Below are 54,345 nucleotides of genomic sequence, written 5' to 3'. Positions count from 1 at the left end.
CGATCCGAGCGCGGCGACGGCGGCGTGCGCCCCGTCGGTGACGACGGTCGTCGGGGTCCGGTCCCGGGCGCCGAGCGCCGAGATCACCACGTCACGTCCGGAAACCGCCTCGGTCAACGCGCCGTGCTCGGACAGTCCGGCGACGACGACCTCCAGTAGTTCACCCTCGACGTCGAGCCGGGACGGGTCGCGGACGACGGCCGTGACGTGGTGCCCGGCGGCCAGCGCCTGCTTGACGACTTCCGAACCGACCCCGCCCGTGGCACCGAGAACAGTGAGCTTCATGATCACGCCTTTCTGGGTTAGTGAACACTCACCCACTATGGTGAGTGTTCACCCACCACTTGTCGAGCGAACGCTGAGAAGCCCTCAGGAGCGAATATGGGAAGCCGCGAGGAGATCGTCGCCGCGGCGGCGAAGGTGATGCGCGAGCAGGGCTACGCGCATGCCACGACCAAGGCCATCGCGCGGGCGGCGGGTTACTCGGAGGCATTGCTGTACAAGCACTTCAAGGACAAGACCGAGATCTTCATGAGCGTGCTCACCGAGCGGCTGCCCGCGCTCGGGACGACCTTGGACGAGCTGATGAAGACCGCGGCGGACACTTCGCTCGCGGCGAACCTCGCCCGGCTGGCGCGGATCACGCTGTCGTTCTATCTGGAGAGCTTCCCGATCGCGGTGTCGCTGTTCTCCTCGCGGGAGCTGCTGGCGACCCATCGGGAACGGGTCATGAGCAGGGACGGCGGGCCGGACATCCCGCTCGGACGCGTCGTCGAGTACCTGGGCGAAGAGGCCCGGCTCGGCAGGATCCGCGAGGACGCGGATCTGGAGGCGTCGGCGTCCCTGCTGCTCGGCGCCTGTTTCCAGTACGCGTTCCTGGCGTCCTTCGAGGACCGCGAGCCTCCCGCGGAGGAGCTGGACGAGTGGGCGGAGAGGCTCGCAGCGACATTAGTGGTCACGTTGGTCGTGAGTGGCGATTCGGGTTAGGGCCGGCCGTGTTCTAGGTGCCTACGGCGGGTGGATCGGGATCGCAGGTCCGTGAAGGACCCCAGTACATGAAGGACCCCATCCTTGCGCCTAGGTACAGGAAGGGGTCCTTCATGTACTTCAACCCGGCATCACGCAAGAAGGCCACAGGTCACGCAGTAGGTACCCAAGGGGAAGCTCGCCAGAACCCGAATCGCCACTCACGACCACCTGTACCGAACGGCCACCTACGCCCGCCCGCTCACGTGCCCTATTTGCCCTTTTCGGCCCGCATCTCGTGCCACTTCGCGTACATGTCGTTGAGCTCCTTGATCATGAAGCTCAGGAAGTCCCGCATCTCGGCGACCCGCTCGCCGGCCGGCGTGCCCTCGCCCAGTGCCGAAACGCCCTCGTCGGCCGCGTCGCGCCACATGGTGATCATGCGGTCGCGTTTCATGAAGGTGGCATACCAGAGGTCGTCGAAGAGCCGGTAGTGGTCGCGGCGCGAGCCGGGCTCGCGTTCCTTGGCGACCAGGCCGATCTGTTCCAGGTACCGCACGGCCCCCGAGATCGCGGCGGGGCTCACCGAGAGCTGGTCGGCCAGTTCGGCCGCGGTGAGGCGGCCGGCGTCGGTGGTCATCAACGCGGCGAACACCCTGGCGGGCATCCGCTGCATCCCGATCTGGGAAAGCGTGAGGCCCAGGTGCTCCACGTAACGGCGGACGGCGTCCTCGTCTCTCTGGGTGCTCGAAGCACTCTCAGGCGTCGTCGTCATGGGCACATCCTCTCGTACTACCCCCAGAGTGATCACATCATCCATACGTTTTCTTAACTTCACAACTTCGTGAAATCACTGTACCTTCAAATACATGGAAAACGCCATCTCCATCTCCGGCCTCCACAAATCCTTCGGCCGGACCAAGGCTTTGGACGGCCTTGACCTGCGGGTACCCGTTGGGGAGGTGCACGGTTTCCTCGGCCCGAACGGCGCGGGGAAGTCGACCACCGTCCGGGTCCTGCTCGGTCTGCTCCACGCGGACTCGGGCGACGTCCGCCTGCTCGGCGGCGACCCATGGAAGGACGCGGCGAGCCTGCACCGGCGCCTCGCCTACGTCCCCGGCGACGTGAACCTCTGGCCCAATCTCTCCGGCGGCGAGGTGATCGATCTGCTGGGGCGGCTGCGGGGCGGGCTCGATCAGCGCCGCCGCAAGGATCTGATCGAACGGTTCGACCTCGACCCCAAGAAGAAGGGGCGCACCTACTCCAAGGGCAACCGGCAGAAGGTCGCGATCGTGGCCGCGCTGGCCTCGCACGTGGACCTGCTGATCCTCGACGAGCCGACCTCCGGTCTCGACCCGCTGATGGAGGCCACCTTCCAGTACGCGATCCAGGAAGAGCGCGAGCAGGGCCGCACGGTGCTGCTGTCGAGCCACATCCTGGCCGAGGTCGAGGCGCTCTGCGACAAGGTCAGCATCATCCGCAACGGGCACACCGTGGAGACCGGCACGCTGGCCGAGCTCCGGCATCTCACCAGGACGTCGATCTCCGCCGAACTCGCCGGCCCGCCGAACGGGCTGACGAAACTGGAGAACATCCATGACCTCAAGGTCGAGGGCAACCGGGTCCGGTTCGACGTCGAAACCCGTTCCCTCGACGAGGCGCTGCGTCAGCTCACCCAGGTCGGCGTCCGCAGCCTGACCAGCCAGCCGCCGACGCTGGAAGAGCTCTTCCTCCGCCACTACACCACCGAAGCGAGCGCGAAATGACCGCGACGCTGGACCGCCCGGTCACCGTCTCCGAACCGGCGCACGGGCTGGTCGGCACCTGGCAGCTGACCAGGCTGGCGCTGCGGCGGGACCGGATCGTCCTGCCGATCTGGGTCGTCCTGCTCGGGATCATGCCCTCGACGTCGTCGGGGACGTTCGAAACGCTGTACCCGACGGCCGCCGAACGGGCCGGGCTCACCGCGAGCATGGGCGCGAACCCGTCGCTCTCGCTGATCTACGGCCCGGCCTTCGACCTCTCGACCGCGGGCGGGTTCACCGCGTGGCGGCTCGGTGGCTTCCTCGCATTGGTCGTCGCGCTGATGGCGGTCTTCACCGTCACCCGGCACACCAGGGCCGAGGAGGACACCGGCCGCGCGGAACTGCTGGCCTCCGCTGTGGTCGGCCGGTACGCCCTGCTGACCGCGGGAGTGCTGGTGTCCGCCGGCGCGAGTGTCCTCATCGGACTCGTCGAGACCGGGCTGATGATCGGCGCGAAGCTGCCTGCCGACGGCGCGCTCGCGCTCGGCGCCGCCACCGCGGCGACCGGGCTGGTCTTCACGGCCGTCGCGGCGGTCGCCGTCCAGGTGGCCGAGTACTCGCGGACGGCCAACGGGATCGGCGCCACCGCCGTCGGCGTCGCGTTCCTGATGCGCGCGGTCGGCGACTCGACCTCGGACGCGACCTGGGTCTCCTGGCTGTCCCCGATCGGGTGGGCGCAGCAGATCCGGCCGTTCGCCGACGAGCGCTGGTGGGTCTTCCTGCTGCCGCTGGCCGCGACCGTGGTCGTCGGCGCCATCGGCTACGCGCTGCTCCCGCGGCGCGACGTCGGCACCGGCATCATCCCGCCGCGGCCAGGCCCCGCCGAAGCGGCGGCGTCGCTGCGCAGCCCGTTCGCGCTGGCGTGGCGGCTGCACCGGGGCCCGTTGATCGGCTGGCTGATCGGCACGGCGGTGTGCGCCGCGGTGTTCGGCTCGGTCGCGAGCGGCATCGGTGACGTCGTCGGGGAAAGCCGGCAGGCGAAGGAGATCTTCCAGCGTCTCGGCGGTACGGACGGGCTGATCGACGCCTTCATGGCGGCGATGGCGGGCCTGTTCGCCATGGTCATCGCGCTGTACGGGGTGCAGGCCGCGTTGCGGATCCGGGCCGAGGAGACCGCGATCCGGGTCGAACCGCTGCTCGCGACCGGCGTGGGCAGGCTGCGGGTGCTGGGGAGCCATCTCGTGTTCGCGTTCGGCGGCACGGCGCTGATGATGGTGGTCAGCGGTGTCCTCTTGGGACTGTCGAACGGGATGCGGGCGGGCGGTGTCTCCGGCTCGGTCGGGGACATGGTGGTCGCTTCGCTGGCGCAGCTTCCGGCTGTGTGGGTGATCGTCGGCCTCGCCGTGACGCTCTTCGGCCTGGCGCCGAAACTTTCGACGGCGGGATGGGCGATCGCCGGGCTGGCCCTGCTGCTCAGCCTGTTCGGCCCGGTGCTGGACCTGCCGCAGGTGCTGCTGGACGTCTCACCGTTCTCACACGTTCCGAAACTGCCCGCCGCGGAGTTCACCGCGACACCGCTGGTCTGGCTGACCGGGGTCGCCGTGGTCGCGCTCGTGGCCGGGCTCATGGGCTGGCGGCGTCGCGACGTCGGCTAGCCACAGGGGATGACCGTGGAGGCCGTTCATCGGGGGCGGCCTTCACGGTCCTTCAGTCCCTCCGGTATCCCGTACCGGTCGTGCTGGGTGGGAGCACCGTCGAGGTGGTGGACGGCGTCACGGTCCTGGTCACCGTGCGCGGCGCCGGCGTGCTGGTGCGGGTGATGACGAGCGGTTCCGGCGCGCTTCCCGGCACGGTCACCGTGACCGGCCCGACCGAACGGGAGGTCGTCGTCGGGGAAGGGGTCGTGCCGACTTCGTGGACGCGGGGTTGCGGCTCGCGGCCTGCCACCAAAAGGGCGGCGACGAGCAGTCCGGTGGCGAGACCCGCGATGGCCGCGACCGTGACGGAACCGGTGGTGGGACCTTGACGGAACATCCGGCACCCCCTCGCCATGCGAAGCGCAGGTACGAGGACTTCTCGCGTCGATCTTACGTTTTGTCACGCAACGTGCGCAAACCGTCGACAACGATCCGTACCAGGTGGCGTTCCTCGAGCGAATACCGTTCCGCGGCGAGGCAACCGGCGATCAGGGCGCGCAGGTCGTCGCCGTCGATGTCCTCGCGCACCGCGCCCGCGGCCTGTGCCCGCGTCAGCAGCGCCTGCGTCGCCGACCGGAAATCGTTGCCCGCGTTCGCCTTGAAACCCAGCCCGGTCGTCTCGGCGAGCGCGTCGCACACCGCCCGGTTGCGGGATGCCTGCTGGACGACGCGTTTGAAGAAGTCGAAGAACGCTTCACCGGGGTCTTCGGCGGTCAGCAGGTCGCGAGCTTCCCGCGCGAACTGTTCGAGCCGGTCGAGGACGACCGCCTGGAAGAGCGCTTCCTTACTGGGGAAATGCCGGTACACCGTGCCCGCGCCGACACCGGCGATGCGGGCGATCTCGTCGAGGGGGACGGCGAGGCCGTTGACGGCGAAGGCCTCTTCGGCGGCTGCGAGCACCTTCGCTCGGTTGCGGCGCGCGTCGGCGCGCAGCACTGGCTTGTCCACTGTTCCCCCTCCTCAACCGGGTCCGGCGTTCCGATTCAACGCCGACGGCGACGAGGGCATTCCTCACTGCACCGCGGTCTGCGTGCCTTCCGGCGTGAACAACCCCTGGACCGTGGTGAACAGGTACTCCCAGACGCCCGGGATCAGCAGCACCGCGGCGACCGCGAACACCGGGAAGATCAGCCGGTTCTCCACGTTCTTGCCGGTGCGGAACCGCAGCGGCTTCGGCGGCCGGATCTCGTACCAGGTCTCGCCCGCGATGGGGATCGGGAACAGGAACGGGCAGCCGGACTCGGTCAGCGCGTCGCCGAGGCAGTGCACGAAACACCCGGCCGCGACGGCGATGCCGAGCCAGCCGGAGATCTCCGCGAGTTGCGCCGCCTTGTCCGGCGGGGCGGTCCACACCCACCACGCGACCGCGGCGCCGCTGACCGGCAGCAGCCAGTCGCCGAGCGCGCCTTCCGCGAGCAGCAGGCCGAGGATGACGACGCCGAACACCGCCCACGGTCCGCCTTCGGTGGTGCCCCAGGAGGTCAGGAAGCCGAGGCCGACGGCGAACAGCACGGTGTGCGAGAGATGACGGTGTTTACCGGTGACCTTCTCGTCCCGAGGTCCCTTGGTCAGTGCGTAGAGAGCCGCGGAGACCCGGCGAAGCAGCCAGGAGATCGCGCCGGTGAACCAGCCGAGCAGTCTCGAGGCGCGAGCGCCCGGGTGGTCGAGGTCGGGCAGCAGGGCGAACCCTGCGGTGGTCGCGGCGAACACGACCGCTTGGTGCACCGTGCCCGCGCCGACCACGGGTGCGAGCGCGAGCCCCGCGCACCAGCCGGTCAGGGCATGCGTCCGCCCCATCATCGTGCAGCCCCCAGGCGTCGTGGATCACGAGCCCACGACCGTAGCGGGGGATCAGGCGGGGGGCTCCTCCGACACGCTGAGGTGCTCGGCGACGCCGGTGAGCTCGATCACGCGGCTCACCTGCGGGCTCGGCACCACTTCGAGCTCGACCGCCTTCTCGGCGGCCTGACGCTGTGCCTGGAGCACCACGTTCAGCGCCGAGGAATCGAAAAAGGTCACACCGGTCAGGTCGGCGACCACCCGGCCCGACGGTTTGTCCGTGATCAGGGCCCCGAGGGTCTCCTGAAGCTGCGGGCTCGTCAGCAGGTCTAGCTCACCGGTGACCACCACACGCGGTTCAGACGCGTCGGCGTCCAGCGTGATGCTGAAACCGGGCGGCGTGGTGTTCTGGTCCGCTGCGGGCATGCACATTCTCCTCATCAGGTGAGAACCGACGCTCAGCGCCGGAACGCGCCTGTGGTCTCAAGCGACGGCCGCGCCCAGTCCGGACACGGACGCACGCTCTTCTTCGGCGGGTAGGCGTGGCTGTCCCCGCAACGACAGTCCCAACCCTAACCCAGTACGGACGGGGCGCCGCGATCGCCGTCGCGCGCGTCGCCGACCGGCGCCTGGGACGCGCTCAATGCGCGGTCAACGTCTTGCGCCCGGCGCGGCGTTCACGGAGGAACAGCTCGCGGCGCTCGATCTCGCCGAGACCACCCCAGATGCCATAGGGCTCCTGCACCGCGAGCGCGTGCTTACGGCACTGCGCCAGCACGGGGCACGTCTGGCAGATGGCCTTGGCCCGCGATTCGCGCCGCTCACGGGCCGAACCACGCTCGTTGTCCGTGTGGAAGAACAAGCTGCTGTCGGCGCCTCGGCACGACCCACGGAGCTGCCAGTCCCACTCTTCCGCCACCACGTTCGGCAGCCGGCTCACGTCAGCCATGTCGGTCCCCGCCTTCCCAGGAGATCGTTTGTCGCCGGTTACATGCCCGCCCCCTGCGCGCGTCAAACGTGGGTTTGGTTTGCTCACACCCAGGGAAGTGATCCAGCACCGGACCGGCAGCGCTGCTCGAGAGAGGAACACACGTGGTGGACAACACCCCGCCCGGCGGGGCGGGCGCTCAACTCATCGAGGTTCGCACGGCCGCGGTACCGCATGTGGTGCCGACTCTCCGGACGATCGTCGCGGATATCGCGATGCGCCAGGACTTCGATCTGGACGCTGTCGAAGATCTCAGAATGGCGGTGGACGAAGCCTGCTCCATGCTGCTCCCGTCCGCCACCGACGGCCACCTGACCTGTGTTTTCTCGTGGAAGGACGGGCGGATCGAAGTGACCGTCTCCGTCCTTTCGGACTCTCCGGAACCCGACGACGAGACCGGGCTGTCCTGGCAGCTGCTCACCGCGCTGGCGACGTCCGCGCGACGGAGTGTCGTCCCGGCCGACGGCGGCTACCTGTCCAGGGTGGAGCTCATCCGGGAGAGCGAGGCGGCCCGGCCGTGACGGAACCCGTCGGGCGAGACGGCGCGGACGTTCCGGCCCTGTTCGAGCGTATGTGCGCGTTGCCACTGGACGCGCCCGAGCGTGAAGGGCTCCGAGACGAGCTCGTGCGCGCTCATCTGGAGCTCGCGCGCAATCTGGCGCGCAAGTTCCGCAACCGGGACGAGTCGATGGAGGATCTGGTCCAGATCGCGACGATCGGGCTGATCCACGCCGTCGACCGGTTCGATCCCGGCCAGGGCAGCGATTTCCTGGCGTTCGCGGTCCCGACCATCTCCGGCGAACTCCGGCATCACTTCCGCGACAACAGCTGGTCGGTCCGGGTGCCGCGGCGGCTCAAGGAGCTGAACGCGAACATCTCGGCCGTGCGCGAGGAGCTGACGGTCCGGCTTTCCCGCGCGCCGAAGCCCAGTGAGATCGCCGCCCATCTCGGCGTCCCGATCGACGAGGTCTACGAGGGTCTCCGCGCCGGTCAGGGCCGGTACGGGGCCTCGCTGGACAACCTCTTGGAGAACTCGGCGCACACCCGCTTCGGCGAGGCGGACGCCAACTTGAGCCAGGCGGAGCTGCGCGAGGCGTTGCGGCCGATGCTGGAACGGCTGCCCGACCGGGAGCGCAAGATCGTCGCGCTGCGATTCGGGTCCGGGATGAGCCAGTCGGATATCGCGCGCCGGGTCGGGGTATCCCAGATGCAGGTGTCACGTTTGCTGGCCTCCACGCTGAAGAAACTGCGCGAAGGATTGACCGAGACGGAACTCACCGACGGAACCTGATTCGTCCTCGGCTCTTGTGGGTAACTGGGAGGCGAACAGCGATCTGGGAGTCTCTCATGAGGGGAGGTGCGGAACCATGACGATGTCCAAGACACGATCGGAGGGCTCGTTGCCGGTGGCCTCCCTCCCCTTGCCGGTGGATGTGACGGCGCCCGCCGTCGCGCGGCAGGCGGTGCGGGCGACTCTGGTCGGCCTCGGCCTTCACGGCCCGGCTGTCGACGACGTCCTCTTGGCGACGTCCGAATTGGTCACGAACGCTTTCGAGCACGGCGAGAAGCCGGACAGGCTCGAGGTCGAGTACGCCGAGGGAAGGCTCACCCTGCGGGTCTTCGACTCCGGGACGAAGCGGCCGAAGCTGAAGGAACCGTCGCCGATGGCTGCGCGCAGCCGCGGTCTCCAGCTGGTGCACGCGTTGTCCGAGGACTGGGGACACGAGCTCTGCTCCGGCGGCAAGTACGTCTGGGCCGTGTTCAACCTGGACCGGGCCGACGCGCCGGCCTGAGCGCGGCGTCCGTCTCGGCGATGCGGTCCCGGAGCGATTTCCGCTCCAAGGCCTCGACGGCGGCGACCAGTACTTCCCTGAGCGGGTACGGCAGTTCGGCTTCCAGCTGCTCGGCCGCGGCGCTGGTCGCGGCCCACTCGGCTTCGAGGGTCGGCATCAGGCGCCGCGTCTTCTCGGTCAGCGAAACGATCCTTTGCCGGGCGTCCGTCCCGGGCCGGAGCGAGACGAGGTCCTGGCGCGCCATCTGCGCGATCGTCTGGCTGGCCGCGGAATGCGTCACGCCGACTTCGACGGCGAGATCGCGGATGGGCAGCGGCCCGTGCGTGACGATGGCGCGGACGAACGGCGTGAACCGCGGACGGTAGTCCCCCAGCCCGATGTCTTCGAAGAACGCGGAGACGTCCGCCTCGGTCAATTCGAGGACATGGCGCAACAAGGTGCCCATCCCTCGTTCGCGCGGCGGCCTCCCCACCAGCGGATCATAACGACATAATCGCCGGATGACGCCCGAAGAGCTGCTGACGACCACTCGAACCGTCCGCAAACGACTGGACCTGACCCGGCCGGTCCCCCTCGAACTGGTGAAACACGCCCTGCAGACCGCGTTGCAGGCGCCGAGCGGGTCGAACACCCAGCGCTGGCACTGGCTCGTGATCACCGATCCCGGGCAGCGGGCCGAACTCGGGAAGCTCTATCAGCGGGCGTGCCGCGAGTACCTGGATTCCCCGAACGCGGCCGGGAAACTGTTCGCGGACGACCCCGAACGGTCGAAGGTGCAGAAGCGCGTCGGCTCCAGCGTCGAGTACCTGGCCGACAAGATGGGCGAGGTGCCCGTGCACGTCATCCCGTGTCTGGAGACGAACAGCGCCGAACTGCCCGCCGGCAACCAGGCCCCGCTGTGGGGGAATCTGCTGCCTGCGGTGTGGAGCTACATGCTCGCGGCGCGGGCGGTCACGCTCGGCACGGCGTGGACGACGCTGCACCTCGCGTACGAGAAGGAGGCCGCGGAGATCCTCGGCCTGCCGGACAACGTGCACCAGGCCGCGCTCATCCCGACGGCGTTCTACACCGGCGCCACCTTCAAGCCCGCTGCGCGTCAGCCGCTCGAAGAGGTCATGCGGCTGGATCGCTGGTGACGTAGGACTCCAGGCGGTCCGCCAGTTCCTTCGGGTGGCTCAAGGGCACGGAGTGGGAGCCGTCGATCTCGTCCGGCGCGAACCCGAGCCTGTCCTGGACGACCCGGCGTTGGAAGTCGGGCGTGAAGAAGCGGTCTTCGCGCGCGATGAGGACCTTCGTCGGGACGTCCGGCCACTTTTCCAGCGGCCACGGCTGTCCCCATTCGGCGCTGACCTGGTTCCGGCCGTGCGAGCCCGCGTCCGCGACGATGGACGCGGGGACGCCGTTGTAGAACTTCTCCTCGTCGCTGAGGTCCTCGGCGTCCTCGAAACCCGTGTTGCCCCACCAGTCCCCCGGTGTTTCGCCCGGCTTCGGGATCATCGGGGTCAGCATCACGAGCAGCCGTGCCGAAACCTCGCCGGCGACGATCGGCGCGGTGAAACCGCCGTAGGAATGGCCGAGCACGACGAGATCGCGGCGGTCGCCGATCGCTTTCACGACGGCGTCGACGTGCTCCGGGAAACCCGCCTTCTCGTCCTCGATCGGCAGGTTCACCGCGACGACGTCGTGGCCGCGGCCCGCCAGTTCCGCCTCGAGGAGGTGGAAGTCCCAGGCGCTGCCGCCACCGCCGTGGATCAGTACGAAGGTCGTCATGCGCCCAGCCAACCCGAAGCGGAGCTGATCAGCAACGACCGAGCATATCGCCGAGCGCGCTCTTCTCCGCGGTGGTGACCGTGAGGCCGTAGTAGTGCTTCACGGTGATCCAGTCGGTGGCGTAGGTGCACCAGAACGAGACGAGCGGCGGCTTCCACTGGTCCGGCGCCTTGTCACTCTTCTCCTGGTTGACGTTGTCGGTGACGGCGAACAGCTGCGGCCGCGTCAGGTCGTTCGCGAACTGGCGCCGCTTCTCCTCGGTCCACGACTTCGCGCCGCTGACCCAGCTCTGCGCGAGCGGGACCATGTGGTCGATGTCGACGTCGGTCGGCTTGGTCCAGGTCTCGCCGTCGTAGATGCTCGTCCAGCTGCCGGAGGTCGGGGCGCAGTCCGAACCGGCCTTGACGTCCTTGCCGTCACGCTTGAGCACGAACTCGCGCGTGTTGCAGTTGTTGCCCTGGTTGTCCCAATGCGGGTACCTCTTGCGGTCGTAGCCGTCCATCGAACCGCGCGGCGCGACGGTGAGCTCGTCCAGTTGCTTGCGCGCGTCGGCCGCGCTGGCCGTGTTCGCCGGAGTGGGTTGCAGCGCGTCGCCCTTGCCGCTCACGAACCAGAAGACCGCGAGCACGACGGCGGCGAGGGTGATCAACAGGAGCAGCCGCTGGGCCGTGGTCATCTGCCGGGTACGCGTGGCCACCGCGCGATTCCTCTCGACGGGGATGGGGAGCGCCAAGTATCGCCGCGACGGGTGCGGAAACCGGGTGCGACACGGCGATGACACCCGGTAGTTGTTGTCACATCCGGGCCCTGAGCAGCGACTACCCCAGGGACGCTGCCGGAAGGAGCGGGCTTGTGGGCGCCGAGAAACGTAAGTGGAACACCCGGGTCGACGACTATCTGAACCGGAAGGCCGCGGAACGCGGACACGTGATCGCCATGGCACGTATGGGATCCACCGCGTTGGAGCGCGGCGATCTCGACGAGGCCGAGGTGTGGCTCCGGAAGGCCGCCGAGGGCGGGGACAGGGTCGCGATGGGCAACCTGGCGCACCTCCTCGCCGAACGCGGCGTACCGGAGAAGGCCGAACGTTGGTACCGCGAAGCCGCGACCGCCGGTGATTCGCATGCCATGTCGCATCTGGGAAATCTCTGTGCGCGGCGGGGTGACGTTGCCGCCGCCGAGGACTGGTGGCGGCGAGCGGCCACCGAGGGCCGGGTCGAGGCGATGGCGGAACTGGCGCGGGCGCTGCATCGGCGCGGCGAGCTCGACGAGGCCGCGTACTGGGCGGGCGAGGCCGCGGAGGCCGGCAACGTCGAAGGGATGATCACGCTCGGCGCCGTGCTCTGCGACACCGGCCGGACGGCCGAAGCGGAACCCTGGTGGCGCAAGGCGGGGGAAGAGGCCGACGCTTCCGCGCTGTGCAAACTCGGCCACCAGGCCCAGCAACGGAACGATCTCGCGCGCGCCGAAAGCTGCTACCACGCGGCCGCGGCCGCCGGCGCCCCCGAAGCCGCCGTCCGGCTGGGCCTGGTGCTACACCGCCGCGGCGAACTCGACGCCGCCGAACACTGGTATCTCAAGGCCGCCAAACGGGGCGACGCCGCCGCGATGACGAACCTGGGTGTGCTGGCCAACGACCGGAACGACCCCGGCGAAGCCACCGCCTGGTACCGGAAGGCCGCGGAACTCGGCAGCGTTCCCGCGTACACCAACCTCGGCAGGCTGGCCGCCGACCACGGGAACTTCCAAGAGGCCGAGCACTGGTTCCGCGCGGCCGCCGACACCGGCGACCAGGCCGGGCAACGGGATCTGGAGGAGCTGTACCGCAACCGCCAGCGGTTCTAGGCTCGCCAGTTCCGCATCGCCGCGAACCCTTCGCGGAGCCGCTGGAGTTTGCGGCTGCGGTACGGGTCCTCGCCGTCGTCGAGCCGCCACCGCTCCTCGACGCCTGCTCGGAACACCGCGAGCCCCTCGAAACCGAGGCCCGCGGTGAAGTCCGCGATGTTCACGTCGACGCGGCCAGAACCGTCGAGATCCAGCCGTAGCAACCACTCCGCGAGCTCCTTGGGCTCCGGCGGCGAGTCCGCGCAAGCCTCCGCGTACAACGCGAGCGCGCCCGCCACCTCGGAGCCGAGCGCGCCGAAGGAGTCCTCGACGAAGTCCAGCGCCTCCACCACCAACTCGATGACGCGGCACAACAGCGGCCCGTCCATGAGTTCCCTGGCGGTGGCGAGCACCTCGCGCACCTTCTCGGTGTACGCGACCGTGCCCTGGAAACCGACGAAACCGCGCAACCGCAACGTTCCCTCGACATGCCGCCGCAACGCGCCGAGGTCCTCGCGGCCCGCCATGAGCGAAAGCTTGCGGAACAGGGCCGGGTCCTCGTTCGCGTGCCCGACGAGTAGCTCGACCAGCTCGGCGTGGGCGAGGGTTTCGACGTACCCGCGGATGTCGGCCGCGCCGCCGTCCGCCACCCCCTCGAGGACCAGCAGCCCGACGGCCACGCAGTGCTTGCAGAAGAAGCCGTCCGCCGCGTGCGGGCAGGAGCACTCGCCGACCAGCTCGCCGTCGACGTTGCGCAACCGGACCGTGTACCGGTCGGTGCCGCTGACCACCGCCGCGACCCCGCCCGCGACGTCGTCCAGCGTCTCGACCGACTCCAGGTACTTGGTCCCGCGCGCGAAGGAGACGTCACCGGCCTGCCTGCGGAGCTCGTCCTCGCTGAACCACGTCACCGCCCTATTCTGCGCCTTGGCCCGGCGGCCCGAGGAACAACCCGCCGCTCGCGTCGAGGACCTGCCCCGTCACCCACCGGGCGTCGTCGGAGGCGAGGAACGCGACGACGTCCGCTATGTCCTCCGCGGTGCCGAGCCTCCGGTGCGCCGTGAGGGTTTTGATGGCGGCCTCGAGCTCCGGCGTGAAGATCTCGCCGTTGTCCGCGGTCCTGGTGGCGCCGGGCGCGACGATGTTGACCGTGATCCCGCGGGGTCCGAGCTGGTGGGCGAGGGTGCGGCTCATCGTCTCGAGCGCGCCCTTGGTCATCGCGAACGACGTCTGCGCCGGGTTGGCCATCCTCGTGGCGACCGACGAGACGTTGATGATGCGGCCGCCGTCGTTGATCCGTGCGCGTTGGATGAGGAAGTACGGCGCCTTCACGTTCACCGCCATCAGGTGATCGAAGCCCTCGGGCGTGTCCGTCTCGATCGGCCCTCGCGGTGCGGCTGCCGCGTTGTTGACCAGGATGTCCAGGCTGCCGATGCCCTCCAAGGCCATGTCGACACCTTCCATCGTCGACAAGTCGGCCTGACTTCTGTTTTGCCTCAGGACGGTTATGCCGTCCTTCTCGAGCCTTCGCGCGATCGCCGCCCCGATCCCGCGCGAGGCTCCCGTCACCAATGCCGTCTTCATACGCACCCCAGATGTTAGTGACTAACACTTTGATAGTGTCTACCACGTGAGCCTCCGAGACCGCCAGCGCGCCGAAACCCGGCTTCTTGTGCAAACACACGCCATCCGCCTCTTCACGGAGATCGGCTACGACGCGACCACCGTCGCCGACGTCGCCGCGGCCGCCGGCGTCTCGGCGATGACGGTGTACCGGCACTTCCCGACGAAGGAGGACCTGGTCCTCTACGACGAATACGACCCCGTCACCGCTTCGGCCGTGCTTGGGCAGCCTCCCGGGCCGTTGCCTCTTCGGATCGGGCGCGCGCTGGAGTCGACCGCCGCTTTGGGGTCCTCGCGGGAGAAGGCGTTCCTGCTGGCTCGGCTACGGCTGATGATCTCGGTGCCGGCGCTGCGGGCACGGCATCTGGACAGCCAGTACGCGACAGCGGATGCGATCGTGGCTGCTCTTAGTGGCTCTTCGCCTTCGCCGGACGAAGTGTTTCAGGTGCGGGCTACGGCTATGGCGTGCCTGGGGGCGGCGCATGTGGCTCTTGTGCGCTGGGCGGAGACGGACGGGGAAGCGGATCTGGCGGGGTTGATCCGGCATGCGCTGACCAGCGTCTTTGGGAGCCAGCCCCATCGCCAGAACCGAACCTGACCTTAGGAGTAGTGCTCCCGATGGTAATCGAGATGCTCCATAGCAACTCGATGGTCAGTATGCAGACGCAGTTCACCCACCACGTCGCCGTGCACCATCACCTTCATGTCACTACCAATAACCATCGCCCCGTAGTCAAACAACACATGACAGTTGGGACATAAACAAAGGACGTTCGAATAGACATCAGGCCCATTGTGCGGACGTCCAAGTCCGCGAATGTGAGCACCTTCAGAATAGGCTCTATCGCCGATCTTAAGTCGCACTCCGCAAGTCTGACACACGTCGTCGTGCACTTGCTTCACATAGTTGACCACCTGGGTGGACCTAACTAAGCGCTGAACCTTGGCCGCAACCCGCTCAGGCGTCTCATTGCCTGCGGGGATCGGCATCAACGTAGCCTGCGCTTGCGGTTCAGCAGCTGCAGCGGTTCTGACCGTCAGCTTCATCATGCGGAACTGGCAAACCATGAAGCCGTCTGCACCAAGCTGGCGCCACACCTCGGCAACTCGATAAAGTCCGTCATATCGAAGACCCGAGTCTGGTGCATACGACGATTTCTCATCCGCGCCGCGGATGACCCGGACCGGCTCACCAGTAGCACTACTAGTCACTAACGCAGCATTACCGCTAGCACTGAAACTTTGATCTTTAACCTGCTTACCTGATTTACCTCGCCCGCCGTGGCCAGTATAAATTATCTCGTCACCAAAGTCTTTGTCGTCCGAGTATCCCCCAGAGACGACGATAGACTTCGCGCCAGTTTCGCCAGTTCCAGAAATACCGGCCTGGAGCTGCCTGTGGACTCCACGATCGAAAGCATCTCGTCGGTTGACGAACGTAGTTCCCTCCGGATTACCCGGGATCTCACCGAACCCTTCACCGCCGACAGCCAGCTGGTGAGTTTCGACGTTCCTGAACTCAAACCCGATACGCCCCAGTCGCGCAACCAGCTTTTCCTCCGCTGGACCAAAGTCAGACACATCGAGTGCCGCACCGACTACGGAGCGATGCGCGAACACCGCAAGCGCTTTCGCGTCGTACTCCCGGCCCTCGTGCATCACGACATAGCGAGAAGCACGCAGTACACCCTGCCGTCGCCTGAAGTGTTCGCCACCAACGTCTTCGTGCTCAGCGATCGCCGCGAGCACTGCTTCTCGAGAGATCTCTTCCAAGCTCACAGTGAGACGCTAGGCCAACTTGCGGCAGCGCAACACCCTCAACCGGGCGAACATCAACTTCGCCACGTGGGTACGCGCACAGAGCGCCCGGCCACAACCCTCATCCACGGAGGGGAACTCGGAAATATGATTGCATTACCTAGATTTATCCGCCATAGTTAAGGCACTCGACCGACCACAGGAGCAGTCATGATGAACATGCATGAGCGAAAGGCGCAGCGCCGGCATCCGGCTCTCGCGTCCACTGCCGCATGTCCGTCGATCCATGGTCGACGACCGTCATCCTGCCCTGGTCAGCGAGTTCTGGCCGGCGAAGGCTCCCCATCGTGACGCCATAGCGCGTGAGGTCAGGGAGCCGCCCATCGGGAAACCGATTCGGGCGGCTTCTCTTTTTAGTGCGCCTTAAAACAATTCTCTTATTAGCGAGGGCGAAACTCGAAATAGTTCGCTTCGCCGACACGCGACGCTGCCCATTTCAGCGCGAACCTTGATAACAGAAGACTTTTCCCAAAAGCTCATCCCCGTCGCCGAAGGAGGCGGCCAGGACGAGCGCCGGTGGAGGCGTGCACTCGTCTCCACCTCACCCCTGTAGCTCAGGTGGACAGAGCGCCGCACTACGAATGCGGAGGTCCCAGGTTCGAGTCCTGGCAGGGGTACTGGTCGGCGTATCGGAGGGGGATACGCCGGTCGACGGATGCGAGGGGCACTGGCGACCCCGCCTGATTTGGGATCAGGAGTCACCGCGTTCGACTCGCGGGCGTCCGACCAAGCTGCACAGCAAGGAGGATTGGCCGAGTCCGGTAAGGCAACCGTCCCGAAAACGGTGGTCGGCGTGAGAGCGTCGCGCAGGTTCGAATCCTGCATCCTCCGCGAAGCCCTCGTGGTCCAACGGATACGACGCCGGCGTCCGAAGCCGGGAACGCAGGTTCGACTCCTGCCGAGGGCACGATGATCTGAACCTGGCCCACTTCACGACGGTCGTGCGGCGGCCTGCAAAGCCGTTGGACTCCGGGTTCGACTCCCGGGTGGGTCTCAATCGTTTACACAGGACAGACAAAAAGGCCCTCCCGCGAACGGGAGGGCCTTAGTGCTGTCTCAACCAGACGTGCGCCCGAAGGGATTCGAACCCCTGACCTTCTGATCCGTAGTCAGATGCTCTATCCAGCTGAGCTACGGGCGCTTGTTCAGTTATCAATCTAGCACCTGCCGGAACAGGCACCAGCGGAGGCTCCGGGATTTGAACCCGGGAGGGGGGGTTACCCCCAACCGCATTAGCAGTGCGGCGCCATAGACCAGACTAGGCGAAGCCTCCCAGGCCCAACGACCACTGCTCAAATAGGTTACACACCCCGTGGACCCCCTTGGAAGGGGGCCCCCTTAGACGCGTTGCAGGGCTCTGAGCAGGCCGGATGGGCGGCCGCCGAGGCCTTCGGCTTCGAAGACGGCGACGCCGACTCGGGGGAGTTCGCGGGCCGCGGGGTAGGCCAGGTAGCGCGGGACCCAGCGGGGCTGGAACTTCGCGTTGAAGCGGTAGAGGGTCTCGATCTGGATCCAGCGTGAGAAGAATCGCAATGTCCGGGCGGACAGGCGGGCGACGGGGCCGGCGCCGATGCGCTGGCCTTGCTCCAGCACCGCGCGGAAGGCGGCGAAGTTCAGGGAGACGTGCCGTGCGGGGGTCGTGAGGAGAAGTTCGGAGATCATCAGTTCGTTGACGCCGTTGTCGGCGGTCCGGTCGCGGCGCATGACGTCCAGCGAGAGGCCCTTCTCGCCCCACGGAACGAACTGGAGGAGGCCGCGCACCCGGCCGTCGTGCTCGGCGGTGACCAGGACCGAGCCCGGGTCGCCCATGCGGCCGAGTGCCATCGAAAAGCCGCGTTCCGTGTCTGTGCCGCGCCAGGTGGCGGCGAGGGTGCGGAGTTCGTTCAACTCGGCGAGAGGCAGGTCTTCGGCCTTGCGGACGCGGACCGTGTAGCCGGCGCGCTTCGTGCGTGAGACGGCTTGGCGGACTCCGCGCATGACGCGGCCTTCGAGGGTGAAGGTCTCCGTATCCACGACGGCCTCGTCGCCGATCTCCAGCACCTCCAGCCCGAAGCGCGCCCAGACGGTCGCGCCCAGTTCCGAGCAGCCCATGGCCGCCGGGGTCCAGGCGTACCGGCGGCAGACGTCCAGGTACTCCTCGATCGCGCCGGGCCACGCTTCCGGGTCGCCGAGTGGGTCCGCCGAGCACAGCGCGACACCGGCGATCACGCGATAGGTCACGGCGGCCTTCCCCGACTTCGAGAAGACCACGAACTTGTCCCGGCGCAGCGCGAAGTAGCCCAGCGAGTCCCGCTCGCCCAGCAGCGCCCTGAGCCGCTCGACCTCGTCGTCGGTCAGCTCCGGTGCGGGTTCGGCCGAGCGGAGCAGGAAGTACGCCGCCAGCAGGACCGCGCCGATGCCGAACAGGAGGCCGACGGCGGCCGACAGGTCCTCCAGCCACAGCGCGGGGAACACCACTGGACCGCTCACGCCGATCAGGGCCAGCATCGACTGTGCCAGGCGGTCGACGGCACTCGCGGCGACGGGCGCGACCGACAACAGGACGAAGTTGATCGCGACGCCGGCCGCCGTCAGCTGCAGGAAGACCCGGATCGCGCGCCATCGGCCGGTCACCGGATCGGGGAGCGCGATGAAGTGGCGCCGCGTCGCGATCAGGGCGATCAGCAGCGCGAGCGACACGAGCCCGGCGCCGAGGGCGTGCCGCAGCCCGAGGTGCGACACGGTCAGCAGTGCGGCGGCGGCGACCGCCAGTTGCCAGGCTCGGCGCTTGCGCCGGTTGAGGCCGGTGGCGAGCAGCATCAGCAGCACCCCGGTCACCAGCGCGACCGTCGCCGCGCCGACCGTGGCCTCGTGCGGCAGTTCCAGCCATTCGGCGACGCGTCCGCGCAGGGTGCGCCGTCCGGCCGGGACCAGCACCGAGACCAGGGCCAGCAGTCCGGCCAGCCGCGTCACCCAGGTGATCACCGCCACCGAGGTGGCACCCGCCACCCGCCAAGCGCCCGCCAAATCCCGCTCCCGTTAACTCCTCGCCAGCTCCACGAACGGTACAAGGGCGTCGGGGTTCAGCAGGGCATCCCGGCTGACGGCGCGGTCAGGTGAAACCCCCGAAAGGATCTTCTTGACCGGAACCTCGCATTTCTTGCCGTTGAGCGTCCGGGGCACTTCGCTCACCTGGACGAACCGGTCGGGCACGTGCCGCGGCGAGAGGGCGCCGCGCAGTTCCTTGCGCAGGGCGGGCTCGACCTCGTCGAGCGACGCGCCCTCGGCCAGCACGAGGAAGCACAGCAGCTGCCCGTCCTCGTTTCCCGCCGCAGACGTGTCGATCACCAGCGAATCCGCGACCTGGTCGAACGACTCGACGACGCGGTAGAACTCGGCCGTGCCCATCCGGACGCCGCCGCGGTTGAGCGTCGAATCGCTGCGCCCGTAGATGACCGCGGAGCCGCGGCCGGTGATCCGGATCCAGTCGCCGTGCCGCCAGATCCCGGGGTACATCTCGAAGTAAGCCTCGCGCAGCCGTGAGCCGTCCGGGTCGTTCCAGAAGTACACCGGCATCGACGGCATCGGCTCGGTGATCACCAGTTCACCGACCGTCTCCACGGCGGGCTTCCCGTGCTCGTCGAACGCGGCGACGGCGGCGCCGAGCGCGCGGACGGAAAGCTCGCCCAGCCAGACCGGGACGTCCGGGGCGGAGGCGACGAACGCCGCGCACAGGTCCGTGCCGCCGGAGACCGAGCAGATCTGGACGCGTTTGCCGACCTCGTCGACGATCCACCGGAAGCCCTCGACGCTCAGCGGCGCGCCGGTGGATCCCAAGGCGCGCAACGCGGTGAGGTCGTAGCGTTCGGCCGGTTTGATGCCGGCCTTCAGGCAGCTCTGGATGTACGGCGCCGACGTGCCGAAGTAGGTGACGCGGTGCTGTTCGGCCAAGTGCCACAACACGTTCAGGTCCGGATGTCCCGGGCTGCCGTCGAAGAGCACGATCGTGGTTCCGGTCAGCAGGCCGGAGATGAGGAAGTTCCACATCATCCAGCCGGTGGTGGTGAACCAGAAGAACCGGTCGCCCGGGCCGAGATCGCTTTGCAGGGCAAGGGCTTTGAGGTGTTCGAGGGTGATGCCGCCGTGCCCGTGGACGATGCCCTTCGGCAGGCCGGTGGTCCCCGAGGAGTACAGGACCCACAGCGGGTGACCGAATTCGACGGGTTCGAAGGCCAGTTCCGCGCCGGCGTTGTCGGCGAGCAGCGTGTCCCAGTCGAGCGTGCCGTCGAGGCGGCCGCCCGCGTAGTCGATGAGCACCGTGGCTTCGAGCGTGGAGATTTCGTCGCGCAGGGCGTTCACCGTCGACCGGCTGTCGAACCACCGTCCATTGTAGACGTAGCCGTTGACGGCGATCAGCACCTTCGGCTCGATCTGCGCGAACCGGTCGGTGATCGCGCGGACGCCGAAGTCCGGCGAGCACGACGACCAGATCGCGCCGAGGCTCGCGGTGGCGAGGAAGGCGATCAGCGTCTGCGGGCAGTTCGGCGCCAGCGCGACGACCCTGTCCCCTTTGGCCACTCCCAGCTTCCGCAGCCCTTCCCGCGCGGAGGCGACGGCGGACCGCAGGGCACCGAAGGTCAGCTGCGACGAGAGGCCGTCTTCGCGATGGAAGATCACGGCGACCTCGTCGTCGGCCTTCGCGGCGCCCGCGACACCGGGCATGAGCGAGTGCTCGGCGTAGTTCAGCGTGCCGCCCTCGAACCATCGCGCGTTCGGCATCTCGCCGGTGAGCACCGCACCGGGCTCGTCGTGCCAGCGCAGGCCGAGGAAGTCGGCGACGGCGGACCAGAACTCCGGTCCGCGCTGGACGGAGAACTCCCACAGCGCGTTGTAGTCGTCGACTTCCACGCCGCGTTCGGCGCGCAGCCACTGGCGGAACGCGTCGATCTTGGTGTCGGACAGGCGGCTCGGCTCAGGGCGCCAGAGCACTTCTGGGGCGTCGGCGGTGTGCGTCACCCCGCGATGTTAACCCTCGTTAACCTGCTTGGCGAGCCCCGGTGAACAGCTCGTACGCCATCGTCTTGAGCCGCGCCGCGTCGAGCGGGGTGATGGTCAGCCAGCCCCGGTCGCGACGAAGCCCGTAGCGGCCGTCGGGGGTGTCCACCCAGGTCAACGTGCCCTCGCCGCGCACCCAGCGGCCCTCCCACGACTTCCTGGTCGCGCCGAGCCGCCCGCTGCCGATCCGCTGTGTCGCGATCCGCACCATCACGATGACCTCGGGTTCACGCAGCCCGGCGTCACGAAGGACGTCGGAAAACGCCGGCTGCCCGCCGCGCTCCCCCGCCTCGCACGCGGCCGTGTAGTCGTCGACGCGCAGGTTGACCGAGAGTCCCCGCCCCTGGTCGCACGGCGGCAACGCCTGCAGCAAGGTCGCGGCGACGAGCGGTTCCCGCAGCGCCGACAGCTCGACGTCGGTGCCAGAGACGCCGATCGCGACCGCGCCGCGATCGGACACGCAACCGACGGCCCGGTACGCCGGATCGCCGTCGAGCCGCAGGTCGAGTGTCAGTTCGCTGTTCGCGACGGTGTGCAGCAGCCGGACCAGCTCGGGCGAGGGCGCCTCCACCGTGCCGAGGCCGCGTTCCGAGAGCGTCCCGTTCGCCGTGGCCACCAGTTCCGCGCGGAACTCCGGGGTCCTCCCGACGTGCGGGACCTCCAGTACCGCGGGCAGTTCGTCGCGTCCGTGCGCCGACCAGAGCAGGAACAGTTCGCCGATGTGCAACCGGATCCAGTCCATCAGCGACCGCTCCTCGGGTCTTCGCCGATGACCGGCGGGGTCACGTGCCCGCTGAGGCCCCAGATGTCGGAATCCTCGACGAGGTAGTCCGGCGCCTTGTGGTCCTCTTCGCCCTGCCGTCCTTGCGAGGGCGCCATCCCCATCGGCATCCCGCCGAAGCCGCCCATGCCCCCGGCCGCCGCGGCCCTCGTCCCGGCCGGCTGACCGGGCTGCTGCCCTGACGGCCCGAAGCCGCCGGCACCGGATCGGCCGCCCTGCCCGAGCTGCTCGTGGGTTCCCCCGGAGGTACCGGACGACGGCGGCGGCACGTAGGCCCCGCTGCTCGCGCCGGGTGCGCGCGGCGCCTCGACCGGCTCCCGGACCTGGATCGGGGCGGCGTCGCCGGCGCCGCTGCTGCGCGTGGAGTCGTCCGGCGGCGGCACCGGTTCCGGCGTCGGTTCGGGTTTCGGCTCCGGCTCTTCGGGCGTCTTGAGGACATTCGGCTGCTTGCCGTACGAGGTGAAGGTCGGAACGTTCTCGTAGACCTCGCCGGAGCTCCGCTGCATCCGCGTCATCACGTCGGCCGCCTGCCGATGCAGATCCTGCGAACTCTCGTCGGTGGGTTCGACGACGATCCGCCCTGCCGCGGCGAAGCCGGATTCCGGCGGCGCCGACGTCGACATCGCCTGCGTCGAATCATCGGAGACCGGGATCGGACGGCGTTTCGGCGGCTCCGGCATCTTGGGCCGCGGCGCGTGTCCGGGCGGCTCGGGCATCGTGCGCCGCGCGGTGTCGGCGATGTCCGCCTGGCGGCGCACGCAGTTCGCGACGTTCTCCGCACGCCAACCCGTGTCGCCCGCCCAGTCGACGAGCTTGATCGCGGCGTCACGGGCCCTGTCCGCGCCCTCGCCCGTCCAGCCGTCGGCGGTGGCGACGAGCGCCGCCCTGAGTTCAGCCCCGACCCTGTCGAGGAACGCGCTGATCTTCGTCCACTGCGCCGCGACGGATTCCGCGCTCGCGAGGTCCAGCTCGTTGTGGACCATCTCGTAGAGCTCTCGATGCGAGTAGCTCATCCAGTCGATGTCGGCGTTGAGGTGATCGGGGCCGGGCTGTGGTTCGGGCTCCCGCGGCGGCCACGGCATGGGAAGGATGCGCATCAGTGCTGGTCCTTCCGCTCGTGCTCGACGATGTCCTCCATGTCGAACCGGCGGGCGACCCGTTCGAGCTGCTCCTGGCCTTCCTCGTCCGCGGCAACGTACATCTTCCGCGCGGCCATCACGGTGAGCTGGAAGTCCTTGAGCACCACGGCGAAGTCCTTGAGAACGGGTACGGCCGCTTCGGTCCCCTTGTTCGCGGCGCCCTGGAAGCGTTCGCTCATGGTGTGACCGACGAAGTTGTCGCCCAGCTTCAACGGCGCGTTGAACTCCGTCGAGTCCTTGATCAGCGCGTTGAGCTCATGGCGTGCCTTCAGCAGCGCGTCGACGAGCTTCTTGGCGGCGTCCTCGGAGACCTTGACGGTCCCCTTCTTGGCATCGGTCTTGGAATCCCGGATCTGACCCGCCACCGGAGCCAACGCCGGAGCCGAAGCTCCGAACGCGGCTTGTGGCGTCGCAGGTACCTTGGGTGACTGTGCCATTCGACCCTCCCCTGTCACATCTCAGGGGAGATGCTAGCGCGAATGGCGTCAGCGCAGGTGGGCGTCGAACCAATTCAACGTGCGCTGCCAGGCCTCCGCCGCCGCGTCCGGGTCGGCGTCGAAGCGATGGTTGGCGCCCGGGTAGTGGACGACGTTGGTCGCGACGCTCGCACTGGCCGCCGCGTCACGCAGCTGTTCGACCTCGGCGCCTCCGGCCTCGTCACCCGCGTCGCCGTACATGCCGAGCCAGGGGCTGGTGAGCCGTCCCGCGATCTCGACGAGCACCGGCAGCCCGGTGACGCCCTGCCCGCCGACGCTCACCGCCGCGCCCAGCCTGCGGTTCGACGCCACGACCAGCGCGGCGGTCCCGCCGAGGTCGAAACCGACGACACCGACGAGATCCGCCTGGATACCGCGCTCGCCGAGCCACGAGAGCGTCGCGTCGGTGGCTTCGAGCAGATCCTGCTGCGTGAGGTCGTCCCGGTCGAGATGCGGGGTGACGGTGAGCCAGCCTTCGCCGGCGAGCCCGGCCAGCAGCAGGCCCAGACCCTCTTCGACCTCTTCGGCCTCCTCATGCAGCACCACGAGCCCGCCGCGGACGACACCGTCCGGTTCGGCGAAGGTCAGGCGCAGCGTGTGGCCGTCGGCGTGCTGGTGTTCCACGGTGGTCGTGAGGGTCATTTCTCCATCAGACCACTCTTAGGTAAATATTCGGAGCTTGCCTTCGCGCGGGAGGATACGGTGTCGGAGCCGTCCCCCAGACGTAGGAGCGCCGAAGATGTCCCCTGTTTCGCCGCGTGCGGATCTCGAATCGTTGCCGAAGTACGTCCCTGGCCGGACAATCCAGGGCGCGATCAAGCTGGCGAGCAATGAGGTGCCCGGCGGGCCGCTGCCGAGTGTGGCGCAGGCCATAGCCGAGACGGCACAGGGCATCAACCGGTATCCGGACATCACGGCTTCCGGGCTCGTCGAGCGGCTGGCCCGCGAACTGGACGAGCCGGTCGAGCGGATCGCCGTCGGCTGCGGTTCGGTTTCCCTTTGCCAGCAGATGATCCAGGCCCTGTGCGGACCGGGCGACGAGGTCGTCTTCCCGTGGCGTTCGTTCGAGGCGTACCCGATCGTCACGCAGGTGGCGAACGCCGTCAGCGTGAAGGTGCCGCTGACGGCCGGGCACGGCCTGGATCTGGACCGGATGCTCGCGGCGATCACACCCAAGACGCGGCTGGTCTTCGTGTGCAACCCCAACAACCCGACCGGGACCGTCGTGCGGCGCGCGGAACTGGAGCGCTTCCTCGACGCCGTGCCGTCGGGCGTGCTCGTCGTGCTCGACGAGGCGTACAAGGAGTTCGTGACCGACGCCGAGGTGCCGGACGGCGTCGAACTGGCGCGTGGCAGGGACAACGTCGCGGTGCTTCGGACATTCTCGAAGGCGTACGGCCTAGCTGGCCTTCGCGTGGGTTACGCGGTGGCGCCGGAAGCGATCACGGTCGCGCTGAAGCAGGTCTACGTCGCGTTCTCGGTCAACATGATCGCCCAGGCGGCGGCCATCGCCTCCCTCGACGCGGCCGACGAACTGCTGGAACGCTGCAAGGAGATCGTCTCGGAACGCACCCGCGTCCGGGATGCCTTGGTGGCCAAGGGTTACGAGGTCCCGGAGACGCAGGCGAACTTCGTCTGGCTTCCGCTGGGCGAGCGGACGACCGAGTTCGCGGAACACGCACTCGAGCGCAAGCTGATCGTGCGTCCGTTCGCGGGCGAAGGCGCGCGAGTGACCATCGGGACGCCCGAGGAGAACGACCTCTTCCTCGAAGCGGCCGGGGATTTCCCGCGCTGACAAGGTGACTTGTCGCGAAAGCCACTTTCGGGACGCCAGGCGTCGCGAAAGTGGCTTTCGCGACGTCTGATGGCGGAACGCGCGTGTCTGAAGGCGGAACTCGCGTGATTGGAGACGGAACTCGCGTGTCTGAAGGGCGAACACGCCGGAGGCCCGGACAAGCGGGCTCCTACTTGAGGAGCAGCTGCACCATCGCGGCGAGGCCGATCACGACGATCACGCCGCGCAGCACCTTCGGCGAAAGCTTGCGGCCGATCTTCGCGCCGATCTGGCCGCCAATCGTGGACCCGACCGCGAGCAGCGCGACCACGGGCCAGCTGACCGGCGCGATGAAGGCGTAGATCGCGCCGGCGACGATGTTCACGACCGCGGAGAGCGCGTTCTTGACGCCGTTGAGCCGTTGCAGCGACTCCGACATCAGCATCCCCATCACGGCCATCATCATCACGCCCTGCGCGGCCGTGAAGTATCCGCCGTAGATGCCGATCAGGAAGATCAGGAACAGCAGGAGCGGCCCGATCTTGTGGACCGTCCCGTTCTCCTCGCGACGCTTCGCCACCCAGGCGCCCACGCGCGGCTGGACGATCACCAGCACCACCGCGAGCCCGACCAGCGCGGGTACGACGGTCTCGAAAGCGTCCTTCGGCAACGAGAGCAACAGGATCGTCCCGCAGATCGCGCCGAAGAACGACGCCACGGCGAGCTTGGCGACCTGGGGCCAGTAGCCCTTGAGCTCCTCGCGGTAGCCGATCGCCCCGCTGACCGTGCCGGGGGCGAGGCCGATCGCGTTGGACGTCGTCGCCGTCAGCGGCGAGTAGCCGAGCGCGACCAGAACCGGGAAGGTCACCAGCGTGCCCGAACCGACGACCGTGTTGATGGTGCCCGCCCAGAGCCCCGCGACGAAGATCACGACCGCGTGCCACCACGTCATAAAGCACTCACGTCCGCACCCTAAGCACCGTCACCTCCTTTCGCGCTGTGGATGTGTCTAGTCGAACATTCAACGAGCCCGTTATGTCTCGTTCGGGGTGAAGACGCAGAACTCGTTGCCTTCCGGGTCCTCGAGGACGTCCCACTCGACTTCGCCGTCCCTGGCGCGGACGAGTTTCGCCCCGGCGGCGACCAGCTCGGGCGTCGAGCGGGCCGTGTCCGACCGGATCCTCGCGGCGCACCACCAGTCGGCGAGGGCCTGGTGGTCGTTCGCGTCGAGACAGATGTCCTTGAACACCGCCGCCATTTCAGTTCTCCTCCGGCAGATGAGCCGCGGTGATCTCAGCGGCGACCGTCCAGCCGAGCGCGAGGTACAGCGCCCGTCCTTCTTCCGTCGCGACCAGGACGGCACGCTCCGCCCCGGCCGCGACCGCCACCTCGTCGAGCCGGCGCATGACGAATCTGCCCAGCCCTCGCCGCTGATGCTCGGGCTCCGTCACGACCTGGTCGATCACCGCCGTGCCACCGGCGATCGCGACCCGGCCGGTCGCGGCGCGGGAGCCGTCGGGCGCGCGCACCACCACGTCGGTGACCACGCCGTCGCCGACCAGTTCCGCCCGGTACGGCTCGGGCGCGGCCATGACCGGCCGCAGCGCGAGCGGGGCACTCATCAGGTACTCCGGCGGGCCGACCTCCCACTCCGGCGGCACCGTCTTCGCCACCTCGTCCCGCGAGCCGCTCACCTTGAGCCACGTGCCCGGCTCGGTCAGCGAACGGGCCCGTCGCCCGGCCGACCCGGCGTCCGCCAGCACATATCTCACGCGATGCCCGGGACGCCCGACGTCGAGCCGGTAGCCGTCCGGTTCGGCCACCGGGATCCCGACGCCGCGGGAGAGCGCCCAGCCGTGCACCCATGCCTTGATCAGCCCTGCCACCCCAGTCATCGTTCGATGATGGCATCGGCCACCGACAGTCCCGGGCGAGCGGGCGAACCTGCGAGGATGACGCCGTGGCCGACGACGAGCGCGAACAGGTGTGGAGTGCGACCGTCGATCATCTGCGCACGATGATCGATTCGGGCAGGCTCCCCGCCGGGTCGAGGCTGCCCGCCGAACGGACGCTCTGCGAACAGCTCGGGATCAGCCGTGGTTCGCTGCGGCAGGCGTTGCGGGTGCTGGATTCCATCGGCTATGTGCAGGTGCGGCCGGGTTCGGGCACGTATGTCCGCGAGAAGATCGACGAACAACCGCTGCGCGGCTGGTTCTCCGAGCACGAGCAACTGGTCGAGAAGCTGTTCGACCTGCGCACCACCGTCGAACCGACGCTGGCCGAGCGGCTCGCGCTCGACCACACGCCGCGGGTGCTCGCCCGGCTGGAAAGCACCGTCGACGAGATGGACCAGGCCGCGGCCGACGGCGACATGCTGCGCGTGATCGCGGCCGACGCCGAATTCCACCGGGTGATCGCGGGCAACGCCGGCAACGACGACGTCACCGACCTGCTGCGTTCGGTGCTCTCGCTGGTCGGTGAGGAGCGGCGCGCGGCGCTCCGGCTGCCGGGGCAGATCCGGAAGGCCGTCGACGAGCATCGCGCGATCCTCGAAGCGATCCGCCGGTCGGACGCGGCGGCCGCGCGGGAGATCACCCTGCGGCATCTGCTCGACGCCAAGACCTACGTCCACGACTACACGGCCAGGGATTGACGTTTCCTTGATGGCGCTCGCGGATCCGCACGAGTAGAGTTTTCAGAAGATTGTGAAACTTCTGACGGGGGTGTGCGGTGGAGAAGGTCCGGTTCACCGAAGAGAAGGCGACGATGCTGGCCACGCTGTACGGCCGGGCGCTCGACGCCCGCAGCGACCGGCCGATCCTCGGCGACAAGGCCGCCGACGAGGCCGTCAAGCAGATCGACTACGACTTCGGCTCGCTGGGCGTCACCGCCGACATGGGTTTGACCGTCGCGATGCGGGCCAAGCCGATGGACGACTGGGCCTCTGAGTTCCTCCGGAAACATCCGGACGCGACCGTCGTCCAACTCGGCTGCGGCATGGACAGCCGCGTGTACCGCGTCGACCCGCCGCCCTCGGTGCGCTGGTTCGACGTCGACTATCCCGAGGTCGTCGACCTGCGCGCCCGGATCTACCCCGAGCGAGACGGGTACCGGACCATCGGCTCGTCCGTGACGGACTTCGCCTGGATCGACGAGATCCCGTCGGACAAACCCGGTCTGGTGATCGCGGAGGGGCTGACGATGTACCTGCGGCCGTCCGAAGGCGAGGAATTGCTGCGGCGGCTGATCGCGCATTTCCCCCAGGGCGGCGAAATGGTCTTCGACACTTTCAGCAGGCTCGGGATCAAACTGCAGAAACTGAATCCCGTGGTCCGCAAGGCCAAGGCGACGCTGTACTGGGGCATCGACGAGATCTCGGAACTGGAGCGGCTCGGTCTGACGCTGGTTTCGGGACTCGACTCGACGGATTACGCGACGCCCGAGGTGAAAGACCGGATTTCGGGGTCGATGCGGGCGCAGTTGTGGATCGCGGGACTGTTCCCGGCGTTCAAGAAGATGGGGCGGATTCTGCGGTTCCGGTTCTGAGGGACGGTACCGGGGGTCGTGAGTGGCGATTCGGGTTCTGGCGAGCTCGCTCTTAGGTACCTACTGCGTGCCCTATGGCGCTTCTTGCGTGGTGCCTGGTTTGGAGTACATGAAGGACCCCTTCCTGTACCTGGGCGCAAGGATGGGGTCCTTCATGTACTGAGGAAGGCGTGAAGGTCGCTTCATGCAGGGCTGAGCTCAGCCCTGCATGTAGTGAGGGACCCCTTCCCTACCCTCAGAGTAGGCAAGGAGTCCCTCACCGACCCGCGATCCCGAGACCTTCAAGTACTCAGGTAGGGCCATCACGCGCAACCGTTGTGACTGCTGGTGCTTATGGGGCGAACGTGGCGGTCACCGGACCGGGCCTGGGGATCAACCGCAGCCGGAACCCACGTAGGTACCTAAGACACCCTGGGTTCTAACCCGAATCGCCACCCACGACGTCGGTCAGCGTGACTCGAGTACCCGCTCGACGAACCGGTGCAGCTTGTCCTCCAGCCGGGACACCCGCTCCTCCAGCGTCAGGGACTCGAACGGCTGCGGCACGTCCGACTTCAACTCGCCCCGGATGTACTGGCTGCACGCGAGATTCGCGCACGCGTAGATGCCGAGCGTGTTCCCTTCGCGCCCGAGCTTCCCGGCGCGGCGGCCGGAGAACAGCGCGATGTCGGACAGCGGATGTGTCGTCGTGCACAGGCCGCACATGTTGCTCAGCAGGACACGGCCCTTCGGCCGGGGCGCGGCGCGAAGGGACAGTCCGACGGTTTCCCCGCCGTACGGCAGCACGAGATACGCCCGGGAGACGGCCTTCGGATCACGCCAGCCGAGGAATTCCCTGTTCTCCCAAGGGATTTCCTCGGGCCGGGCGGGCAGCGTGACCCCCTTGGCCTCGCCACGCGTGCAGTTCACGAAGGACGCCCTGATCGCGTCCTGGCCCAGCGGTTCCATACCGGCACGGTAACCAGCGCACGCCAGAACTGGCGAACCGTTTTCCGCCGGAGGTCATACGATCACCGAGTGCGCGGGAAGACGATGTCGAGCCGGTTCCGGCTGGTGCTCAGGACCAGTCTGGGGTTCGCCGCGCTCGGCGTCGGGTCCAGTGTGTGCGGTGCCGGTGTCGTGGCGTTACTACTGCTGTTGCAGGGCCTGCCGAGCGAGGTCGGCGACCGCGGCTGGATCCTCGGGGTCACCGCGGCCGGCATCGTGGCGCTGTCGCTGGTGGTCGGCACCGCGTGGACGGCGTGGCTCCAGCGGCGCACGGCGGTCTGGTTCGTCTTCGGCCGCCCGCCGACGAGGGCCGAGGCCGAGCGGGCGCTGCGGCTCCCGGTCGACATGGGGATCGTGAGCGGGACGCTCTGGCTGATCGGCACGATCGTGCTCGGCGCGCTCGCGCGGGTGCTCGGGTCCTGGCTGGACGCGCTCGGGATGGCGCTGGTCATCGGGCTCGGCGGGCTGACCACGGTCGGCCTCACCTATCTCGCCGCGGAGTGGGTCGCCCGTCCGGTGATGACGATCGCGCTCAAGGTGACCCCGCCGAAGGGGACGCTACGGGTCACCGTGCGGACCAGGGTGGTCGTCACCTGGGCGCTGGCGAGCGGCGTGCCGTTCCTCGGTGTGTTGCTGGTGGCCGCCCCGCCGGACCTCGGCCAGGGTGATCACGTCGCGAGCCTGATCATGCTTTCGGCGATCGGGCTCGGCGTCGGCGCGATCGGGACGGTGCTGCTCGCGAAGGCCGTCGCGACGCCGTTGCACCGGCTGAGGGTGGCGCTCGACGAGATCGCGCGCGGCAACAAGGAGATCGTGGTCGACGTCGACGACTCCAGCGAGATCGGCCTGCTGCAGTCCTCGGTCAACGACCTGGCCGCCGGGCTCCGCGAGCAGGAGCGGATGCGGGATCTGTTCGGCAGGCATGTCGGGGACGAGGTCGCGCGGCACGCGCTCGAATACGGCGCCTCCCTCTCGGGTGACGTACGCGAGGTGACGGCCTTGTTCGTCGACGTCGTCGATTCGACGGCCTTGGCGAGCCGAACGCCGCCGGAAGACCTGGTCAAGACGCTCAACCGGTTCTTCACCAGCGTGGTGAACGCGGTCGGCGCACGGGGCGGGCTGGTCAACAAGTTCCAGGGTGACGCCGCGCTCTGCGTCTTCGGCGCCCCGACACGGCTCGCGGACGCGCCGACGGCGGCGCTTTCGGCCGCGCGGGTGATCCGGGACGCCGTCCAGGCGACCGGCGAGCTGGACCTCGGCATCGGCGTCGCGAGCGGGCGGGTCTTCGCCGGTCAGCTCGGGACCAGCAGCCGGTTCGAATACACCGTCATCGGCGACGCGGTGAACGAGGCCGCGCGCCTGACCGAGTACGCGAAATCCGCCGACGGCCGGATCCTGGCGAGCGAGGCGGTGCTCAAGGCCGCGCTGGAAAGCGAGCGCTCGCACTGGGAGCCGTACGCGGAACTCGAACTGCGCGGGCGCCAGGAACCGACGCACGCGTGGGAAGCGAGCGCGCTCAGCCCGGAATGACGTCCGGCCAGCGCAGCAGCGTCGAACCCCAGGTGAGCCCGGCGCCGAAGGCCCCCATCACGACGCGGTGCCCCGGCTGGAGCGCGCCTTCCTTGGCGGCGTCGGCCAGCGCGATCGGGATCGACGCCGCGCTCGTGTTGCCCACCTTCTCGATGTTCGAGTACATCACGTCCTCCGCGAGCCCGAGCTGCTTCGCGCAGGTCTGCAGGATGCGGATGTTCGCCTGGTGCCCGATGAACCGGTCGATGTCGCCGACCGCCCAGCCCGCGGACGCCAGCACGGCGCGCGCCGATTCGGCCATCCGGGCACAGGCGTGCCGGAAGACGGTCTGACCCCGCATCACCAGATAGTGGTCGGCCGGGTCGTCCGAGCGGCGGTTCTTCGCGCCACCCGCTTCGACCCAGAGCAGCTCCGCGAGCTCGCCTTCGCTGTGCAGGTCGAACGGGCCGAGGGCGCCGAGCTCGTCCGCGTCACCCGCGCGAAGCAGGACGGCGCCCGCGCCGTCGCCGAAGATCGGCACCGTGCCGCGATCTTCGGGGTCGACGAGCGAGGTGAAGACGTCGGCGCCGATCACCAGCACGCGCCGCGCGATCCCGGCGGCGATCAGCCCTGCGCCGGTGGCGAGCCCGTAGATGAACCCGCTGCACACGGCGTTGACGTCGAAGGCGGCGACGCCGTTCAGCCCGAGCTTGGTCGCGACCTGCGGCGCGCTGGCCGGGCACAGCTGATCGGCCGTGGACGTCGCGAGCACGACCGCGTCCGCGCCGCCCTCGCCGGCAGAGGCCAGCGCCCGGCGCCCCGCCTCGACCGCGAGGTCCACAGTGGACGTTCCGGGGTCGACGACCCGGCGTTCGGCGATGCCGGTCCGCGAGCGGATCCACTCATCGGAGGTGTCCAGTCGCTGGGCGATCTCCTCGTTGCCCACCACGCGCGGAGGCAGCCAAGAGCCGAGACCGGCGAGAACGGCCGCCTGAGATGAGGGCACCAAGGAATCCTTCCGCGGGGGAAATGAGAGGTCTGCCATTCACTTGTAAGTGCTACCATTCAGTAGACCCGTCAGTTGTGTTCCGGGTCACATTTCAAAGAATTCTCAGCTTTTCCCGCCGCGCCGTGCCCGACCTGGCTCGACTGCAACCGAGCAGGCAGGAAGGGTGACCGGACACACGAGCGCCTCGGCACCCGACCGGGCGAATCCGGCGCCGCGAACGCCACGGGCCGTGGTCGCCGAACCCTTCCGATCCCTCGGACGCACCCTCCGGGGGCGTGATCCACACCGCGCGCCGCCACGGCTGGAGATCAGGCGCCCGGAAGAGCCCTCCGGTTAGCCTGACCTGGTGCACACACCCGACCTCGACAGCCTGGACGTCGCCATCCTCGCCTGCTTGCAGTCCGACGCCCGCACGATCGCCGAGACCATCGGCGCGAAGGTGGGCCTGTCGGCGGCCGCCGTGCAGCGGCGGATCAAACGGCTGCGCGAGGCCGGGGTGATCGAACGCGAGGTAGCGGTGCTGTCGCCGCGGGCGCTCGGGCTGTCGATGACGTTCGTGGTGATGGTCGAGATGGAACGGGAGAGCCTCGCGGTGCTCGACGGGTTCCGGCGGCAGGTGCTCTCGGACGACAACGTCCAGCAGTGTTACTACGTCACCGGCAACGCGGACTTCGTGCTCGTGGTGACCTGCCGGGACATGGCGGATTTCGAGGCGTTCACGCGGCGGATGTTCTTCGACAACCCGAACGTCCGGCACTTCACGACGTCGGTGGCGATGGACCGGGTCAAAACGGGACTGTCCTTGCCGCTGGAGCCGTGAGCTCCCCTCGTCCAATTAGGACTCCACGACCTCGTCACCACGGGTATCCGGCCGAACGCAAGGGGTCTGTGCCCGGCGTTACACCACTATGGACAGATGCAGCCGATAGCGTGAACGTCGTCGCAGTGGCGTCATCCGGCGTCCGTCCGGCCATCTCCTCCCCGAGACGAAAAGTTCGCGCCGCGCGAACCACGAGCACCGAGGAGTGGCCGTGCACACCGACGCAATTCACCAGAGCCAGTTCGTTCTGCTGAACAACAGCAGCACGCCCGTTCTCTCCCGCCTGTCCTTCCACGCCGGCGAGCCGTTCGCGGTCACCGTGTCGTTCCGGACCGAGCGCGGCCGGTGGGTCGAGTGGACCTTCGCGCGGGAACTGCTCGTCACCGGCCTGACCGACCCCTCCGGGCTCGGTGACGTCCGCGTCCGCCCCGACCTCTCCGAGGACGAGGCGCTGCTGACGCTCGAAATCGAGTCACCGGACGGCTATGCGTCGTTCGAGCTGGAACGTGAGGACGTCGAGACGTTCCTCGAGTCCACTTACGAGCTGGTCCCGCTCGGCTCCGAGAGCGAGCACTTCGACGTCGAAGCGCTGATCGAGGAGATCAGCAACGTCTAGAACTTTCCCGCGGCACGAAGACGAAGGGCGGCCCGAGTGCGCTGGAGGCACTCGGTCCGCCCTTCGTCCTGTCACGGTCCCCCAGAGGTCAGCCGAGGACCAGGGAGGTCCCGGTCGCGGACAACGCCGGCCGGACCGGGAAGAAGTACGTCACCGAGCTGTTACCGCCGGACAGCATGCCCTGGGCCTGGTTGCCGGAGATGAACGAGCCGCCGGAGTCGCCTGCCTGCGAGCGCACGTTGGTGGCGGTCATGCCGTAGACCGTGCCCTCGGCGTAGCGGACGGTCTGGTTCTTGGCGCCGATGGTGCCGCACGTCCAGCCGGTGGTCGAACCCGACTTGCAGGTCGAGGCGCCGGTGGCCGCCACGGTCGAGCCGCTCACGCGGGTGCCGTTGTTGATGATGCCGCGCGGCACCCAGTTGCTGTTGACCCGGACGTGGCCGTAGTCGTTGGTCGGGAAGCTGACGCGGGCGAACGAGCCCATCGCGACCCGGTTGGAGCCGGTCACCGTGCCCGGGCCGCAGTGTCCGGCGGTGAGGAAGCCGCCGTTGACCGAGAAGCCGATCGAACAGCGCGAAGAGTTGTTGATGTAGTAGGCGTCACCGCCGCGGACGTCGTACTTCAGGGTCGGCACCGCCGCGGTCTCGACCACCGCGACGGCGGTCTTGTCCACCTTGGTCTTCTCCAGATACGAGTCGACGACGCCGCTCTTGCCCGGCAGGACGTTCACCGTCACGCGGTTGGTCTTGGTGTCGACGCCCCAGCCGGTGATCGCGCCGTCCGCCGCGCGCTCACCCGCGTTCAGTTTGTCCACAGTGGAATCCAGCTGGGCGGCCGAGAAGCGCACGAGTTCCGCTTCCGCGCCACTGGCGAGGACCTGGCCCAGCTTCGCCGCGTCCGTGACGCCGACGCGGAGCTTGCCGGTGGCCTCGTTGTAGCTGGCACCGCCGAAACTGCCGGCGAGCGCCGAGGCGAGCGACTGTTCGAGCGTGCCGGCGGCGGTCTCGCTCTGGATCCTGGCGAGTGCCTGTCCGGCGGTCAGGCCGAGGTCCCGTTGCAGGGCGGGAACCATCTCGGCGTTGAGCAGAGTGTCCGAAGATGCTGAGGACGCTGCCGCGGGGGTACCCGTGACGAGCGCGCCGGTGGCCAGTGCTGCCGTGGCGGCCACACCGAGGAGCTTTCTGATCTTCATGCTTCTCCCTCGTCATCACGCACGGCTCCGGTTCGCCATGCGATAGCCCTCCCCCGATGGGTGAGAGTTCTGGACTCCGACGAAGGCCGCAATCCGGGTCGGCACGGGATAGGTATACCCATTCTTCGGAACCCGTATCCCCTGCTCCACGGGCGGCCACCTAGAGCGGGCACCCGGACGGACACGTCCGTAAGTAGGGTTTCGAGCGAATACCTTGCGTAGTCGTCGCCACCCCCGGAACGTGGGATGACTCGCCGAATCGGGTTTCTCGCCGATGTTTCGGGTGCCTGGTGATTTTCCAACCGACGATCCGTCAGCCAACCGGTGACGGTGTGTCCGCGAACGGCCTCACAGGGTGCCCTTGGTGTCCGTGTTGGGTGGTTTACGACCAGGTAGGCAGTGCTTAGGCTCCGCAGGACAACGCACAAGATCGTGTCGGGCTCAGCGGGAACTCCCCACCGAGGAGCGCATGATGTGGCTTGCCACCCCTCGCCCGACCTCGGTTTCGGTCCGCGCCGGATCGACGGCACTCGTGGGCCGGGACGTCGAGGTCTCGGCGATAGTGAAGATCTTGCTGCGCCGTCCCGCCGCCGTGCTGATCGAAGGCGAACCCGGGATGGGCCGCAGCAGGCTGCTCGAAGAGCTGGCCGGACGCCGCGAGTTCGCGTCTGGCCGGGTGCTTTCGGGCGCCTGCCAGCCGATGCGCGAACCGTTCCCGTTCGGACCGCTGCTCGAGGCGCTGCGGTCGGTGGGTGACCGGCCGCTCGGCCCGCTCAGCCCGGTCGCCGGGGTGCTGAGACCCTTGCTGCCCGAACTCGCGGAAAGCCTTCCTCCCCGGCCGGAACCACTCGCCGACCCGTGCGCCGAACGGCATCGCCAGTTCCGCGCGGTCCGGGAGCTCCTGATCGCCTGCGGGCCCGCGCTCGTCCTGATCGACGACCTCCAGTGGGCCGATGAGGACACCCGTGACCTCATGCGGTTCCTCACCGCGGCCATGCCCGCCGAACTGGCCGTCGTCGCGGCGTACCGGACCGGCTCGCCGTCAGCGCACGGAAGCGCGGGCATCCCATTCCGTACGAGGGCGAACGTCCAGACCGCCCGCGTGACGCTGGGCCCGCTCGACGTCGAGGCGGTCGGGAAACTGGCGGAAGAACTGCTGGACCTGCCCCGGGTTTCGGCGCCGTTCACCGCGAAACTCCACGAAAGCACCGCCGGGATCCCATTCGTGGTCGAGGAGACCCTGCGGGCGCTGCGGGACGCCGCCGGACGGCTGCCGATCGGCGAGGTGCTCTCGGACCGGTTGCTGGAAAGCCTCGAAGTCCCGATTTCTTTGCGCGAAGCCATCACCGAACGGCTCGACGCGCTCCCCGAACCCGCTGTCCGGCTGGCCTGCGCGGCGGCGGTGCTCGCCGTCCCGTCCGAACCGGCGGTGATCGGCGAACTCGCCTGCCTCGACGGCGACGCGCTCCGCTCGGCACTCTTGTCCACTTTGGACGGCGGCGTGCTCGGCGAACTCGGTGGTGACCGCTACGGCTTCCGGCATCCGTTGGCCCGCAAGGCCGTCTACGACACGATAAGCGGTCCGGAGCGAACGCTGCTGCATTCACGCGCGATCCAGGTGCTCGCCGGTCAGCCGGTTCCGCCGCTGACCCTGCTGGCGAACCACTCGCGCGCGGCGGGGCGGACCGAACAATGGCGCCACTACGCCGAAGCCGCCGCCGACGAGGCCATCGCCCACGGCGACACGTCACGCGCGATCGACCTGCTCCAGTCCGTACTGGCCGAGGCGAGCCTCGGCGAGGACGACATCGCCCGGCTGGCCACGAAACTCAGCCAGGTCGCGCTGCGCGGCTTCCGCCCGGACGTCATCGAGACACTGGAACGGATCCTCGAAGACCTCACCGACCTGCGGCCCAGCGTGCGCGGGACGATCCGGCTCAGCCTCGGGATGCTGCTCGTCCGCACGATCGGACGGCTCGGCCGGGGCCGGGTCGAGGTGGAGAAGGCGATCACCGAACTGGTCGACGAGCCGGAACTGGCCGCCCGCGGCATCAACCTGCTCGCCCAGCCGATCGACGGGCTGACCCCGTTGTCCTGGCACGAGGTCTGGATGAACCGCGCCCGCGAGGTCTTCGACCGGATCGAAGACCCGGAACTGCGGCTCGCGCTCCTCGGCGACCGGGTCTCCACCCAGGCGCATATCGGTGACGGGTCGGCCTGGACCGAGTTCACCGAACTGCCGGACCAGGGCAGCGGTGTCGCCGAACGGGTCCAGCTGGCGCGGCTGTGGTGCAACCTCGCCGACGCGCAGTCCTGGGCCGGGCATCTGGCCAGGGCGGAAAAGCTGGTCACGGAAGGGATCCGGCGGGCGACCGACGCCGGCGCGCTCTACGCCGCCGGGCTCGCGCAGGGCACCCGGGTCCGGCTCGACTGGGTGCGCGGCGACTGGTCCGGGCTCGCGGAGACCACCGAACAGCTCCGCGACACCTATCCCGACCTCGGCCCGATCGTCATGGAGTGCTCGCTGGTCCTCGGCGGGCTGGCCGCCGTCCGCGGGGAATTCGCCGCCGCGCAACGACATCTGACCGCGGCGAGTGTGCACGCCCCGGAACACGGGCCGATCCCCGTCGTCCTTTCGGCGGCAGGGGTCCTCATCCGCGTGCTCCTCGCGACGGACGACGTCGACGGCGCCTGCGCGGCGGCCGACAACGCCGTCACCGCGGCCCGGCGCAAGGGGGTCTGGGTGTGGGCGGCGGCGCTGGTGCCCGCCGCGGCCGAGGCCTACACGCGGGCCGGACGCTGGTCCGAGGCGGACGCCGTGGTCGAGGAATTCGCCCGCGGCATCGACGGCAAGGACTCCCCTGTCTCCCGGGTCGCGCTGCTCGCGGGCCAGGCGATCCTGCTCGACGCGCGCGGCAAACATCCCGCCGCGGCAACGGTTTTCGACGAAGCGGCGGCGGGCTACGAGTCGCTGCCGATGCCGTACCAGGCCATCTGCGCCCGGGAGCGGGCGGCGCTGTGCCGTCTCAACGCGGGCCGCCTCACCGCGGGCCGGCTCACCGCCGGTCAACCGACCGCGGGCGACCGCAAGGCGATCGAGGAACTCACCGCGGCCGCGGAGGCCTACGAGCGGCTCGGCGCGACCAGGGACGCCGGTCGCTGCCGCCACCAGCTGCGGGAACACGGCGCGTGGGCGCCCTCGCAGCGCGGACGGCGTGGCTACGGCCAGGAACTGTCGCCCCGCGAACTCGAGGTCGCGCGCATGCTTTCCGACGGGCGCACGAACCGGGAAATAGCGGACGGTTTGTTCCTTTCGCCGCGTACCGTGGAACAGCACGTCGCCAAGGTGCTGCGGAAACTCGGCGCCCGTTCCCGGACGGATGTGGCCCGCCGGATGACGACTTACGCACCCGCGACCGCCGACCGCTGACCTCGGCCGGAGGGGGCGGCCGGGTCACGGCGATGTCCCTTGTGGACAGTCGAGAAGGCGTCAAGCACTGTGACGAGCCCCACGCCCACTACCGCCACCCACTTCGCCGGCGGATGGGCTACGTTGCCGGAACCCGCTGAACCCGACCGGTCACCGAGCCCCCTATTCCTTTAGGGGCAAGAAAAGTGCCCGATCGGGCACAGTGATCCATTCCATCGGGTCCACCGGTGTTCGTATGGTTCCGTACAGTCATGCGCTGTGCTAGTTTGTTTTCGCCATTAACAAAGTCGGGGCTCGGCGCCCGTGAGGGAGTAGCGCAAAAGCATGGCTGAACGAGCCGATTTCGCGCTGGGGACGGTAGAGGCGACCGTGGTCGGACAGGCGCTCGGCGTCGATGTCCGCTTGTTTCCCTTGCGCGTCCGCAACACTTCGATCGACCCGGAGCGCTACGCCGCCGTCATCCGGAAGGTCTACGCAGACCTCGAACAGCGCCGCCTGTCGATCAACGGCGAGCTGAACCAGGCCATCCGCACCGCGTTCGCGCTGCTCGCGAACCACCGGATCACCGTCTCGGTCAACGGGATCGACGGCATCGGCCAGGACATCGCCGTCCTCACCCTCACCGACGGCAGGCAGGCGCTCGGCATCACCCAGGCCCACGGGGAAGACCTCCTGCAGTTCGCGCTGTTCGCGGACGAAGAGCTGGTCGAGGTCCTCGCCGGGGTCCTGCCGCGGATGCGGCCCGCGTCGACCGGCCGCCGCACCCTCGTGCAGCAGGAAGAGCGCGCCGTCTCCGCGATGGCCGCGCGGCGTCAGGCGGAGGCGGAATTCGACGAGGAGGAGACCGACGCGTTCGGCAACCTCCAGTTCACCGGCGTCGTCCGCGCCCGGCCGGAGTCCCCTTCCGCGCGCAACGACGAGAGCGACGTCGCCGTCCTGGAGCAGGTGCTGTCCGGCACCCGCCTCGGCGGCGGGCACATCATCGTGAGCGGGATCGGCCGCCGCGGCGAGCGGCTCCGCTCGACGCCGCTGAGCTGGCTCGACACCGAGGACGGCCGGTACCTGGTCTGGACAGAGACCGACGAAGCCTCCGGCGCCGTGATCGGTCACTACGACCCGGCGAGTCAGTCGGGCGTGGCGAACGCGATCCGCGCGGCCATCGCTGACATCTACTGACCCTCCTGAACCCGGCGAGAGGATCCTCCGTTGACCGAGGAAGCACAACAACTGCAGCCGATGATGGCGGTCCGGGGCAAGCTCGCGGGCACGGAGCTGAAGGCCCTGGCGAAGCAGGGCCGTTTCGCCGTCGACGAGAGCACCGGTGAAGAGATGATCCGATCACTCCAGGGAGTGATCGACAGTCTCGAAGAGCGCTGGAGCGCGCTGACCAAGCTGCGGAACACGCCGCCGATGAGCTCCACCGCGACCGCGCGCTGGGTGTCCGAGCACATGCACGGCACCGCGACGGACGCGCAGGGCCTGCTCACCCAGCTAGAAACCGCCCGCGCCGAATTCCCGACCTACGTCGAGGCGATCGAACTCGCCAAGCGGAACTACCGGGAACGCGACGACGAGAACCAGCGCACCCTGACGCGGATCGACACCGAGATCTAAGAGGAGAGACCCGTGACCGAAGCCGCGGAGAAGACCACGAAGGTCTCCGACCCCCAGTCCGAGGACTACAACCCGGACGACCCGTTCTACGACATCACGGCCGACTCGTCATCCCCGTACTACGTCGGGCCGCTGGCCGACAAGGCCGCCTCCGGTGACGAGATCCGGGCCGGGGCCGCCGTCGGGACCGACATCCTGTTCAACATCCTCGGCTGGGGTGACACGGCGCTCAACGGCTTCAAGGACATCTTCACGCAGAAGATGTACGAGGGGCAGCTGGACAAGGCGCGCGAGGGTCTCGACAAGAACCTGGACATCCGTAAACCCGGCACCCCGCCGTCCACGGTCTGGGCCAACGCCACCCACGAGCAGATGCAGACCGCGATCGCGGACAACGCGGATCCGGCCGCGGTGGGCGAGACCTCCGAAGAGTGGATCCGGGCGGGCAACGACCTGGCCACACACCAGCGCAACCTGGCGAAGGCGATCAACGCGAGCACGGCCAACTGGGAGGGCGAAGGCGGCGACGCGGCCCGCGAGCACCTCGCCGGTGTCGGCAAGTGGCTCGGCGCGACCGCGAACGGCGCGACACTGGCCGGGCGGCAGCAGCAGATCCACTCGCAGACCCTCAACGAGACGCAGAAGCTGATGGCGGCGAACCCGCCGGTCGCGTTCAGCGTGCAGGAGGCTAACGCCAACCTGCAGACGATCACCGACCCGCACCTGTACATGGCGCAGCTCGGGAAGGACCTCTCGACCTTCAAGAAGCAGCAGGACGCGCGGGATCAGGCCGCGAAGGTGATGACCGACTTCGACGGCACGGTCGGTTCGGCGATCGCCACCCCGGCGTTCCCCGCCCCGCCGAAGTTGCCGACCATGCAGGCGGCCAAGCAGCTGCAGGGCAGCTCCGCAGGCGGTGGAGCGGGCTCGCCCGCCCAGACGCTTCGCGACCGGATGGCGCCCGAAGGCGCCGACGTCACCCCGTTCAGCGCGGCTTCCGGCGGGACCATCGCCGCTTCGGTGGACGGGACCACCCAGGGTGGAACCGGTGGCCCCGGCGGCGTGTCGCCGTTCAACGCGCCGAACGGCGGACCTGGCGGCAGCGGTCCCGGTGGCAGTGGTCCGGGTGGCAGTGGTCCGGGCGGTGGCTTCCCCGGCGGCGGTGGCCCTGGTGGTGGCTTCCCCGGTGGTGGCGGTCCTGGTTCCAACCCGGCCATGCCCACCATCCCCAACGGGCCGACCGGCGGCGAGACCTACAAACCCGCGGCGTCGGCGGGTCCCAACCTGCCGAACCTGCCCAAGATCGACGACAGCACGCGCACCACGGGCTACACACCGCCGTCCGTCACGCCGCCGTCGTTCACCCCGCCGAACATCTCCATCCCCGAAGGCGGCGGACCGCGTCCCGGTGGCGGTCTCCCGTTCACCCCGCCGAACATCCCGATCCCGAACGGGCCCACCGGCGGCGGACCGAGGCCGGTCATGCCGAACATCCCGCCGATCCCGCGGCCCGGTGGCATCGGCGAGCGGCTCGGCGGCCCCACGTTCCCGGACGGCAACTCGTACAAGGGCACGCCGTACAACCCGCCCAAACTCGGCATGCCGAACATCCCGGGCGGCGGCACCAGCGGTCTCGGCGGCAGCACCAGCGGCTTCGGCGGCGGGACCGGCGCGGGCGGCGCGGGTGCCGGCGGTGCCGGTGGCGGTGGCCTCGGCGGTGCCGGGAAGGCGACGGGTTCGCTCGGTATGGGCGGCGCCGTCGGCGCGGGCGCGATGGACGCCGACGGGGCCGCGGCCCGCGCGGCCGGTTCCGGCGGCAAGCCGGGTACGCCCGGCGGTATGCCGATGGGCGGCGGTATGGCGCCCGGTGCCGGCAAGGGACAGGGCCAGGACGACACGGAGCACAAGGCCGCCGAGTACCTCGAATCCGACGACCCGTCGTTCTTCGCCGCCGACGAGATCGTGGCCCCGCCGGTGATCGGCGACTGGAAGAACAAGGACTGGAAGTGACGGCTTCGTTCGAGGTCGACCCGGATGACCTGACCGCGCACGCGAGCCATCTCGAAGGGCTCGTGGACCGGCTGAACACCGCGCACGGCGCGACCGGTTCGGCGATGTCGTCGGACGCGTACGGTCTGCTGTGCGCGTTCCTGCCGCCGATCGTCAACCCGGCGGGCGAACGCGCGGCGGAGACGATCAAGGCGGCGGCGGAAGGCATCCAGTCGACCGCGGACAACGTACGCACCGCCGCGAAGTCCTATGTAGACGGTGACAAGACCAACGCGGAACCGTTCAAGGCGGACTTCAAGGCCTTGGACATCGGAGGGAAGCAGTGACCGGCGGAAACGAGCTCGGCGACCTCATGCTGGACCCCGACGAGGCCCAGCGCAAAATGGAGCGATGGGCGGCGGGGCTGGAAGAAAAGGCCCAGCGCTACGCGGCCGCACAGGAGCGCACGGAGCAGCTGCGGCTGACCGCGGCCAGCTCCGACGGCGCCGTCAAGATCACCGTCGGGGCGGACGGTGGCGTGACGGACATCGAGTTCGGGAACAAGGCCAGGACGTACCCGCTGGAGGAACTGTCGCGGCAGATCCTCCAGACGATGCACCAGGCGCAGGCCGGTATCGCGGGCCAGGTCGCCGAGGTCATGCAGGAATCGCTCGGCGACGAGGACCAGGAGACCAGGGCGCTGATGATCGACACCCTGCGCAGCCGCTTCCCCGAGATCGAAGAGGAAGAGCCTCCCGCGCCGCCCGCTCCTCCCGCGTCGTCGGCCGCCGACACTCCGCCTCCGCCGCAGGCGCCTCGCGACAAACGCCACGAAGCACCGGAAGACGAAGAAAACTCACCCTGGTAGAACCGCTGGGTCCTCGTGAGTGTTAGGGACGGTTCTCTTGCGGGGTAAGGCAAACGTGGCGTGGGGCCGGTGTCGCTCCTGCGTTCGCGTTCTCCTGGTAGTGAGGGCCTCCTTGCCTACTCTGACGGTAGTGAAGGAGGCTTTCGCTACCGTCGGATGTGATGCCTGGTGGAGTCCGAACACGCGAGTTCCGCCTCCAAGCACGTGAGTTCCGTCTTCAAGCACGCGAGTTCGGCGTTGCGTCAGGCGGCGGCCAGCGAGACGACGCGGTTCCGGCCGCTGTTCTTCGCCTGGTAGAGCGCGGAGTCGGCGACGTGCAGCAGCCGCTCCAGCACGGTCCCGCCCGACGGGTAGACCGCGACGCCGATCGACACCGAAAGGCCCCGCACGACCCGCGGCCCCGAAGCGGTCACGACCTCGACCTCGATCGCCATCACCGCCTGCCGGACCCGCTCGGCCACGGGAATCACGTCGGTCTCCGTCGCGCCGGGTAGCAGCACGACGAACTCTTCGCCGCCGAAGCGCCCGACGGAGTCGTAGTCGCGCACGTGCTCGGAGATCGTCTCCGCGACGACCCTGAGCACGACGTCGCCCGCGAGGTGCCCGTAGACGTCGTTGACCTGTTTGAAGTGGTCGAGGTCGAGCATCAGCACCCCGAGTTTGCTCTTCGCCCTTGCCGCCGACGAAAGCTCCCGTTCGCTGAGCACATGCCACGCGTGCGCGTTCAGCACGCCGGTCTTGCCGTCGATGTTCGCCGCGATCTCCAGTTGCCGCACCAGCACACTGCGGTGCAGCACCAGCACGGGTAGCAGGACGAACGGGACGAGCGCGGGCGCGTGCACGATGCCCAGCGCGGTCGAGGTCCCGAGCACCAGGGTGGTGACCTCCAGCAGGTTGTCGTCGCCGGAGCCGAACAGCGAACGCGGCGACCGGCCCCCCGTGTGCAGATACACCGAAAGCGCCACGACGAACGCGTTGGCCACGGTGAACACGGCCGCCGCCTCGACGATCTTCAGCGAACCGGCGAACCCGACGGGCAGACCGTTCCATCCGGAGACGATGGCGCCCGAAGCCAGGCAGGACAGCACGATCGCCGCCGCGCAGTACACGACGCGGTAGGCAGGGCGGTGGCTCATCCCCCGCCACACGCGGAGCCAAAGGTGCAGGTAGATGAGCAGGCCGAGGGCGAGCGCCAGCCCGGACGGCAGGACGAGCACCCCCGCGAACGTCCACACCGAAGTCATGTTGATGTGCGGCCGGTCACAAAGCGTGCGCCGCAACCGTTCCACCGAACGCGAAAGCTCGGCCTGCAGGAAAGCAAGGCCGAGCAGTGATCCAAATCGGACGAATTCCGTAGTCTCGTAGTTCGATCGGAGCAGGGCGACTACGGCGACTGCCGCCGCAAGTCCTTCCACCACAAGAAAAACCGCCGGCACTCCCCGTGGTCCGGACCATAAGTCCCAGTTTCGGACCCAGGTTCTCAGCCGCGTACCGGCCCCTTCTCCGACGAGTTCCGCATCCCCCATAATCATCGTCACCGGTCCCCCTTCCGTACGCGATCCAATGTATCCGAGGTAGTACTGAGGGTGGCTCGAGTCAATTCCGGAACACACAGATGGAGCAGTGGGAGGGAGGACCATCATGAACGGTCGCGAGGACTGATCCCACCGATTCAGCCGGTTCGGCTCCCGGCCGGGAGCCAGACATCCGGCCCGGTGGCGATGGTGCGTTTCCACGCCATCGCCATCGGGCCGGCCGAGGCGACGGCGACCGTCGCGGCCACCCCGACGGCCACGAACGGGCCGGTCAGCTGGGCGAGACCGCCCGCGAGCATGATCCCGATTCCTTGTACGGTCACCAAACTCGTCGAGGTCAGGCCCATCACCTGCGCCCGGACGCCGTCCGGCACCGCACGCGCCATCAGCGCCACGGCCTGCAGGTGGTACGGCGCCGCGAACGCGCCGCTGAGCCCGATCAACGCGAGACAGACCGGCAGTGACGGATGAAAGAAGACAAAGACCAAGGGAACGACGGATGCGATGGCGAGAATGCCGACCATTCGCGTTTTCCGTCGCGCCGGAACCCATTTCGTGAAGATCCACGATCCAATTACCGAACCCACCGGATCCGCCGCGAGAATGAGACCGACCGCGAAACTCCCCGCCCCGAGCCCGACGGCGAGCGGCGCCGCGAGCCCTTCCGGCGCGATGGCGAACCCGGCGAGCATCTTCAGCCCGAAGAGCACTCGGATTCCCTTGCCCTGCCAGAGTTCCCTGACGCCTTCACCACTGAAAGCCCGCGCCATCCGGCTTTTCACCGAAGATTCCGTGGTGGCGGGCCCCCGGCGACGGACCCCTGTGGACACGAGCAGCGCCGAGACCACAAAGGTCGCGGCGTCGATCACCAGTCCCCAGTAGGGCGTCACGAGCCCGATCACCAGTCCGCCACCGCCGAATCCGGCCAGCTGTGCCGTTTGGATGGTGATCGTGCGGACCGCGAGCCCGGCGACGTACCGGTCGCCTTCGAGGACGTCCGGGAGCAACGCGAGCTGCGCCGCCCGGAACGGACCGCCCGCCATCGTCAGGATCACCAGCAGCCCGGCCAGCACCGGCAACGGCGTCCCCGGGACCGCCATCAGCGCCGCGATCGCCGCGCGCAGCAGGTCGCAGACGATCATCACCGTCCGCCGCGAATACCGGTCCGCCAGTCCGGCGAACAGGGTGCCGCCGATCAGCGTCGGCAGATACGTCAGCCCGTAGGTGAGCCCGGTCAGCCCCGCCGACGCCGTTCTTTCCCACACCAGTACCGACAACGCGACCCTGGCCAGCTGGTCACCGGCCTGCGAAAACGCCTCGGCCGCCCACAACGCACGGAACTCGCCGACCGCGAAAGCGGCCTTGAACGGTGTGCTCCGAGCGGATTCCCCCTTCTCCATGAGCCCCTCCCCTTGGCTCACGGTAGTCGATCACTTTCGCTGTGTCAGCGGCCATCCGGCGCACGACCGCCGTCAACGTCCACTATGGACAGACAGCTTCGCGTGCTCCACGGCGGCACGAGCGAAGGCGTGAATGAGCGGATGGGGGCGGGTGCCGTCGCCGGCGAGTTCCGGTTGGAACAGTGTCGCCAGGAAGAACGGGTGCTCCGGCAGTTCCGCGATCCGCGCGTCACCCTCGCCGTCGAATCCACTGAAGACGAGCCCGTTCGCCGCCAACGTGTCCCGATGCCGGGCGTCGAGGCCGTACGAACAGTGGTACCGCTCAACGGAACGTTCCGCGCCGAGGATCCGCGCGGCCAGCGTTCCGGGCGCGACGTGGATGGCGCTCTCGTGCCCGACGAGCGAACACGCCAGCGGCACGATCAACTGCTCGGCCGACTCCGGCGCGTTCTCCGCGTGCCCGATTCCGCCGAGACCGCAGACGTTCCGTGCGAATTCCAGCAGCGCGTGCTGGAAACCGGCGCAGGTGCCGAGGAACGGGATGCCGTTCTCGCGGGCGGCGCGCACGGTGTCCACCGCGCCGGCTTCGGACCGATAGGGACTGCCGGGCACCAGCCAGACGGCGTCGAAACCGGTGACGTCGCCGACGGCGTCGGTCGGGATCCAGTAGGCGTCGAGTTCGAGGCCGTCACGTTCGGCGAGACGGTCGAAGAGCATCGGGATCCGGACGTGGGAGCGGACGCCGTCCGAACGGTCGCCGACCAGGGCGACCCGCGCTGTCTGTGTCATGCGGCCATCCTGACCCGCGGGCCGAGTTCAGCGCCAACGATGATCCTTGCTGAAGTCATAAGCGATACTGATGCACCATGGAGACCCATCTGCTCCGCACCTTCGTGGCGGTGGCCCGCGGCGGCTCGTTCTCCCGGGCCGCGCGCGACCTCGGCTACACGCAGTCCGCGATCTCCCAGCACATCGCCGCGCTCGAACACGACCTCGGCACCGCGTTGCTGACCCGGCGGCCCGTCGCCCCGACGCGGGCCGGGGAACGTCTCCTCGAACACGCCGGTCCGCTCCTGACCCGGCTCGACGCCGTCCGCGCGGACCTCGCCCGGCTCACCGCTGCACCCACCGGCCGGGTCGTCCTCGGACTGACGCCGCTCTCGCTCACCGCCGAAGTCGCCGCCGCCGCGCACCGCGGCACCGAGTTACGCGTCCTGCGCCGTGAAGACGTCCTGACGGAGGTCGCGACGGGCTCACTCGACCTCGGTCTCGTCGACGGGATGACCGCGCCGAGTGATCCGCTCCCGCTGCCGGACTTCGGCCCGCTCACCACCACCGTCGTCGGCGAACGCCCGCTCGCGGTCGCGGTGCCCGCCGGCCATCCGCTGACCGGACGGACCGCCGGACTGGCCGAACTCGCCGACGCGCACTGGATCGACGCGCCGGACACCGCGATTCCCTTGGAACGGTTGCGAAAGTCCGCTTCGACCGACGGATTCCGCGGTCGGCTTCGGTACACCGGGACCGACGTCCACGGCCTGCTTCGCCTGGTCTCGGCCGGTCAAGGACTGGCGCTGCTCCCGGCCGACGTCATCACCGGCGTGGGCGTGCTTTCCCTGTCCTCGCCGCGCGTGGTCCACCGCACCGAACTAGTGCACGGAGACCCCGGCGAAGGCTCCGCGCTGGCCGCCGCGCTGACGGGTCAGCGGCCGTAACTCATCATTCCCTGCGCCATCTGCATCGCCAGCGAACTCGCCACGGCGGGATCCATCATGCTCCGGAGATCCTCCGCGGCCTCGTCGCGCACTCCGAGGTCCGAACGCGGCTGCTCCGGCGGCTTGGTCTCGGCGGGCGGCAGGGCCACGACCCGTTCCTTGACGGGCTTCTTCTTCGTCGCGGGCGCCTGCTGTTTCACGGTGACCGGGACGTAGACGGTCACCGGGGCCGCCTGCGGCGCGGGCTGCGCGACGGGCGGCTGCTGGGTCACCACGGCGGGCAGCGGCGGCTCCGGCAAGGCGGTGTCGTCGACCGGCTCGAAGGTGAACGTGCCGGCGAACCAGCCGATCGCGAGCAGCGCCACCCCCGCTCCGCCTGCCAGCCAGGACCGGGCGCGCCGGTGGATGACGACGGCCTTGGGCCGGAGATCCTTGTCCACGACCGGTGCGCAGACCGGGGGCCGCACCGGCATCGGCTTGGGCTCCGGCTCGTTTTCCGGGCTGCGCCGCCGCTTCGGCAGGCTCGCCGCGATGATCCCCGTCCGGTCCAGTAGTTCAACGGTCTCGACAGGCGCGGAGAAAGCGTCGGTCGACGGACGGCGCTGGGCGGCGCGCGGCATGGGGACCTCCGGAAGGGGAATCACGAACTTGAGCATTGTGGTGCATTTCCGACGCCGCCGTAAGTAACGCACCCCGATCGAGTTATGCCGAGCCGTCCGGACCACGCAGGGTTACTCCGTTCAGTGGCTTCCCCTTTCTCAGAGATTCCGCATTCCCCAGCGCCCGAGCAGGGCGAGTGGCCGCTGGTAAAAGGAACCGAGCACACGGGGAATCGCGTCGATGGCATACGCGTCCGGTCCGATCAGGATGCGCGCCGTCCCTCGTTCGATACCACGCACGATGGTCTGCGCGGCCTTCTCCGGCGTGGTCCTCGCGATCTTTTCGAACCCCTCGGCGGCTTTGCCGATGTCCCGCTCGACGCCGCCCCGCGCGTCGCGGGCGATATTCGTCTTGATGCCGCCGGGATGCACGCAGCTGACCTTGACCGGATGACGGGCGATCAGCATTTCCTGGCGCAGCGCCTCGGTGAACCCCCGCACCGCGAATTTGGCCGCGTTGTACGCACTCTGCGTGGGCACACCGATGAAGCCGAACACACTCGAAAGGTTGACGATGTGCCCGTCACCCGAAGCGATCACCTGGGGCAGAAAGGCTTTCGTGCCGTTGACCACGCCGCCGAGATTGATCCCCATCAGCCAGTCGTAGTCGTCCCAGGTCATTTCCTCGACCGTGGCGCCGAGCGCGACCCCGGCGTTGTTCACCACGACGTTGGCGCCCCCGAAATCGACGGCGACCTCCTCGGCGTGCGCGAGGACGGCGTCACGGTCGGCGACGTCGAGCGCGTACGCCTTCGCGGTCGCGCCCGCCGTCTCGCACTCCGCGACGGTGCCCGCCGCACGGACGGCGTCGACGTCGGAAAGCGCCAGCCTGGCACCCCGCCCCGCCAGCTCGATCGCGAGTGCCTTGCCGATTCCCGAGCCCGCGCCCGTGATCACCACGACCTTGTCCGTGAACGACCTCATACCCGCTCCCAACCCGCTCGACTGTTACCGGAGGTAACACATACTACGGCTGTGAGCTTGCTGTGCGTTGATCGATTCGGGCTGTGTTCGTGCCCCGCTTATGGTGATCTGTGACCGGACAGCCGTGGAAGAGCGAAAGGAACGCGATGCGCCGCGCCCTGTTGCTCGTGCTCTGTGTCGTTCTGTCCGGTTGCTCCGCCGCTTCGGATCCTGTCGCGACCGACGCCGGCGACACCGCAGCGACGGTGGCCGCCACTCCCGCCGCGCCGCGGACCAACCCGGCGATCGGCGCGCTCTTCATCGACGGGACGCATTTCTGCACGGCCAGCGTCGTCCACAGTGCCCCCGGCGACCTCCTGCTCACGGCGGCGCATTGCCTTCACGACGGCGAAGGCGGCGAGTACGCGACGGGGATTTCGTTCGCGCCCGGCTATCACGACGGTGTCGCGCCGTACGGCTACTGGGACGTCTCCGATCCGCAGGTCCCCGAAGGTTGGGCCGATTCGTCCGATCCGGACCTGGATGTCGGTTTCGCGACCGCGCATCAGGCGGGCACCACGAAGACCCTCGAAAGCGTCACCGGCGCCAACACCCTCGTGACCGGCGGCGGGTTCGCCCACTCGATCACCCTGACCGGGTATCCCGACGAACGGGAGGCCCCGGTCGTCTGCCACGGCACCAGCAGCCAGGCCGACACCTACCAGATGCGCGTCGGCTGCCCCGGCTTCACGACCGGCACCAGCGGCGGCCCGTGGGTGGTCGACGCCGATCCGGCGACCGAACTCGGCACCGTCGTCGGCGTGATCGGCGGCTACCTGTACGGCGGGGACGATCCGGACACGTCCTACAGCAGCTACTTCGACACCGACGTCGCCACCCTGTACCGGAAAATGGACGCACGGGGATGATCTCCCCATGAGCATCCACGACGTCCCGATCACCGGCGAGCCGATCCGCCTCGGCCAGTTCCTCAAACTGGCCAACCTGGCCGAAGACGGTTCGCACGCCAAAGACCTCCTCGACGCCGAAGAGGTCACGGTCAACGGCGAGGTGGAGGTCCGGCGCGGCCGTCAGCTGACGAACGGCGACGTCGTGGAGGTCGGCGGCGAAGGCGGCCGCGTCGTCCTGTCCTGAGCTGAAGGGGACTTTCCCCGCATGCGATGCGAGGAAAGCGCCCTTCACCGCGTCAGATGAGGGGAAAGTCCCCTTCATCGCCCCTGCAGCGGAGCCAGGCGCAACGCCCTCGCGAGTTCTTCGAGCTCGCGGTGCACCGGCTCGTTCAGGGGGACGCCCAGCGCCTGGCACTGTTCGAGGTACTGCGCCTCACGCCAGCCCGGATACCGGACCGGGGTGCCGCCCTCCCAGCCGAGCAGGCTGCCGAACAACGCGCTCGCGGCCTTGTAGAACCCGTCGGCGCTGCGCAGCGTCGTCGGCGCGATGGCCATCACCATGAGACCGGTGTCGTGATCGTGGTCGCCGACGCCCGACAGCACCCCGGCGAAGATCTCCACCAGCAGGGCGAAGCCTGCGACGGCGGCGCTGTCGACATCGGCCAGGGTGTCCAGGTCGAGCACGAACTCCGGGTACGCGCCCGCGGGGGCGGCCATCCCGAGCGGGTTCGCGGCCTTCCCGAGTTCACCGCCCGCAGCCATGACGAGCCCGATCATGGTGTGCGGCAACGCCCTCGCGGCATGGTGCCCGGCGCGGCCGAACGGCCCGACGCCGCGGACCGACATGAGCCCGACGCCGTACCGGCCCGCCCGGGACACCGCGCGGTCCATCGCGTCGCCGACGGCCCACAGCCCCGGCGCGCGGCGGTAATCGATCAGGGCGGCGGCACCGCGGTCGGCGATCATCAGCGGTTCGGCCCTCGGCCGCACCATGCCGTTGACCAGCATCGGCAGATGCAGCCGGGTCAGTTCGGCGACACCGGACTCCGGCGTTCCGGTGAGGTCGCCGTGGCACACCGCCTCGGCGGCCATCCTCGCCCGTGACCACGGCAGATCGTGGGCGGTGAAGATCTCGGTGACCAGGTCGATCAGGGCGTCGATCGGGACGCGCTGCCAGACCTGTTCCGGTATCGGGGAAGGCTCGGCCGGTTCGGGGATCGGCTCGACGGGCGCGCGGCGAAGAGAGCGGGGTCTGAGGGGCACTCCGCCGAGAGTGCCCAAACGCGTTTTTCGGCGTCAACGAACCGGGGCAGCTTCTAACCGACTGTGTGATCGAAGCACCCGGAAACGTCGGTGGGCGGACGTACGATCGAGTCATGTGCCGGAACATCACCACGCTTCGAGGCCTCGAGCCGGCGGCGACGCCGGACGAGATCGAGGCCGCCGCCCGCCAATACGTCCGCAAGGTGTCCGGGGTGCAGAGCCTGTCCGACGCCACCCGTGAGCCGTTCGAGGCCGCCGTCGCCGAGATCACCGAGATCACCAGGCGGCTGCTGACCGAACTGCCCGCCCGCCGTCAGCCGCCGGCGACGGTGCCGCCGTTGCGCCGTCCCGAGGTCCAGGCGCGGATCGCGGCGAAGGCCGAGAAGAGTCAAGCGTCCTGAACCGATCTCCGGCGGTTACGGTGAGCCGGTGACATATCCGCAGGATCCCTACGGTCAGCAGCAGCCGTACGGTCAGCAACCTCCGTACGGGCAGCCGTACCAGCAGCCGGGCTACGGCTACGGCCCGCCGCAACCGCCGCAGGAACAGGGTCTGGCGATCGCGGCGCTGGTCGTGTCGATCGCCAGCCTCGTCGCGTGCAGCGGGCTGCCGTCGATCGCGGGCGTCATCATGGGGCATATCGCGCATTCCAAGGCCAAACGCGGGGAAGCGGGCGGCCAGGGCATGGCGCTGGCGGCCATCGTCATCGGCTACATCGGCGTCGCGATCATCGTGCTCCTCCTGGCGTTCTTCCTCTTCATCGGGATACTGACGGACTGGGACTTCGACTAGATCCGAAGCATCCCGGCAAAGCCCCGTCGGATATCCTCGACGGCGGTAGCGTGTCCGAGCGGCCGAAGGAACATGTCTTGAAAACATGCGAGGGCTCTGTCCTCCGTGGGTTCGAATCCCACCGCTACCGCCAGTCTTGAAGACAAAGCTCCCCAGGTCGATGGATAACACGGACCTGGGGAGCTTCGCGTTTCACGCGGGCACGAGAGCCCAGACGGTCTCGTCGCTGCGGCCGCCCACGAAGGGCCGCTGCTCCAGGATCGAAGCCGTGCCGTTGTTGACCTGCCGCACCGCCAATTGGCTCGCCCGGTTCACCAGCCCGTAGCGCATGTCGGCGCTACGCAGCAGCTTCCACTGCTGAGTGGTCGACGAGCCGCAGTGCGTCTGTTCGAGGAGCGCGCCGTCCGCGGTACTGCCGGAGACCGGCCGCAGGCACAGGCCGCTCCGCTCGTTGGAGATCCTCCAGTATCCGCCGCCCGCGTCGGTGAGCTTCCACTTCTGGCCGTTGTCGTTCTGCCTGGCCACGTGGGTGATCTTCGCGCCGGAAGACGACGAGCCGTCGACCACGGCCGCGCTGTTGCCGTTGGTCGCGACGGTCAGGTAGTACTTCGTGCTCGCCTTCGGGCCGGGGTCCGCGACGGGGTTCAGGGTCCACTGCTGGTTGGCCGCCCCGGTGTAGGGCTGCTGGACGAGCGACGCCGGATACGTGCCGCCCTCGGTGACCGCGTAACCCGTCAAGTAGTTGAAGATCGCCACCTTGCCGTTGCCGAGCGGCTGGAACGCCCACCGCATGCCGTTCTGGCCGTTGCAGTTGTACTGGAGGATGTGCGTGCCGGGCGCCGTCCCGCTCTGGGCGCTGTCGGCGCACAGCTGGCTGTTGGCGTTGACGAGTTGCAGACCGGTGTTGTAGCCCAGGATCCACTTCTGGCTCTGGGAATCCGTGCGGGCCCGGTGGCTGAGTTCGACGAGGCCGCCGGTCGACGAACCCACGACGTCGATGGCGTTGCCACTTGCGCCGGTGATGACGTACGTCTTCCCGCCCCGTGCGTGGCCGTCGTCGTTGTCCGGGGTGTCCTTCTTGATCAGGAAGGCGCTGTTGGCGACGTTCCAATGGGTGGCGAGCCAGCTGCCGGGCGTGGGATTCGTGCTGAAGTAGTCGTCGTTGCCGCAGTCCAGCAGCCGATCGAAATCGCGCTCCGTGCAGTCGAAGGACTGGGTGTCGCCGTAACACATCAGGTCCCATTCCTGGGAGCAGTGCCCGCCGCCCTGGTAGTGCGGGGCACCCGGCAGGACGGCGCCGAGCATGTGGCCGAGTTCGTGGGCCGCGGCGTTGACACCCCAGCAGGGGACGGCGATCTCCGTGTAGTGCCTGCCGTTGTTGAAGGCGTTGGCGGGACCGGGCTGGTCGTCACTGTCGCCCCACGTGCCGGCACAGGTGTGGGGGTTGTCGGAGAACAGCATGTAGTCGCGGTCGGCGTGGTGGAAACCGGCGTTGATGGCGGCGTCGCGGATCGCACCCGAGGTGTACGTGCCGTTGGGCACCACGAGATTGGCGACGGCGACCTGGCAACCCGCGCCCGCCGTCGTCACGTACCGGAGATGTCTGCTCGCGCCCGTCGCCGCGGCGCTGTCGTTGAACGAGTCGTCGATCCCGGACGCGTAGGCGCGTAGGGAGGGCACGACGGTCGCGTACCGGTCGGGCTGGCCGGCTTCACGGACGTAGACCAGCTCGACGCGTTTGCCGGAGACTCCGTCACCCTCGCAGACCACCGGATTGGCGGCGATCTGCGCCTGGGCGACGGAAGCGGCGAGCGGGGCCACCGGGGACGCGCCGGGCGGCAGCGGCCGACTGTGGTCCTTGACGACGGGCGGTGCCGCCGGGACGTCGGAGGCCACGGCCCCGCCGGTCTCACCCACGAACAGGCCGCAGATGAGACCGGCGGTCACCAGAAGGCCGGCGGATCGCCGTTTTGCCTTGGACAAGGGGTTCTTCCTTTCGCGAAGGGAAAACTGCCGCGATAAGAACGTTAGAGATCAGATGTATGGCTCACCAGACGCCATTGCGGGCCGGTTTTCCGCGATTGATCCGTCCTGAGGTCGGATGAAATCGGTCGCCTCCGATATGTTCCCGGTCATCGGGCAGCATTTACTGTTCCCGACGATGTCGAGAACCCGTACCCGGCTCCGTCCCTGCCGATGAAAGCGGCCGAACCCCGGCCGCACCACCATCGAGGAGAACCAGTCATGGCGAAGTACCTGCTGCTCAAGCACTACCGCGGCGCTCCGGCGGCGGTCAACGACGTGCCGATGGACCACTGGACGCCGGACGAGATCACCGCGCACATCGAGTACATGCGGGACTTCGCGCTCCGGCTCCAGG

59 protein-coding genes and 8 tRNA genes (2 of these 67 cut by a window edge) are annotated in these 54,345 nt (G+C 68.6%); 34 read left to right on the top strand and 33 right to left on the bottom strand.

Annotated elements, in window-relative coordinates; translation table 11 throughout:
- A protein-coding gene (locus ACLJO0_RS06890) for an NAD(P)-dependent oxidoreductase (RefSeq protein ID WP_410577071.1) crosses the window boundary here: on the bottom strand, window positions 1-285 show its 5' end (the start). The gene continues 348 nt to the left of window position 1, outside the view; 285 of the gene's 633 nt are visible here — the first part of the coding sequence; its start codon is at window positions 283-285; its stop codon lies beyond the left edge, outside the window.
- Window positions 286-381: 96 nt separating this feature from the next.
- Between ACLJO0_RS06890 and ACLJO0_RS06885 the strand changes: the two genes are divergently transcribed.
- Window positions 382-987 carry a TetR/AcrR family transcriptional regulator gene (locus ACLJO0_RS06885; RefSeq protein ID WP_410577070.1) on the top strand — a complete coding sequence of 202 codons (606 nt, stop codon included), beginning with the start codon at window positions 382-384 and terminating at the stop codon, window positions 985-987.
- Between the two features lie 250 nt (window positions 988-1,237).
- On the opposite strand, the gene ACLJO0_RS06880 is transcribed toward ACLJO0_RS06885, so the two are convergent.
- Window positions 1,238-1,741, bottom strand: a complete 504-nt coding sequence (locus tag ACLJO0_RS06880) for a GbsR/MarR family transcriptional regulator (protein ID WP_034319891.1) — start codon at window positions 1,739-1,741, stop codon at window positions 1,238-1,240.
- Between the two features lie 94 nt (window positions 1,742-1,835).
- On the opposite strand from ACLJO0_RS06880, the gene ACLJO0_RS06875 reads away from it, so the two are divergent.
- The 3 genes from ACLJO0_RS06875 (at window position 1,836) to ACLJO0_RS06865 (ending at window position 4,737) form a co-directional block, all read left to right on the top strand.
- Window positions 1,836-2,732 carry an ATP-binding cassette domain-containing protein gene (locus ACLJO0_RS06875; RefSeq protein ID WP_410577069.1) on the top strand — a complete coding sequence of 299 codons (897 nt, stop codon included), beginning with the start codon at window positions 1,836-1,838 and terminating at the stop codon, window positions 2,730-2,732.
- Entirely contained in the window at window positions 2,729-4,366 is a 1,638-nt protein-coding gene (locus ACLJO0_RS06870; protein ID WP_410577068.1) for an ABC transporter permease, read from the top strand. The genes ACLJO0_RS06875 and ACLJO0_RS06870 overlap by 4 nt, the downstream gene beginning before the upstream one ends.
- An 80-nt stretch (window positions 4,367-4,446) precedes the next feature.
- Entirely contained in the window at window positions 4,447-4,737 is a 291-nt protein-coding gene (locus ACLJO0_RS06865; RefSeq protein WP_410577067.1) for a hypothetical protein, read from the top strand.
- Window positions 4,738-4,798: 61 nt separating this feature from the next.
- On the opposite strand, the gene ACLJO0_RS06860 is transcribed toward ACLJO0_RS06865, so the two are convergent.
- The 4 genes from ACLJO0_RS06860 to ACLJO0_RS06845 form a co-directional block, all read right to left on the bottom strand.
- Complete coding sequence (locus ACLJO0_RS06860; protein ID WP_410577066.1) at window positions 4,799-5,356, bottom strand: TetR/AcrR family transcriptional regulator; 558 nt, start codon at window positions 5,354-5,356, stop codon at window positions 4,799-4,801.
- A gap of 63 nt (window positions 5,357-5,419) precedes the next feature.
- Window positions 5,420-6,205 carry a metal-dependent hydrolase gene (locus ACLJO0_RS06855; protein WP_410578189.1) on the bottom strand — a complete coding sequence of 262 codons (786 nt, stop codon included), beginning with the start codon at window positions 6,203-6,205 and terminating at the stop codon, window positions 5,420-5,422.
- A gap of 54 nt (window positions 6,206-6,259) precedes the next feature.
- Window positions 6,260-6,613, bottom strand: coding sequence for an STAS domain-containing protein (locus ACLJO0_RS06850; protein WP_125790422.1), 354 nt, complete (start codon window positions 6,611-6,613; stop codon window positions 6,260-6,262).
- 214 nt (window positions 6,614-6,827) lie between these two features.
- On the bottom strand, window positions 6,828-7,136 hold the full coding sequence (locus ACLJO0_RS06845) for a WhiB family transcriptional regulator (RefSeq protein ID WP_125780715.1): 309 nt from the start codon (window positions 7,134-7,136) through the stop codon (window positions 6,828-6,830).
- Between the two features lie 143 nt (window positions 7,137-7,279).
- On the opposite strand from ACLJO0_RS06845, the gene ACLJO0_RS06840 reads away from it, so the two are divergent.
- The 3 genes from ACLJO0_RS06840 (at window position 7,280) to ACLJO0_RS06830 (ending at window position 8,968) form a co-directional block, all read left to right on the top strand.
- Window positions 7,280-7,696: an anti-sigma factor gene (locus ACLJO0_RS06840; protein ID WP_410577065.1), complete on the top strand. Its 417-nt coding sequence runs from the start codon at window positions 7,280-7,282 to the stop codon at window positions 7,694-7,696.
- Entirely contained in the window at window positions 7,693-8,466 is a 774-nt protein-coding gene (locus ACLJO0_RS06835) for a SigB/SigF/SigG family RNA polymerase sigma factor (RefSeq protein WP_410577064.1), read from the top strand. The genes ACLJO0_RS06840 and ACLJO0_RS06835 overlap by 4 nt, the downstream gene beginning before the upstream one ends.
- A gap of 76 nt (window positions 8,467-8,542) precedes the next feature.
- Window positions 8,543-8,968: an ATP-binding protein gene (locus tag ACLJO0_RS06830; RefSeq protein WP_410577063.1), complete on the top strand. Its 426-nt coding sequence runs from the start codon at window positions 8,543-8,545 to the stop codon at window positions 8,966-8,968.
- Here the strand turns inward: ACLJO0_RS06830 and ACLJO0_RS06825 are convergent.
- On the bottom strand, window positions 8,937-9,413 hold the full coding sequence (locus tag ACLJO0_RS06825) for a MarR family transcriptional regulator (RefSeq protein WP_410578187.1): 477 nt from the start codon (window positions 9,411-9,413) through the stop codon (window positions 8,937-8,939). The genes ACLJO0_RS06830 and ACLJO0_RS06825 overlap by 32 nt on opposite strands.
- A 55-nt stretch (window positions 9,414-9,468) precedes the next feature.
- On the opposite strand from ACLJO0_RS06825, the gene ACLJO0_RS06820 reads away from it, so the two are divergent.
- A complete protein-coding gene (locus ACLJO0_RS06820) occupies window positions 9,469-10,104 on the top strand; it encodes a nitroreductase family protein (protein ID WP_410577062.1) in 636 nt (211 codons plus the stop codon).
- On the opposite strand, the gene ACLJO0_RS06815 is transcribed toward ACLJO0_RS06820, so the two are convergent.
- The gene (locus tag ACLJO0_RS06815) at window positions 10,082-10,738 is read right to left on the bottom strand and encodes an alpha/beta fold hydrolase (protein WP_410577061.1); all 657 of its coding nucleotides are present in this window, start codon (window positions 10,736-10,738) and stop codon (window positions 10,082-10,084) included. The two genes, ACLJO0_RS06820 and ACLJO0_RS06815, sit on opposite strands and share 23 nt — an antisense overlap.
- A 28-nt stretch (window positions 10,739-10,766) precedes the next feature.
- Window positions 10,767-11,435 carry an HNH endonuclease family protein gene (locus ACLJO0_RS06810; protein WP_410577060.1) on the bottom strand — a complete coding sequence of 223 codons (669 nt, stop codon included), beginning with the start codon at window positions 11,433-11,435 and terminating at the stop codon, window positions 10,767-10,769.
- A gap of 155 nt (window positions 11,436-11,590) precedes the next feature.
- Here ACLJO0_RS06810 and ACLJO0_RS06805 point away from each other — a divergent pair, with 155 nt between their 5' ends.
- Window positions 11,591-12,583, top strand: coding sequence for a tetratricopeptide repeat protein (locus ACLJO0_RS06805; RefSeq protein WP_410577059.1), 993 nt, complete (start codon window positions 11,591-11,593; stop codon window positions 12,581-12,583).
- Here the strand turns inward: ACLJO0_RS06805 and ACLJO0_RS06800 are convergent.
- Entirely contained in the window at window positions 12,580-13,473 is an 894-nt protein-coding gene (locus tag ACLJO0_RS06800) for an SWIM zinc finger domain-containing protein (RefSeq protein ID WP_410577058.1), read from the bottom strand. The two genes, ACLJO0_RS06805 and ACLJO0_RS06800, sit on opposite strands and share 4 nt — an antisense overlap.
- A 4-nt stretch (window positions 13,474-13,477) precedes the next feature.
- The gene (locus tag ACLJO0_RS06795) at window positions 13,478-14,146 is read right to left on the bottom strand and encodes an SDR family oxidoreductase (RefSeq protein WP_410577057.1); all 669 of its coding nucleotides are present in this window, start codon (window positions 14,144-14,146) and stop codon (window positions 13,478-13,480) included.
- A 46-nt stretch (window positions 14,147-14,192) separates the two neighbouring features.
- On the opposite strand from ACLJO0_RS06795, the gene ACLJO0_RS06790 reads away from it, so the two are divergent.
- Entirely contained in the window at window positions 14,193-14,783 is a 591-nt protein-coding gene (locus tag ACLJO0_RS06790; protein ID WP_410577056.1) for a TetR/AcrR family transcriptional regulator, read from the top strand.
- Window positions 14,784-14,785: 2 nt separating this feature from the next.
- Here the strand turns inward: ACLJO0_RS06790 and ACLJO0_RS06785 are convergent, their stop codons facing one another.
- On the bottom strand, window positions 14,786-15,964 hold the full coding sequence (locus tag ACLJO0_RS06785; RefSeq protein WP_410577055.1) for a YDG/SRA domain-containing protein: 1,179 nt from the start codon (window positions 15,962-15,964) through the stop codon (window positions 14,786-14,788).
- A 582-nt stretch (window positions 15,965-16,546) separates the two neighbouring features.
- On the opposite strand from ACLJO0_RS06785, the gene ACLJO0_RS06780 reads away from it, so the two are divergent.
- The 5 genes from ACLJO0_RS06780 (at window position 16,547) to ACLJO0_RS06760 (ending at window position 16,997) form a co-directional block, all read left to right on the top strand.
- Window positions 16,547-16,620, top strand: a tRNA-Arg gene (locus ACLJO0_RS06780).
- A gap of 35 nt (window positions 16,621-16,655) precedes the next feature.
- Window positions 16,656-16,732 (top strand) — tRNA-Pro (locus ACLJO0_RS06775).
- 13 nt (window positions 16,733-16,745) lie between these two features.
- Window positions 16,746-16,834 (top strand) — tRNA-Ser (locus ACLJO0_RS06770).
- Between the two features lie 4 nt (window positions 16,835-16,838).
- Window positions 16,839-16,910: transfer RNA gene (locus tag ACLJO0_RS06765), tRNA-Arg, on the top strand.
- 15 nt (window positions 16,911-16,925) lie between these two features.
- Window positions 16,926-16,997: transfer RNA gene (locus ACLJO0_RS06760), tRNA-Cys, on the top strand.
- A gap of 73 nt (window positions 16,998-17,070) precedes the next feature.
- On the opposite strand, the gene ACLJO0_RS06755 is transcribed toward ACLJO0_RS06760, so the two are convergent.
- From ACLJO0_RS06755 to ACLJO0_RS06720, 8 genes are all read right to left on the bottom strand, one after another.
- Window positions 17,071-17,144 (bottom strand) — tRNA-Arg (locus tag ACLJO0_RS06755).
- Between the two features lie 42 nt (window positions 17,145-17,186).
- Window positions 17,187-17,276 (bottom strand) — tRNA-Ser (locus tag ACLJO0_RS06750).
- A 65-nt stretch (window positions 17,277-17,341) separates the two neighbouring features.
- A complete protein-coding gene (locus tag ACLJO0_RS06745) occupies window positions 17,342-18,991 on the bottom strand; it encodes a phosphatidylglycerol lysyltransferase domain-containing protein (RefSeq protein ID WP_410578185.1) in 1,650 nt (549 codons plus the stop codon).
- Between the two features lie 30 nt (window positions 18,992-19,021).
- The gene (locus ACLJO0_RS06740) at window positions 19,022-20,998 is read right to left on the bottom strand and encodes an acetoacetate--CoA ligase (RefSeq protein ID WP_410577054.1); all 1,977 of its coding nucleotides are present in this window, start codon (window positions 20,996-20,998) and stop codon (window positions 19,022-19,024) included.
- Window positions 20,999-21,017: 19 nt separating this feature from the next.
- On the bottom strand, window positions 21,018-21,779 hold the full coding sequence (locus tag ACLJO0_RS06735; protein WP_410577053.1) for an ESX secretion-associated protein EspG: 762 nt from the start codon (window positions 21,777-21,779) through the stop codon (window positions 21,018-21,020).
- Window positions 21,779-22,915, bottom strand: coding sequence for a PPE domain-containing protein (locus tag ACLJO0_RS06730; RefSeq protein ID WP_410577052.1), 1,137 nt, complete (start codon window positions 22,913-22,915; stop codon window positions 21,779-21,781). Before ACLJO0_RS06730 ends, ACLJO0_RS06735 begins: the two co-directional genes overlap by 1 nt.
- Window positions 22,915-23,394 carry a hypothetical protein gene (locus ACLJO0_RS06725; RefSeq protein ID WP_410577051.1) on the bottom strand — a complete coding sequence of 160 codons (480 nt, stop codon included), beginning with the start codon at window positions 23,392-23,394 and terminating at the stop codon, window positions 22,915-22,917. Before ACLJO0_RS06725 ends, ACLJO0_RS06730 begins: the two co-directional genes overlap by 1 nt.
- A gap of 48 nt (window positions 23,395-23,442) precedes the next feature.
- Window positions 23,443-24,075 (bottom strand): dienelactone hydrolase family protein, encoded by a 633-nt coding sequence (locus ACLJO0_RS06720; RefSeq protein WP_410577050.1) that lies wholly within the window; start codon window positions 24,073-24,075, stop codon window positions 23,443-23,445.
- Between the two features lie 97 nt (window positions 24,076-24,172).
- Between ACLJO0_RS06720 and hisC the strand changes: the two genes are divergently transcribed.
- Entirely contained in the window at window positions 24,173-25,228 is a 1,056-nt protein-coding gene (gene hisC / locus ACLJO0_RS06715) for a histidinol-phosphate transaminase (RefSeq protein WP_410577049.1), read from the top strand.
- A gap of 169 nt (window positions 25,229-25,397) precedes the next feature.
- On the opposite strand, the gene ACLJO0_RS06710 is transcribed toward hisC, so the two are convergent.
- The 3 genes from ACLJO0_RS06710 to ACLJO0_RS06700 all read right to left on the bottom strand — a co-directional run bounded on the left by ACLJO0_RS06710 (window position 25,398) and on the right by ACLJO0_RS06700 (window position 27,093).
- The gene (locus ACLJO0_RS06710; RefSeq protein ID WP_125790442.1) at window positions 25,398-26,159 is read right to left on the bottom strand and encodes a sulfite exporter TauE/SafE family protein; all 762 of its coding nucleotides are present in this window, start codon (window positions 26,157-26,159) and stop codon (window positions 25,398-25,400) included.
- An 81-nt stretch (window positions 26,160-26,240) separates the two neighbouring features.
- On the bottom strand, window positions 26,241-26,465 hold the full coding sequence (locus ACLJO0_RS06705) for a VOC family protein (protein WP_410577048.1): 225 nt from the start codon (window positions 26,463-26,465) through the stop codon (window positions 26,241-26,243).
- 1 nt (window position 26,466) lies between these two features.
- On the bottom strand, window positions 26,467-27,093 hold the full coding sequence (locus tag ACLJO0_RS06700; RefSeq protein WP_410578183.1) for a GNAT family N-acetyltransferase: 627 nt from the start codon (window positions 27,091-27,093) through the stop codon (window positions 26,467-26,469).
- Window positions 27,094-27,167: 74 nt separating this feature from the next.
- On the opposite strand from ACLJO0_RS06700, the gene ACLJO0_RS06695 reads away from it, so the two are divergent.
- Window positions 27,168-27,860 (top strand): FadR/GntR family transcriptional regulator, encoded by a 693-nt coding sequence (locus ACLJO0_RS06695; protein ID WP_125780671.1) that lies wholly within the window; start codon window positions 27,168-27,170, stop codon window positions 27,858-27,860.
- 77 nt (window positions 27,861-27,937) lie between these two features.
- The gene (locus ACLJO0_RS06690) at window positions 27,938-28,753 is read left to right on the top strand and encodes a class I SAM-dependent methyltransferase (RefSeq protein WP_410577047.1); all 816 of its coding nucleotides are present in this window, start codon (window positions 27,938-27,940) and stop codon (window positions 28,751-28,753) included.
- 447 nt (window positions 28,754-29,200) lie between these two features.
- Here ACLJO0_RS06690 and ACLJO0_RS06685 read toward each other — a convergent pair whose 3' ends face one another.
- Window positions 29,201-29,701 (bottom strand): FBP domain-containing protein, encoded by a 501-nt coding sequence (locus ACLJO0_RS06685; protein ID WP_410577046.1) that lies wholly within the window; start codon window positions 29,699-29,701, stop codon window positions 29,201-29,203.
- Window positions 29,702-29,785: 84 nt separating this feature from the next.
- On the opposite strand from ACLJO0_RS06685, the gene ACLJO0_RS06680 reads away from it, so the two are divergent.
- On the top strand, window positions 29,786-31,270 hold the full coding sequence (locus ACLJO0_RS06680; RefSeq protein ID WP_410578182.1) for an adenylate/guanylate cyclase domain-containing protein: 1,485 nt from the start codon (window positions 29,786-29,788) through the stop codon (window positions 31,268-31,270).
- Here ACLJO0_RS06680 and ACLJO0_RS06675 read toward each other — a convergent pair.
- A complete protein-coding gene (locus ACLJO0_RS06675; RefSeq protein ID WP_199748658.1) occupies window positions 31,257-32,294 on the bottom strand; it encodes a beta-ketoacyl-ACP synthase III in 1,038 nt (345 codons plus the stop codon). The two genes, ACLJO0_RS06680 and ACLJO0_RS06675, sit on opposite strands and share 14 nt — an antisense overlap.
- Before the next feature lie 310 nt (window positions 32,295-32,604).
- On the opposite strand from ACLJO0_RS06675, the gene ACLJO0_RS06670 reads away from it, so the two are divergent.
- Both ACLJO0_RS06670 and ACLJO0_RS06665 read left to right on the top strand, forming a co-directional pair.
- Complete coding sequence (locus ACLJO0_RS06670) at window positions 32,605-33,078, top strand: Lrp/AsnC family transcriptional regulator (protein ID WP_125780663.1); 474 nt, start codon at window positions 32,605-32,607, stop codon at window positions 33,076-33,078.
- A gap of 211 nt (window positions 33,079-33,289) precedes the next feature.
- A complete protein-coding gene (locus ACLJO0_RS06665; protein ID WP_125790446.1) occupies window positions 33,290-33,694 on the top strand; it encodes an SsgA family sporulation/cell division regulator in 405 nt (134 codons plus the stop codon).
- An 88-nt stretch (window positions 33,695-33,782) separates the two neighbouring features.
- Here ACLJO0_RS06665 and ACLJO0_RS06660 read toward each other — a convergent pair whose 3' ends face one another.
- The gene (locus ACLJO0_RS06660; RefSeq protein WP_410577045.1) at window positions 33,783-34,886 is read right to left on the bottom strand and encodes a S1 family peptidase; all 1,104 of its coding nucleotides are present in this window, start codon (window positions 34,884-34,886) and stop codon (window positions 33,783-33,785) included.
- A 472-nt stretch (window positions 34,887-35,358) separates the two neighbouring features.
- Between ACLJO0_RS06660 and ACLJO0_RS06655 the strand changes: the two genes are divergently transcribed.
- The 6 genes from ACLJO0_RS06655 (at window position 35,359) to ACLJO0_RS06630 (ending at window position 42,787) form a co-directional block, all read left to right on the top strand.
- The gene (locus ACLJO0_RS06655) at window positions 35,359-38,316 is read left to right on the top strand and encodes a helix-turn-helix transcriptional regulator (protein ID WP_410578181.1); all 2,958 of its coding nucleotides are present in this window, start codon (window positions 35,359-35,361) and stop codon (window positions 38,314-38,316) included.
- A gap of 324 nt (window positions 38,317-38,640) precedes the next feature.
- Window positions 38,641-39,492, top strand: coding sequence for an ESX secretion-associated protein EspG (locus ACLJO0_RS06650; protein ID WP_410577044.1), 852 nt, complete (start codon window positions 38,641-38,643; stop codon window positions 39,490-39,492).
- Between the two features lie 30 nt (window positions 39,493-39,522).
- Entirely contained in the window at window positions 39,523-39,930 is a 408-nt protein-coding gene (locus ACLJO0_RS06645) for a hypothetical protein (protein WP_410577043.1), read from the top strand.
- Window positions 39,931-39,942: 12 nt separating this feature from the next.
- Window positions 39,943-41,940, top strand: a complete 1,998-nt coding sequence (locus ACLJO0_RS06640) for a hypothetical protein (RefSeq protein ID WP_410577042.1) — start codon at window positions 39,943-39,945, stop codon at window positions 41,938-41,940.
- Entirely contained in the window at window positions 41,937-42,266 is a 330-nt protein-coding gene (locus ACLJO0_RS06635; protein WP_034309855.1) for a type VII secretion target, read from the top strand. The genes ACLJO0_RS06640 and ACLJO0_RS06635 overlap by 4 nt, the downstream gene beginning before the upstream one ends.
- Window positions 42,263-42,787, top strand: a complete 525-nt coding sequence (locus ACLJO0_RS06630; RefSeq protein ID WP_410577041.1) for a YbaB/EbfC family nucleoid-associated protein — start codon at window positions 42,263-42,265, stop codon at window positions 42,785-42,787. The genes ACLJO0_RS06635 and ACLJO0_RS06630 overlap by 4 nt, the downstream gene beginning before the upstream one ends.
- Window positions 42,788-43,029: 242 nt before the next feature.
- Here the strand turns inward: ACLJO0_RS06630 and ACLJO0_RS06625 are convergent, their stop codons facing one another.
- The 3 genes from ACLJO0_RS06625 to ACLJO0_RS06615 form a co-directional block, all read right to left on the bottom strand.
- Window positions 43,030-44,205: a diguanylate cyclase gene (locus ACLJO0_RS06625; protein WP_410577040.1), complete on the bottom strand. Its 1,176-nt coding sequence runs from the start codon at window positions 44,203-44,205 to the stop codon at window positions 43,030-43,032.
- A 254-nt stretch (window positions 44,206-44,459) separates the two neighbouring features.
- On the bottom strand, window positions 44,460-45,722 hold the full coding sequence (locus tag ACLJO0_RS06620; RefSeq protein WP_410577039.1) for an MFS transporter: 1,263 nt from the start codon (window positions 45,720-45,722) through the stop codon (window positions 44,460-44,462).
- Between the two features lie 72 nt (window positions 45,723-45,794).
- A complete protein-coding gene (locus ACLJO0_RS06615; RefSeq protein ID WP_410577038.1) occupies window positions 45,795-46,511 on the bottom strand; it encodes a glutamine amidotransferase-related protein in 717 nt (238 codons plus the stop codon).
- Between the two features lie 77 nt (window positions 46,512-46,588).
- Between ACLJO0_RS06615 and ACLJO0_RS06610 the strand changes: the two genes are divergently transcribed.
- Window positions 46,589-47,437 (top strand): LysR family transcriptional regulator, encoded by an 849-nt coding sequence (locus tag ACLJO0_RS06610; protein WP_410577037.1) that lies wholly within the window; start codon window positions 46,589-46,591, stop codon window positions 47,435-47,437.
- Here the strand turns inward: ACLJO0_RS06610 and ACLJO0_RS06605 are convergent.
- Both ACLJO0_RS06605 and ACLJO0_RS06600 read right to left on the bottom strand, forming a co-directional pair.
- Window positions 47,425-48,081 (bottom strand): hypothetical protein, encoded by a 657-nt coding sequence (locus ACLJO0_RS06605; RefSeq protein ID WP_410577036.1) that lies wholly within the window; start codon window positions 48,079-48,081, stop codon window positions 47,425-47,427. The genes ACLJO0_RS06610 and ACLJO0_RS06605 overlap by 13 nt on opposite strands.
- A 114-nt stretch (window positions 48,082-48,195) precedes the next feature.
- On the bottom strand, window positions 48,196-49,020 hold the full coding sequence (locus ACLJO0_RS06600; protein ID WP_410577035.1) for an SDR family NAD(P)-dependent oxidoreductase: 825 nt from the start codon (window positions 49,018-49,020) through the stop codon (window positions 48,196-48,198).
- Between the two features lie 146 nt (window positions 49,021-49,166).
- Between ACLJO0_RS06600 and ACLJO0_RS06595 the strand changes: the two genes are divergently transcribed.
- Window positions 49,167-49,928 carry a trypsin-like serine peptidase gene (locus tag ACLJO0_RS06595; RefSeq protein ID WP_410577034.1) on the top strand — a complete coding sequence of 254 codons (762 nt, stop codon included), beginning with the start codon at window positions 49,167-49,169 and terminating at the stop codon, window positions 49,926-49,928.
- Window positions 49,929-49,935: 7 nt separating this feature from the next.
- Window positions 49,936-50,154, top strand: a complete 219-nt coding sequence (locus ACLJO0_RS06590; protein WP_061980312.1) for an RNA-binding S4 domain-containing protein — start codon at window positions 49,936-49,938, stop codon at window positions 50,152-50,154.
- A gap of 74 nt (window positions 50,155-50,228) precedes the next feature.
- Here the strand turns inward: ACLJO0_RS06590 and ACLJO0_RS06585 are convergent, their stop codons facing one another.
- Entirely contained in the window at window positions 50,229-51,173 is a 945-nt protein-coding gene (locus ACLJO0_RS06585; protein WP_410577033.1) for an Ldh family oxidoreductase, read from the bottom strand.
- A 113-nt stretch (window positions 51,174-51,286) separates the two neighbouring features.
- Here ACLJO0_RS06585 and ACLJO0_RS06580 point away from each other — a divergent pair, with 113 nt between their 5' ends.
- The 3 genes from ACLJO0_RS06580 to ACLJO0_RS06570 all read left to right on the top strand — a co-directional run bounded on the left by ACLJO0_RS06580 (window position 51,287) and on the right by ACLJO0_RS06570 (window position 52,098).
- Complete coding sequence (locus ACLJO0_RS06580) at window positions 51,287-51,574, top strand: DUF2277 domain-containing protein (RefSeq protein ID WP_125780632.1); 288 nt, start codon at window positions 51,287-51,289, stop codon at window positions 51,572-51,574.
- A 28-nt stretch (window positions 51,575-51,602) separates the two neighbouring features.
- On the top strand, window positions 51,603-51,965 hold the full coding sequence (locus tag ACLJO0_RS06575; protein WP_410577032.1) for a DUF4190 domain-containing protein: 363 nt from the start codon (window positions 51,603-51,605) through the stop codon (window positions 51,963-51,965).
- Between the two features lie 44 nt (window positions 51,966-52,009).
- A tRNA-Ser gene (locus tag ACLJO0_RS06570) sits at window positions 52,010-52,098 on the top strand.
- 59 nt (window positions 52,099-52,157) lie between these two features.
- On the opposite strand, the gene ACLJO0_RS06565 is transcribed toward ACLJO0_RS06570, so the two are convergent.
- Complete coding sequence (locus tag ACLJO0_RS06565) at window positions 52,158-53,948, bottom strand: RICIN domain-containing protein (protein WP_410577031.1); 1,791 nt, start codon at window positions 53,946-53,948, stop codon at window positions 52,158-52,160.
- A 261-nt stretch (window positions 53,949-54,209) separates the two neighbouring features.
- On the opposite strand from ACLJO0_RS06565, the gene ACLJO0_RS06560 reads away from it, so the two are divergent.
- Window positions 54,210-54,345: the 5' end (the start) of a YciI family protein gene (locus ACLJO0_RS06560; protein WP_410577030.1), read on the top strand. The gene runs 272 nt beyond the window's last position; only the first 136 of its 408 coding nucleotides appear in the window; the start codon lies at window positions 54,210-54,212; its stop codon lies off the right edge, out of view.

This window comes from Amycolatopsis sp. lyj-108 (assembly GCF_046549005.1).
In the GTDB taxonomy this organism is placed as follows: Bacteria; Actinomycetota; Actinomycetes; order Mycobacteriales; family Pseudonocardiaceae; genus Amycolatopsis.
This window is presented reverse-complemented; position numbering and strand designations above follow the sequence as displayed.

Bases quoted from the DNA above. Each gene is read 5' to 3' on its own strand.
- ACLJO0_RS06675 (WP_199748658.1), bottom strand. From the start codon at position 32,294: ATGGCAGACCTCTCATTTCCCCCGCGGAAGGATTCCTTGGTGCCCTCA.
- ACLJO0_RS06850 (WP_125790422.1), bottom strand. From the start codon at position 6,613: ATGCCCGCAGCGGACCAGAACACCACGCCGCCCGGTTTCAGCATCACG.
- ACLJO0_RS06735 (WP_410577053.1), bottom strand. From the start codon at position 21,779: ATGGACTGGATCCGGTTGCACATCGGCGAACTGTTCCTGCTCTGGTCG.
- ACLJO0_RS06880 (WP_034319891.1), bottom strand. From the start codon at position 1,741: ATGACGACGACGCCTGAGAGTGCTTCGAGCACCCAGAGAGACGAGGAC.
- ACLJO0_RS06815 (WP_410577061.1), bottom strand. From the start codon at position 10,738: ATGACGACCTTCGTACTGATCCACGGCGGTGGCGGCAGCGCCTGGGAC.
- ACLJO0_RS06590 (WP_061980312.1), top strand. From the start codon at position 49,936: ATGAGCATCCACGACGTCCCGATCACCGGCGAGCCGATCCGCCTCGGC.
- ACLJO0_RS06680 (WP_410578182.1), top strand. From the start codon at position 29,786: ATGTCGAGCCGGTTCCGGCTGGTGCTCAGGACCAGTCTGGGGTTCGCC.
- ACLJO0_RS06845 (WP_125780715.1), bottom strand. From the start codon at position 7,136: ATGGCTGACGTGAGCCGGCTGCCGAACGTGGTGGCGGAAGAGTGGGAC.
- ACLJO0_RS06705 (WP_410577048.1), bottom strand. From the start codon at position 26,465: ATGGCGGCGGTGTTCAAGGACATCTGTCTCGACGCGAACGACCACCAG.
- ACLJO0_RS06620 (WP_410577039.1), bottom strand. From the start codon at position 45,722: ATGGAGAAGGGGGAATCCGCTCGGAGCACACCGTTCAAGGCCGCTTTC.
- ACLJO0_RS06580 (WP_125780632.1), top strand. From the start codon at position 51,287: ATGTGCCGGAACATCACCACGCTTCGAGGCCTCGAGCCGGCGGCGACG.
- ACLJO0_RS06710 (WP_125790442.1), bottom strand. From the start codon at position 26,159: ATGACGTGGTGGCACGCGGTCGTGATCTTCGTCGCGGGGCTCTGGGCG.
- ACLJO0_RS06600 (WP_410577035.1), bottom strand. From the start codon at position 49,020: ATGAGGTCGTTCACGGACAAGGTCGTGGTGATCACGGGCGCGGGCTCG.
- ACLJO0_RS06595 (WP_410577034.1), top strand. From the start codon at position 49,167: ATGCGCCGCGCCCTGTTGCTCGTGCTCTGTGTCGTTCTGTCCGGTTGC.
- ACLJO0_RS06825 (WP_410578187.1), bottom strand. From the start codon at position 9,413: ATGGGCACCTTGTTGCGCCATGTCCTCGAATTGACCGAGGCGGACGTC.
- ACLJO0_RS06650 (WP_410577044.1), top strand. From the start codon at position 38,641: ATGGCTGAACGAGCCGATTTCGCGCTGGGGACGGTAGAGGCGACCGTG.
- ACLJO0_RS06660 (WP_410577045.1), bottom strand. From the start codon at position 34,886: ATGAAGATCAGAAAGCTCCTCGGTGTGGCCGCCACGGCAGCACTGGCC.
- ACLJO0_RS06830 (WP_410577063.1), top strand. From the start codon at position 8,543: ATGACGATGTCCAAGACACGATCGGAGGGCTCGTTGCCGGTGGCCTCC.
- ACLJO0_RS06730 (WP_410577052.1), bottom strand. From the start codon at position 22,915: ATGCGCATCCTTCCCATGCCGTGGCCGCCGCGGGAGCCCGAACCACAG.
- ACLJO0_RS06885 (WP_410577070.1), top strand. From the start codon at position 382: ATGGGAAGCCGCGAGGAGATCGTCGCCGCGGCGGCGAAGGTGATGCGC.
- ACLJO0_RS06820 (WP_410577062.1), top strand. From the start codon at position 9,469: ATGACGCCCGAAGAGCTGCTGACGACCACTCGAACCGTCCGCAAACGA.
- ACLJO0_RS06655 (WP_410578181.1), top strand. From the start codon at position 35,359: ATGTGGCTTGCCACCCCTCGCCCGACCTCGGTTTCGGTCCGCGCCGGA.
- ACLJO0_RS06870 (WP_410577068.1), top strand. From the start codon at position 2,729: ATGACCGCGACGCTGGACCGCCCGGTCACCGTCTCCGAACCGGCGCAC.
- ACLJO0_RS06855 (WP_410578189.1), bottom strand. From the start codon at position 6,205: ATGGGGCGGACGCATGCCCTGACCGGCTGGTGCGCGGGGCTCGCGCTC.
- ACLJO0_RS06875 (WP_410577069.1), top strand. From the start codon at position 1,836: ATGGAAAACGCCATCTCCATCTCCGGCCTCCACAAATCCTTCGGCCGG.
- ACLJO0_RS06795 (WP_410577057.1), bottom strand. From the start codon at position 14,146: ATGAAGACGGCATTGGTGACGGGAGCCTCGCGCGGGATCGGGGCGGCG.
- hisC (WP_410577049.1), top strand. From the start codon at position 24,173: ATGTCCCCTGTTTCGCCGCGTGCGGATCTCGAATCGTTGCCGAAGTAC.
- ACLJO0_RS06615 (WP_410577038.1), bottom strand. From the start codon at position 46,511: ATGACACAGACAGCGCGGGTCGCCCTGGTCGGCGACCGTTCGGACGGC.
- ACLJO0_RS06610 (WP_410577037.1), top strand. From the start codon at position 46,589: ATGGAGACCCATCTGCTCCGCACCTTCGTGGCGGTGGCCCGCGGCGGC.
- ACLJO0_RS06685 (WP_410577046.1), bottom strand. From the start codon at position 29,701: ATGGAACCGCTGGGCCAGGACGCGATCAGGGCGTCCTTCGTGAACTGC.
- ACLJO0_RS06720 (WP_410577050.1), bottom strand. From the start codon at position 24,075: ATGACCCTCACGACCACCGTGGAACACCAGCACGCCGACGGCCACACG.
- ACLJO0_RS06725 (WP_410577051.1), bottom strand. From the start codon at position 23,394: ATGGCACAGTCACCCAAGGTACCTGCGACGCCACAAGCCGCGTTCGGA.